Below are 53,533 nucleotides of genomic sequence, written 5' to 3' on the forward strand. Positions count from 1 at the left end.
GAAGCCCCGCAGATCCACGTAGAGCTGACCGTCCGGAAAACGGGAGGTCAATAGATGCCCCATGCGCACGGCGAAGGCCGTCTTGCCGACCCCGGCCGGTCCGGTGACCAACAGGGTCACCGGACCGAACGTCTCCTGGCGGAGCAGTCGATAGGCCTCGGCCACCTCGTTTTCCCGGCCCACGAACGGGGACGGGGACGGCGGAAGCAGGCGGGGGGGCAGTTGCGGCATGTTCGGCCCTACCCGATCCTCACGAGCGGTTCCGATGGGGTTGTCCGGCCGGTCCGAAACCGGGGCGTGCTGGCTTGCCACTGATGCGGTCCGCCGAGGGGCAGGGAGGCCTGCCGGTCCGGAAGCTGCGGAGCGCGGGGCGGGCACGGCGAGGGCAGGGTCGGCGGCGAGGATCTGCCGGTGCAGACGCCGCAGCAGCGCACCGGGGTCGACGCCCAGCTCATCGGCCAGTTGCCGCCGGACACGCTCGTAGCACTCGAGCGCCTCAGCCTGCCGCCCGCACCGGAGCAGCGCCAGCATTAACTGCCCGATCACCCTCTCGTCCAGCGGTTGTGCCTCCGCCCGAGTAAAACACTCGGCCAGCACCTGGACGTGATGCCCCAGTCGCAATCGCACCTCCACCAGGTCGGTCTGCGCGGCAAGTCGCTCCCTAGTGAGAAGGGTCCGCTGGGCGTTGAACCACGGGGTGTCTGCCCCGAGGAACGCCTCCCCCCGCCACAGCCCCAGTGCCTCCGCCCACAAGGCTGCCGCCCGCTCGTCCGCGTTCAGCGCCTGCGCCGCGCCCGCCAGGGCGCGGAACCGGTGCACGTCCACCGCTCCCGCTTCCACGGCAAGCCGGTAGCCGCCCTGCTCCCGATTGATGGCCACTCCCGACTCCGCCATTGATTGCCGCAGCCGCGACACATACCCGTACAGCGCTGCTCGCCCCTGGCGAGGCATCCGACTGCCCCACACTCTCTCTAGCAACACGTCCGCGGGCACCACCCGATCAGCATCGAGGAGCAGCGCCGCCAGGACAAGCCGCTGCCGTGCGTGCCCGATGGCCACTGGCGCACCGTCCTGCCACACCTCGACTGAGCCCAGAACCCCGAATCGCATAGCCACCCGGCCCGCCTTCCGCACGGTCGTGTCGCGTAAAGGCCTACCGTCCGCCGACCTGCGGGCCCAAGCCCGATTCAAGACTCTCCGAAGATTTCCCGAAAACCGCCCTGCCATGGTGAGCACACGGTCCTGGTCCTTTCGGCCGGGTTCCCGCCCATTCACCCGATCTCAGGGAGCGTGACATGCGTAAACAGCTCGAGAAGCTCGGAAGCAGGCTCTTGGACCACCTGGTCCCGCAGCTGGATGCCTCCGCAGCCGCGGAGGCTTGCAAAACCTGCATCCGCTGCGTGCGTGGCAGCGGATGCAGCTCGACCGACAACACGTGGTGGCAAACCCGGCTTGAGTGCAGCGATGGGAACAGCGCCTGGCACTACGACGGGTGCGGCTACTGCACACCCGGCTACTACGAGTGCTTTTGACGGAACGGCATGCGCGGCCTGAGCCGTGTGGTGGCCTCGCGCCGCCGCACGGCTCCTCCGCCCGGCCCTCGAACCGGGTCCGGGGCCGCCACCGACCGAAGGAGGAGCAGTGGAGTACGTGGCAGCCGGAGCCCGAGGACTGGTCGGTGTCGTGTTCCTGATGTCCGTCGTGGGCAAGCTGGCAGGGCGGTCCGCCCTAGGCGCGTTCGTGTCGTCCGTCCGGGACATGCGGGTGGTTCCGCAGGCGCTCGTTCAGCCGATGGCGTGGACGGTGGTCGGCGCCGAGAGTCTTGTGTGCGTGCTGCTGGCCATGCCAGTGACGGAAGTAGCTGTGGCCGCATTCGCGATCGCGGCGGGACTGCTGGCGGCTTTCTCCGCTGGCATCGCCCTGGCGTTACGCCGAGGCGTGCATAGCCCCTGTCGCTGCTTCGGCAGGTCAACGACACCCCTCGGAATACCGCACATGGCGCGCAATGCCGTGCTCGGTGCCGCCGCCTGCGCTGGTGCCTTGACGGCTTCAGCGCCGGGAGACCCGGAGCCGGGCGGGGTGCTGCTGACCGTGTTCGTCGGCATGACGATCGGTGCCTTTATCGCCTCGCTCGACGACATTCTCGCCCTCTTCCGGCCCGTAAAGAATCCGACTGTGGGCACGGCCCGCAGTCTTCGCTGACCCATGAGGAGTTGCCATGCCCGTTCTCATTGCTGCCGTAGTCCTCGTCGGGGCGCTCTGCGCGCTGGACCTAGCTCTCACCCTGGGGGTGATCAAACGGCTGCACGAACACACCGAACTACTCGCAAGCACGCGCCGGCCTGCGGGAGGCATCGATGTGGGCTCGGAGATCAGTGAGTTCGAGACGTCGACGGTCGACGGCGAGCACTTGCTCCCCGGGCTGCTGCCCGAGCAGACACTGGTCGCGTTCTTCTCTCCCGGTTGCGAGCCGTGCAGGGACAAGCTGCCCAAGTTCGTGGAGTACGCACGGCACTACCCCGGCGGACGCACTGGAGTGCTGACCGTAGTGATCGGTGACCCTGCGCAGTCAGCCGGGTTCGTGTCCGCACTCGGCCCGGTGGCACGGGTGGTGGTGGAAGAGCACGATGGCCCGCTCAGCGCCGCGTTCAAGGCGCAGTCCTATCCGACAGTCCTGCGGGTCGAGAGGGACGGTGATGGCCGACTCGTGGTGGCGGACAACCGGGTGCAGCTGGACCGGCCGACCGCTGTGACAGCATGACCCGGTCTTGTGCATCGGCTTCCGTCTCCGGAGGAGCGCTCGGGGCAGACCCCGCAGGCGGGACGCTACTGCGGCGGGCGTCCCTCCTACGTCCCCTGCGACACGCTGCGCGGGCCGGCGCGCTCGCGGTGAAGGCGGCACCCGGGCTTCTCACGGTCTACGTCGTCGTGACGCTCACGGTCGGGGCGCTGCCCGTGGTGACGGCCTGGTTGACGAAACTGGCGCTGGACGGCCTCATGGATAGCAGTTCCTCGACGGCAACACTCGTCCGCCTGGCCTCGGGCCTGGCCGCAGTGGGAGTTGCTGCTGGGGTAATGCCGCAGGCGGCCCAATACCTGCGGGCAGAGATGGACCGCGCAGTGGGTCTCCTCGCCCAGGATCGGCTGTTCACGGCAGTGAACAGCTTCGTCGGCCTGGGTCGATTTGAGAGTCCGCACTTCCTGGACCGGCTGCGCCTCGCCCAGCAGGCCAGCGGCATGGTGCCCAACCAGGTGGTGAACGGGGCCCTGGGCCTCGGGCAGGCTGCCATCACCATCAGCGGCTTTCTCGGGTCGCTCTACCTTCTCAGCCCCACCATGACGGCGCTGGTGCTGGTGGCGGGTGCACCGGCACTCGCGGCCGAGCTCACCCTGTCCCGGCGGCGTGCTCACCTGGCCTGGGACATCGGCCCCACGGAACGACGCGAGGCTTTCTACAGCGGCTTGCTGTCCAGCGTTGATGCGGCCAAGGAGGTGCGTCTGTACGGAATCGGCTCTTTCCTCCAGGGAAGGATGCTCGTCGACCGGCGCGCCGCCAACTCCGCACGACGGAACGTGGACCGGCGCGAGACCTTCGTCCAGTCCGCCCTCATACTGTTCGCCGCGCTCGTCTCCGGCGGTGGTCTGATCTGGGCGGTCACCGCGGCCCATGCGGGTAGACTCTCGGTCGGGGATATTACGATCTTCATCGCGGCCGTAGCCGGAGTGCAGGCTTCCCTGGTCGCGGTCGCGGGACACCTCGCGGGTACACACCAGGCGCTGATGATGTTCGACCACTATCACTGGGTGATTGCAGCAGGGCCTGACCTACCCGTGCCTGTCTCACCGCGCCCCCTGCCCCCCCTGCGGCGAGAAATCGAGTTCCGGGATGTGTGGTTCCGCTACTCCGAGGAACACCCATGGGTACTTCGCGGCGTCAACCTCTCGATTCCCCACGGCAAGGCACTGGCCCTCGTCGGGTTGAACGGTTCCGGAAAATCCACCCTGGTGAAACTACTCTGCCGGTTCTATGACCCCACCCGGGGCGCCATTCTCTGGGACGGCGTGGACTTGCGCGACATCGACCCGGCGGAGCTGCGCCTGCGAATCGGCGCCGCCTTCCAGGACTACATGTCGTACGACATGACGGCTGCGGAAAACATCGGGTTGGGTGACCTGGAAGCCTTTGACGCCCCCGAGCAGATCCATGCGGCTGCGGAACGCGCCGGCATGCACGAGAAACTGTCTGGGCTGCCCCTCGGTTACGACACCCTCTTATCACGGAAGTGGCTGATGAAATCCCGGCAGGACGATCCGGCCATCGGCGTCGTGCTCTCGGGTGGCCAATGGCAACGGCTAGCCCTGGCCCGGGCGTTTCTGCGGAACTCCCGGGATCTGATGGTTCTCGACGAGCCGTCTGCCGGATTGGACGCGGAGGCGGAGCACGAGATCCACATGTCCCTGCAGCGACACCGCGGCAACCGGACCAGTCTGCTGATCTCGCACCGGCTCGGTACCCTGCGCGATGCCGACGTCATTGTGGTGCTGGCAAAGGGACGCATAGTCGAGCAGGGAGATCACCGTTCTCTGATGGGCGCCAGCGGAGAGTACGCGCGGCTGTTCGATATGCAGGCGGTCGGTTACCAGTCGGCCGAGAAGGACGAACCCACCGCCACGGGGCTGCGATGAGGACACCAACGAGACGGGAGCCGACGGTCATTCCGGACCTGAGTTCCCTATGCGATTGGAAGCACGCTCTGCTGCTGGCCATCATAGGCATCTCCCTGCTCCGCCGAAAAGTCGTATCCGTCACCATTCGGGGCTCGAGCATGGAACCAGCTTTCCGTGACGGGGACCGGGTCCTCGTACTCCGAGGCAGGCAACTCGCCGTAGGGCAGGTGGTCGTGGTGGAGCGACCGCGGAAAGGACCGCGATGGACCACACACCCCATTAGCCGACCAGCCGGACCGGCGCCGCTCGCCGAGCGGCATTGGCTCATCAAACGGATAGCCGCCGTGCCAGGCGACCCGGTGCCGCCGGACCAGGTGGCCACTTGGGGGCAGACGCCGGAAAGCACCGTTCCGGTCGGCAAGCTCGTCCTGCTCGGTGACAACGCCGCGGCGAGCTACGACTCCCGGCAGGCCGGGTACTTCCAGGCAGAACGCGTATTGGGCACCGTGCTGTTCAGGAGCCGACGAGCCTAAGGGCTGTCCCGTAATCCCTGGCGGGCGTGCGACGACAGCCACGGCACCTCGCCGCGTTGTCGGAACGCCCGAATACACCCAGTATTAGGGCGTCCCTCCGCCTTGCGATGCACCGCGTCTGATGCCGCACGCTGATCCACCAGGGATTACGGGACAGCCCTTAGCTTATCGTTTATGGTCCGGCGTCGAACGCGGCTCGAACTTGATCGGCGTTTTCGCATTTCAGCGGACGTGAGGGCGGCCTTCGTCTGATCCTGTGCTCCGTCACAGAGGCATGGGAATGCGAAGGCCGTGGTCGTGAGTCTGGTGCGTCAGGGCGTCCTTGGGGATGCGTTCGCGGAAGTGTCACACTTCCGGTCGGAGTTGTACGCGTGTCTGACCGCGCGGGGCGACGCGTTGTTCGAGTTATGCGACGCGCTGTTGTGCACGGACGGGCCGGTGCGGACACTGGTCGATCTCGCGCTCGCGCCTGAACACCGCCGTGGGCACGGAGCTCTGTACGGCGGGCTCAACCAGGGTCGGATCGATGTCGCCCGGCTGCGTCGCGCCCTGGCCGGGATGCCGCTGCCGAGGGCGGCGGACGGTCGGCTGGTGCTGGCGGTGGACGTCTCGCCGTGGCTGCGGCCGGACGCCAGCACGTGTGCTGACCGGGCCTTTTGCCACACGTTCGGCCGGGGTGAGGGCAAGCACCAAATGGTGCCCGGCTGGCCGTACTCGGTGGTGGCCGCGCTGGAGACCGGCCGCACGTCCTGGACGGCGGTGCTGGACGCGGTCCGCCTGGAGCCCGGCGCCGACGTTGCCGCGGTCACCACGGTCCAGATCCGCGAGGTCGTCGAGCGGCTCGTCACCGTCGGCCAGTGGAAGCCGGGCGACCCTGAGGTCCTGGTCGTGCTGGACGCCGGATACGACGCCCCGCGCATCGCCCACCTGCTGTCCGGACTGCCCGTCGAGATCCTCGGCCGACTCCGTTCCGATCGGGTGATGCGCCGGCCGACACCGCTGCGGGTCTACGACCCAAAGGGCGGCCGACCGCCCAAGCACGGCGGCGAGTTCGTGTTCGGCGACCCCGCCACCTGGGGTGTCGAGCAGGCGGTGACGGCCACGGACACCCGGCTCTACGGGAGAGCGACCGCGCAGGCATGGGACCGGCTGCATCCGAGGCTGACCCGCCGGGCCGCATGGCTCGACCATGACGGCCCGCTCCCCATCATCGAAGGCACCGTGGTCCGCCTGGTCGTGGAGAAGCTGCCGTCCGGCGGGGTGAACAAGCCGGTCTGGCTGTGGTGGTCGGGCACCGGTGCCACCGCAGCGGATGTCGACCGCTGCTGGCAATCTTTCCTCCGCCGCTTCGACATCGAGCACACCTTTCGCCTGTTCAAGCAGACCCTCGGCTGGACCAAACCCCGGCTCCGCAGCTCGGAAGCGGCTGACCGGTGGACCTGGCTGGTGATCGCTGCTTATGCCCAACTCCGGCTCGCGCGACCGCTGGCCACGGACCTGCGGCGCCCCTGGGAGAAGCCGACGGAGCCGAACAAACTGACACCCGCCCGCGTCCGCAGAGGGTTCAGAAACCTGCGGGCGAAGGCCGGCACCCCAGCCGGTGCACCGAAACCGGCCCGGCCCGGGCCAGGCAGGCCACCGGGCTCGAAGAAACGCCGCCCGGCCACCCGTCACAACGTGGGCAGAGTCCTGGCCACCGGCAAGGCATACAGCCGCCCCGCCCACCACAAGCAAGGCACCAGACCCCGTCGCGGGAGCGGTACTGACACCATCGGCGGAGCCCCGTAATCTGCTCTGGCGCAGGACAGCGTGATCTTCGGTAGGGGCTCTCATGACAGGCGGCAACAGGTCCAGCACGGATATCGGCGGCGGTCACATCGGACTGGCCGTGACGATCATTGCTTTGATCGTTGTCGCCAGCTTCTCCGGCGCTCGCTGGACTTTGATCGTTGCAGGAGGCTTCACCGCCTGGTTCATCCTCGCGCTCACCGTCATCCACATCAGGGGTGGACGCGGCAGGGAAGCAGTTCGACGGGCCTATGTCGCCACTTTCGGCTGGGGCGACTACGTCACCCCCTGATGGGGTTAAACGACAAGCTTAGACGTCGTTTCTTATGGGGTTGTCGCTCGTTGAACCGTGCATGAAGGATCTGGTTGAGCGGTTGGCGCCGGATGAGTTGTGGGTTCTGTTCCGGCGAGTGGTGCCGCCCACTGAAGTGAAGCGTCCGCAGGGCGGGGGCCGACGTCGGGCCGGTGACCGTGAGGTTCTGGCCGCGGTCATCTTCGTGGCCACCTCGGGTTGCACGTGGCGGCAGCTTCCGCCGGTGTTCGGCCCGGCCTGGCAGACCGTCTACCGGAGGTTCGCTCAGTGGAGCCGGGACCGGGTCTGGGCCCGGCTCCACCGCGTGGTCCTGGATGAACTCGGCGCCCGGGGCGAGCTGGACTGGTCGCGGTGCGCGATCGACTCTGTCAGCGTCCGGGCGGCAAAAGGGGGTTGCTGACGGCACCGTCACCGAAGCCGACAACGGCGAGTAGGGGAGTAGGCAGGCGGTGAGCATGTTCGGGGACGGCCTGGACGCCGCGGTGCAGGAGGCGTTCACCCGCCCGGCGCCCAAGAACGCGGGCCCGCAGATGCGGCACCTGATCAAGCAGCTCAAGGGCACGAAGGCGGTCGCCTAACTGCTCGGGATCTCCCAGCGGCAGGTGGAGCGGTACGTGGCGGGCAAGGTAAGCACCCCCGCAATGACCTCGCGGAGCGCGAGGTGAAGAAGCGGTGGCAGCCGCAGATCCAGGCCAAGGCCCGGCAGAAGGCGACGACGACCGGCGGCATCGTCATCGACACCCGCGCCCGCCTCGGCTGCACCGCGCCGATCGGGTCCACGGACCAGGACCGCATCCGGCACCGAGCTGCAAGAACCACCACTAGCCAAGATCAAACCGCTGATAGCTTCAGCGCGGTGGTGAAGCGATTGTGAGAAGTGCTCTGACCCGCAGGTCACAGCGGACGGTTCGGTGCCTGGGCTCCTACCTCCTTCGGGCGAGCTCTTCCGGCCCCCTGGAGGGTGAAGGCCTCACCATGGAACCAATGGTCCGCGTGGTGCCCGGGCCAAGCGCGGGCCCCTGCGACGAAAGGACGTACCACATGCCCACGGAGGCCCAGCCCGGCCCGCTGCGGGTGCTCGTCTTCGGCGCCGCACTGCGGGCCGATTCATCCAACGCCCGCCTCGCGTCGCTCGTGGCCCGGCTGATTTCCGACACCGGCGCCACCGTCGACCACGCTGCCATGCACGAATTTGGCATGCCTTTGTACGACGGTGACGCGGAGGCCGCCGAAGGGCTGCCGGACGGCGCACTTTTGCTGCGTGACCGGATCGAACAGGCCGACGCCTTCGTCATTTCCTCCCCCGAGTACAACGCCTCCGTGCCGGGCCTGCTGAAGAACGCGATCGACTGGGTCTCGCGTGTGCGGCCGCAGCCGTTCAAGACCAAGCACGCGATGCTTGTCTCCGCCTCGCCGTCCCTGGTCGGCGGCAACCGAGGGCTGTGGGCGCTGAGGGTCCCCCTGGAGCACCTGGGTACCCGTGTCTACCCGGACATGTTCAGCCTTGCCAACAGCTACCAGGCCTTCGCGGAGGACGGAACGCTGATCGACCCGGGGCTGCAGCAACGTCTGTCCGAAACCGTGGCCGGTTTCCTCGGCCTCGTCGAAGCCGATGTGCGTTATGTCTGTCTGGAGCGCCGGTGGTACGAATTCCTGGGCGACCGTACCGAGGCGTCCATCACCCAACGGGCCGAGGAATGAGCCCGGCCGAGGGGCCAGCGCCTGGTGTCAGCTGATATTCCGCCGGGCCGGGGTGTCCAGGCGCACCCGGAGTAGTCCGGCGAACTGCTGACAGGAGCCGGTGTCGAAGGCGGAGGCGCAGAAGAAGAAGCTCCGCGAGTAGCGCAAGCGGCTCCAGGCGGCCGGGCTACGCTGTTCTCTCGCTGGGCAGTCCCGCCCTCGGCGGAACCGCATCGGCGGTGCGGCCGCGCGTCGCGATGCGCACCCCCATGTTCGGGACGGCGCTAAAGGCTGTGCGCACTTCGGCGAGCGCCTCGGCCGTGGCGCCGGCTGCTGCCAGCCGGGCGGAGCCAGCGCAAAGGCTCTCCCGGACGCGACCCGCGGTCAGCTTCACATCCGCGATCAGCGCCTGCCCCTGCGGAGCCTCCGGACCGAGATCGAGGCCGTGGCCACGCAGGATCGCGGTCAGCCCGTCGTACCAAGCGGGGCTGCCCGAGCGGGGAAAACCGACCCATTGCAGGCCAATAAGCGCGTCGAGAGCGATGCCGCCGGGCCCGGCGAGTTCCGCGGCCAGCAGTACACCCAGCTTCTCCCGCACGACGAGCAGCCCGTCGAACTCCCAGCTGACTCACGTGCAGGCGCCACGCCGCCGCAGACAGCCCGCCCTCCTCCAGCACCGCCACGAACGCCCGCAACTCCATGCCCCCATGCCACCACGCCGTCCGCAGCGCGTCACACCCCGCCCAGCGCTGAGAGCCCGGCGAACGGGATGGGGGCGACGGCGGTACTGCGACGGTATCCCGCGCGCTGTCGGTGCTGTGCCGGCACGGTTCCCTGCGATCAATGGATGACCTGCCCATCGCACGAGCGCGCGCCGCTGAGCAGAAAGAGTTCGCCTGCCCGGTGCGAAGTCCTGGCGGGGGTGTGGTGGGTGAGTCCGGACCTGAGGTGCGATCCGCCTCATGACGACTCGTGCTCGGCCATCCGCTCACGCATCGCTCACGTAGAAGGGCCTGCTGACCAGTTGGATGCTCAGGGGTGTGAGTTCGCGATCAAGCCAGAAAGCCGGTGTCGTCGTCGATCAGGATGGCGTCCCGGCCGACCGTGATCGTCACGCAGTCGCAAAACTACCCCTCGACGAACGTGACGGTCTCGTCGAGCGGCGCCCGGCCCGTACGGGTGTAACCCACCGTGGCGTCCTCGAACCCGATCGACATGCCGCAGAAGAGGATGAGTTCGTCCGGTGGTGACAGGATCTCCGCGACAGTCTTGCGATACACCGACCACGCCATCTGCGGGCAACTGTGCAGCCCTTCGGCGCGCAGCAGCAGCATGACGGTCTGCAGATACATGCCGACGTCGGACCATTGAGGCCGGCCCATGTCGCGGTCGATGTAGCAGAACAGGGCGGCGGGCGCGCCGAAACAGTCCCAGTTCGCGGCGGCAGCCCTCTGGCGCGCCTCCCAGTCCTCGCGCCCAATACCAAGTGCGCTGTAGCGTTCACGGCCGAAGGCAGATCGGCGCTCATGGTACGGAGACCTCAGTGCGGGCGGGTACATCTCGTACTCCCGCTCGTCCCAGGGGTCGGCTGCCGCCACGCGCTCACCGGCGCGCCTCTTGAGCTCGGCCAGCGGCCTACCGGTCACCACGTAGGCGCACCACGGCTGGACGTTCGATCCGGACGGCGCCCAAGCCGCGGCGGACAGGACCCGCTCCAGCACCTGCCTCGTAACGGGCTGGTCGCTGAACCCGCGCACCGCCCGTCGGCTCGTGACGGCCTCATAGACATCCAAGATCATCCGCCTCCCTCATCTGCTCCACCTGTCCATTCAGTGACAATCCGGGACCGCTGGGCCCACCGGCATCGGCGCATCACAGCACCAGGCTGGCGGTCGACCGTCGCGACGTCCACAGGCCCGTCCCACCCCGAGAGCCGTGGCCCGTCTATCCCGGTGGGACCGAATGGCTGCATGCGAGTCCCCCGCCCTCCGCCTGACCTGGGATCGGGGGACCGCAGCCGGATCCCCATCCGACTCAAGCCGCGACACCCGGCGCGCAACGAAAAGACTGCCGGGCTGGGACAGGACACGCGGGAGGCGGGGATGTCAGGAGAGCCAGTCGGTGTAGCGGGTGGGGGCGAGGTGGGCGTTCTTGTCGGTGAGGACGTCGCCCTTGACGACCGCGAACATGCCGGCGCTGGGGTCCATGACGACGGTACGGTTGTCGCCCTTGTGGGACAGGGTGATCCGGCCCAGCTCGTCCAGGCTGAAGATCTCGGGGCCGGCGACGTTGCGGATGCCGTTCAGCGGGGCGCCCGCGGCAACCTCCGCCACCGCGCTGGCTACGTCCTTGGACGCGATCGGCTGGATCGGAGTGGCGGGCAGCCGGACGGTGCCGCCGTCGGTGGTCCAGGACAGAACGGCGTCCATGAACTCCATGAATTGCGTGGCCCGGACGATCGAGTAGGGGATCGGCCCGGCCGCGAGGATCTTCTCCTGGAGCGCCTTGGCGCGGTAGTAGTCCAGCTCCGGCACCTGATCCACGCCGACGATCGAGAGGATGACGAAGTGGCCGACGCCGCCCTTGTGGGCCGCGGCAAGGAGGTTGTCCATCGAGGTCCGGAAGAAGGCAAGGGAGGCTTCGTCGAAGGTCGGGGAGTTCGTCAGGTTGACGACGACGTCGGTTCCCGTCACCGCCTCGTCCAGTCCCTGGCCGCTGATGATGTCGACTCCGGTGGACTTCGAGTGCGGTACCGCCTCGTGTCCGGCGGCGTTCAGGTTCTTGACGACCTGCGACCCGATCAGTCCGGTACCACCGATGACTGCGATCTTCATGACATGCCTTTCGTCGGGATTACGTGCGCAATATGGCACATGAACCGCTATGCGGGTGCGTATCGAGTCCCGGTGTGGGTTGGGTTAGCGGCCTCGCGTGGTGTGGTGGTGGGTTTCGGCGAGGTGGTCCAGGCGGACCTGGTCGAGGCTGGTTCTGGTGAGGCGTTCGCTGCCGTCGAGAATGCTCGTGATCGCTGCCTGGCGGATCGGACGGGTGAGGCTCCCGATCCGCCCTGCGGTGCGCTGGTGGAGATAGGCGGCGCGGCGGGGGAGTGTCCCGGCCCGGTGTGTCCGGAGATCGAGCGCGGCCTCTACTCCCGCGATCAGCTCTCTGAAGGGTTTGCGTGTGCCGAGCCGTGCCGAGAACGCCCCGCATTCCACCAGACAGGCGTGTGGGGCCCGTTGCGCCCCGCGCACCCCACTGAACAAGGCGGTGGTGGTGACGCCGATGCCCGCGTACACGAATGTCGCTTTGATGCGTTTGGTGAGGTCTTTGAGCGGGTCGGCGGTTTCCGCGCCGGTCGTGGTGCGCGGATTGAGCCGGTGGATCTCGTCGATGAGTACCAGACGCACGCCCGCACGATTGTGGGTGTGGCAGACGGCGTCGGTGATCTGGGCCTGGGTCATGCGGGTGGTGACGGGGATGCCCAGGTAGCGGGCGAACTCCGTGGCCATGGCTTTTGCTGTCGCCGCGGGCGGTACCAGGACGTAGGCGACCGGCACCGGTGCAGGCGTGGTGGCGGCCGGTGGGTGCTGCTGGGTGTGGGCGAGGTGGCAGGCGCGCCCCACGTGGAGCAGCGCGGTGGTCTTCCCGGCCGCTGCCGGGCCGGTGACGACCAGCGAGGGCCGTGCGGTGGTCTGCAGGTGGCGTCCCAGGATCATCAGCGTGCGCACGCCGGTGGTCAGGGTGTCGATCGCCGGGGTCCGCACCGTGACGAACGCGGAGTGGTAGGCGAGGCGTTCCTCCACGCCGCAGACGGTCTCCGGCGCACCGGCCTTGCCCCCGAGGCCGGTCCGGCGGGAACGGCCGCTGCACTCGGCCCAGTAGCGGAGCTTGCGCGAGTGCCAGGAACTGTGGGCGGGCATAGCAGTGTCCTTTCGGCATGCCGTTGCCCGATCCTCCGGCATGCGAATAGAGACACTGGCGTGGGTGAATCCGGTGACGCTGGTGGTACAGGCTGGAGCAGTCCCACGCTCCTTGCGCCCGTTTCGCGCCGGATCGGGCGGCAGTCGGTACGGGGCATGCCTCAGCCCCTTACGGTCCACGTGATGAGGCAGCCGACCCGACGAGAATGGGCGACACAAGCACGATTCCATCGAACGGAGCAGCGCCTTTCACCGGTTGCGCCCCAGCATCGATAGCAGCTGGGGTGAGGTGCCAGGAGTTCGATCTGCACGCCGGCGTCCTGGAGCTGCCCGCACAGCGTCAGCAGCCGTACAGGACTCACGGGCAGGATCCGGACGTGTCCCGGACGAGCCCCGGACACCCCATGACCAGCACGGACAGGCTGCCCGATGTCCCGGACGCCTGAACCTGTTGCGCCGTACACGACAGCGGCAGCACGCTTCCGCCACAAGCCGCCCGCCGCTGGCAGATGAGATCGCCAAAGGCCCGTGGGCAGCTCAAGCACCACCGTTCACAAGAGGAGACAAGGTGAAGAGTTCACGGCGTATTGCTCTGGCTGCAAAGGTGGCACTGGCACTGCTGATGACGGCAGGACTGATCACCCCCGCCTATGCCCAAGGCACCGGATCGGGTGCTGAGTCTGCCCCCGAACCGGCCGCCCAGGCGGCAGTAGTCCCGGACCGGGTCATGACCTGGAACTCCCACGGACAAGACATCTTCAGCGGACCGGCCTTGCTGAGGGATCAGATCAGGAAGTTCAGGCCCCAGATCGTGCTGCTGCAGGAATCGTGCCACGGCGAGATCAGGTCGGCCGTTAGACAGCTGAAAAGGGACGGCCTGCACTACGAGTTCAGGCCTGGAACGGCCAACTACCACTTGTTGTGCCCGTCAGGGAACGGCCAGGCCGTTCTCGTCGCCAAGGGAACGCCTTTCAGCAACTACAAGACCGTCCCGTACACCGTGAAGGACAACGAGGAGCGGGGTTACAGCACCTTCACGACCACGCTGGCCGGGCGCACCGTGCAGGTCTTCAACACGCACCTGAACAGTGCTCGTGGCGCCGCAACTCGGCCCCAGCAGGTAAAGGAACTGATCGCTGCAGCGCGTCCCTACCGGCGCACACTGGTGGGCGGTGACTTCAACACCCAGCCCTGGGACAGCAGCCAGATGAAGCCGGTATGGGAACAGCGCCCTGCCTACCGGGACGTTGATCCCTTCTGTGGCAAGACATGGAGCAAGCAGTGCAACGGCACCCAGGAAGGCTCGGGCAAGAAGTTCGACTACTTGCTGCACCAGGGCATCAACTCGCGGGCCTGCTATCTACGTAACACCCGCAATGAGGACCATCGTGTCGTGGTCAGTGACGTGACCGCATCGGCGCCCTCAACGGACCCCTGCCGGTTTGTGTAACAGCCCCGAAGCCGGACGGACTCCCACGTGAGGGACTGGCTCATCAATGGCGGATCTGATGATCAAGGAGACGCCAGAGGTGCCCGACACCGTCGTTGAGTAGGAGTCCGCTGAGTGTGGTGAAGCAGGCTCTGGAAACCTGCCGAAGGCTGGCAGGCTATGAGCCACACACCCCATTTCCGCAGGTAGGCGCGGTGAACTGGGAGGGTATGAGGCTGTGAGACAGAGCTCGTGCCTGCGTCTCCAGCCAGGCCCACGCGTCGGAGAGCCGGTCGAGGAGCGCCGCCTCGTCAGGCTCGTCCTGGAACGCCTCGCGGGCGGCGCCGATCGTCCCCCGGTACGTGGAGAAGCCTGTCGCCCCGGCGAGGTGCTCCAGGAGCAGGAGCGCGGTGTCGCGTGTCGGCAGGCTCCGGACCTGCTCTGCCGGAACCGCGGATGAACGTGTACTTCATGACTGCACGCTACGCCGCAGTGCCGACATACCAGCCGGATCGGCCGGGGGTCACCCAAGGCCGTCGGCGACCGAACCGGACCTCTGCTTCCTCGCCGGCCGCCGCCTCCTGCGCGTCATGGCGGTCGGCCGGGACTGGCCGCCCGCCCGAGCCGGTCGATGGCGGCCGGGCCGCTGTGATGCTGCGGGAGGTCTCCCGACCCGTTACGCGAACCCGGCGCGGATCCGGAACGTCGCGACCTGTCGACCCTGGCTGTCCGTGATCAAGGGGAAGCTTCATCCTTTCCCTCTCCCCGGGCCGGGACGTCGGCCTGCTCCGCGGCGGTGCCCGCTCTCGGGCCGCCTCCGCCAGCTGCTGTGTTCGGCTCTCTTCGATGTACTCGACAGGGGTGGGTAGTCCGTACCAGTGCGCGAGTGATGAAGTGGCCGACTGACGGTCATTCTGCGCAGCGTCGATGACGCGCCCGGTGTGATCCCGCACTTCGTACGCAGCGGCGCCGGCTTCGGCGGACCGGAGTCGTACGGTTCCCCCGATGGTGTCGAACCCATCGAATGCAACGGCGGTAGTGAACGAATCCAGCGAGCCAATCCGCCGTGCCAGTACGATCGTACGCAGCGTGGCAGGCACGGGCACTCGAACCACGACGCAATGCGCGTTACGGCGGACGACTGTCATGCCTGCAGCCTCGACCGCTTCGCCGTAGGTGCGGAAAGCCGCGTCCCACGTTTCCCGGGCCTGTCCGCGTGGTCGGAAAGGTGACCCAGCCTGTACCCGGGTGATCATGACGTCCCACATGTCCGGCCCAACCTGCCATCCGTCACACACCCCGAGTTCACCTTCGGCAAGATCACATCGCCCGGCTCTCCCCGCTCAAGCACAAGAACCTGAACCTGCTCGGCCGCTACAGCTTCACCGCCAGCGTCCCAGCCGCCGGCGCCCTGCGCCCGCTGCGCGACCCGGACGCGGCTGGGCTCGGGCTCGACGAGGACGACGAGGAGTAGCCGCCCTCTTGGCGTCTCCTGCCGGGAGTCGGATCGTTGTCCGGGGTGAGGTGATGTGGTGCCACCCCCTCAGAATCCGCGCGTTCTGCGCGCAGTACAACGGAGCCCGGGCACAGGGGCAGCGGGTGGGGATGGCTCGGGCACGACCGCATACGCTGGGAAAGGTGGCGGGGCTGCGGCTGCGTGCGGACTGCGCGACCGGCGGCGGGGACAGAATCCACCATGTCCGGCGGCCGAGGGCCCGAGGCCCTGCTCATCGGCGACTCGCGGTGCCAGTGACGCGCGACCGCTGCAGCGCTGAGAAGCCGGCGCGGACGCGATTCGCGGAACACCGCCGAACGCCCCAGTTCGTCTGGCTGCAGGTTCAACCAGCAAACTCAGAGTTCGGCTGCCGTGCGGTGGTGTTCCTCGCGGTGGGCGAGTACGTCGGTCATGTGCGTTTCGGCCCAGTCCTTGAGGCCGGCCATGACGTGGTTCAGGGACAAACCGAGGTCGGTCAGTTCGTAGGTGACGGTGACGGGCACGGTGGGCGTGACGGTACGGGTGACCAGGCCGTCGACTTCCAGGGAGCGCAGGGTCTGGGTGAGCATCTTCTGGCTGGCGCCCGCGAGCCGGCGGGACAGTTCGGAGTAGCGCATCGCCCGGGGCCCGTCTTCGTGGTCGACCCCGGGGCGGTGCGGGCCGTCGCTGCCGAGCGCCGCGAGGATCAACGCGACCCACTTGTCGGAGATGCGGTCGAGCAACTGGCGGCTGGGGCAGCCGTCCATGAACGCGTTGTAGCTCGCTTTCGCCTCGGCCCGCTGCTGAGCCGCCGTCTGCGTTGACATCGATCGCCCCTTCCGTACCTGGAGGCAGCTTACGCACTTTCAAGTGCCTTCTTCCGCTGCGGAATCCACAAAACGAGCATGGAGCACGGAAACGATCACCCCACCGCAGAGGAACAAAGCCATGGGCACCCCCACCTTCCGCACCGCCGTCGTCCGCGTCCCGAACGGGCCCGATTCGATCGAGGTCATCGAGGTGCCCGTCGTCGATCCTGGCCCCGGCCAGATCCGCGTCGCCATCGCCGCTGCGACGGTCAACCCCACCGATCTCGGCGTCGCGGCGGGCTTCTTCCACTCGATAGGGCTGGTCGATCAGCCCGAGCACACGGGCCTGGGCTGGGAGTTCGCCGGCGTCGTGGGCGCGTCCGGGCCGGGCGTCGACCTGGCCGTCGGCACCCGGGTGGCCGGTCTGGTGGTCGGCTTCGACCGCGACTACGGCACCTACGCCGAGCAGATCGTGGTCGCAGCGGCCGACGTCGCCCCGGTCCCCGACGAGCTGGACCTGCTGGCCGCGACCACGGTCCCCCTCAACGGGCTGGCCGCTGCGCAGGTCGTCGACCTGCTCGGCGAAGCGCCCGCCGGGGCCGCCCGGCTGCTGGTGACCGGCGCCGCGGGGGCGGTCGGAGCGAACGTCGCCGTCCTCGCCCGGGAACGCGGCTGGCAGGTGACCGGGCTCGCCCGCACCGGCGACGAGGAGTTCGTCCGCGGCCTCGGCGCCGACTTCACCACGCACGCCGAGCCGGAATGGGACGCAGTCGTCGACCCCGCCCAGTTGAATGAAAAAGCGCTCAAGCTGGTCCGCGACGGCGGAGCCTACGTCGGCCTGCGGCCAGGCCTCGAACCGCCCGCCGAGCGCGGGATCTCGGTCGCCTCCGTGGTCACCGTTTTCGACAGCGCGCGACTGGCCGACCTCCTCACCCGCACCGCCTCGGGCGAGCTTTCGGCCCGCGTCTACGCGGTCGTCTCTCTGGACCAGGCCGCCGACGCCCACCGGGCCACCGCCAAGGGAGGCCTCCGCGGCCGCTACATCATCTGCCCCTGACCAGCCCGGCGCCGAGTGCGCCGCCGACCGGGCTCACCGGCACCTGCCGACGCAAGCCTCCAACGCCAGGGGCCGGTCCCTGCCGCGCAGCCGACCGCCGGCCCGGCCACGACATCGGCGGCATCGCCGAAACCGGCGAGCTACAGCAGCCCCAGCCATCACGACGTCGGTTGGGACAACGCCGAGACGCGCGGGGCAAGAGACGAAGTCTCAGCCCGCTCCCTGCTGTCAGTGATGCGGTTGCGATGCCTCGCGAGGCGATGCGATGCCCGCCGTCGATCCGTTCCGTTCTGCCCCGCCGTACGACACCCTCAGGAGACCCGCCATGACCATGAAGCGCCTCGCCACCGTCCTCGCCGTCCTCGGCGGCCTGTTCCTCCTCTACACCGGGATCAGCTTCCTGCTCGCACCGCAGGCGACAGCCGAAGGGTTCGGAGTGCCGACCTGGCCGCAGGACCAGGGGAAGGGCTTCCTGCAGGTCAAGGGCATGCGGGACATCGGCTTCGGACTGGTGATACTCGCGCTGCTGCTGGCCGGGCAGCGCAAGGCGCTCGGGCTGGCGATGGCGGCAATGGCCGTCGTCCCGGCCGGCGACATGCTGATCGTGCTGAACGAAGGCGGCCCGGCGGCGACCGCGTACGGCGTCCACGGACTGGCTGCGGCGACGGTCGCCGTGACCGCGGGACTGCTGCTGCGCGAGCGGCCGGCAGCCGCCTGAGGTCCGCACCAACCCAGCAGGACAGCCCCCGGAATGGGCCCGGCTTGCCACAGGCGCGCTGAACTCGCACCGCCTGCGGGAAGAAAGTGCAGGTCTGCTTCCGGGGGCCGTGCGGAGCGCCTCAGGGGCACTCCGCCTGCTGCTCGAAGTCGCGCCCTGTTCACACTGTCGTCCCGATCCCGAGCTCGGGTACTTCGGGTGACGCGAGCCTCAATGGGACAGATGCACGCCCCGCAAGCCGGATGGATCGCGGGGCGTAGGTGAGCAGGAGCCGTTCCCTACCTCCTGCGGTGGGCCCCCCAACCAATTGCAGCAAGGATCGCGACAACGAAGCCAGCCGCTTCGGCCGTCGTAGCTGCGCTGGTGATCACGAGTGCGGCTCCAGCCCACAGTACAGCGATCACCGGAATCAACGAGATCAGCTCTCGCTCGAGGGTGTCGTGTTGGGGCATGACTGTCTTACGCTTGCGTGGCAAAGGACTGTTCCTCTCTCGGATACCCCCGAAGGGCACAGCGCCTTGGGCCTCCAGCCGCTCACCGCCAAGTAGTGGGCTGGGGGCCCTTTCTGATGGGCGCTCACCAATGAACTCAAACCTCGGCGGCGGATACAACCCCTTCCGGAATCTTTTTTTTGATTCCTCGGTGTTGCTGGCATCACAGCCGCATATTCATAGGGCGAAGTGGTACCTAAGCGTTCGAGTGAAAGGGCTTTGCGCCTTTCTGCTCGCACAATCACAAGCAGTGCACGGTGTATGCCTGTGAATATCGCGCCCAGATACAGCACAAGGCGGTCACCATCCACTTAAGAGGGCGCTGCCGCCTTCAAATGCAAGGTGAGCCCGGGGAGATCAGACGCCGACATCACCGACGTCCTGGCACCGCTGCTGCCCGGCCTGCTGCTGCGAGGCTCATTCCCCGTTTTCCCAGGTGGGCGGGGTGGGGTGTGAGACCGTGTGGCTCTATCGAGCAGTAGTGACGTCGCTTGCCGACGGGTTTGAGAGGCCTCCCGTTCCACGAACGGGTGATGTCGAGGAGGCCTTCGTCGGTGAAGGTCTTGGCGTTCAGCCGGCTAGCCGGAGGGCGGGCCGGGCTTGGGGCGGGTATGTCCTCGCCGCCGTCCGGGTCGGGGTCAGGTCGGTGCCTGTCCGAGCGTCTCGGGCCCGCGGGGGCCGGATGTCGCCGGCGGGGAAGTTCAGCGGCCACACAAACGTGTCAGGGCTCTTGAGGCGGTTGACCATGTGGGAGAGCGACTTGTAGGCGGCCAGGAGCGCTGCCGGGGTCAGGGCGTTCCGCATCGCAGCCACGACCGTGTCCACCAGTTGCCACCCGGGCGGCAACGCGTATCTCTGACAAACGGGTTACCGGGTGCCGCAGGGGCGTGCGGCACCGAGTTGGACCTCGCGCCGGCATTCGCGGCAGTCCGGCAAGCCGCTCATTCGTCGGCCTTTCCCCTCCGTCCAGCTGAAGCCGCACAGCGACGTGAGCAGGTCCTGGGAGTCATCGGAGGTGGCATGGGAGCCGTAGCCCGGAACGTTCCAGGTGACCCGCCCCGCCGTCGTAGGGAGCACCCTCCGGCCAGTCGTAGACGGACTCGGTTGTGGTGCAGCGCATCCGGAGGTCAGGGCCCTCCCAGCGGGCACCCTGCCGTGCCTCAGCGGCGGCGTCGACGGAGTCTGCCAGTCGTTCGAAGGACAGGTCGTAGTCCCTCATGTGGTCCCAGCTACCAGACGGCCGCTCTCTGGCCAGCGATCGGAACATCAGCAGCAGTCGCGCCAGGTCGTGTTGCCGGACCCGGACGGTGTTGGTCTCGGGGTCGTAGCCGTACGGGTTCTCGGTGCCGGTCTACTTGGGCATCCCGCGTCCGGCTTTGTTCACGAGAACCGGTTCTGGCACACATTCCGTGAGCGATCTCGAGTCCCGGCTCACCGGGCCCCGGTGACGCGTGGTCCGCGCTGCTCACATGACTTGGGCGCCTTCTGCTGGCGAGATCCGGCAAGCTCTTTCACGGAATGTGTGTCAGAACCTGAGAAACGACAGCGCCCCCAGTGCGCCTCGCCGTCGCAGGGGCTTGCCTCGGGAAGCCGCGATGAGGCCCCAAGTAGCTTTGCGTAGGTTGCCGACTCCTTGGCGTCCGGCCAGGGAGCCCGGCGCAAGAACCCGTTTGGCGGACCACTGCGACCACTGCTACTTTTCCGGAGGCCGTGCGAGAGAACGAGGAGGTGGTACCCGTGAACGTATTCACATGGGTGCTCTCCTCCGGGGTCACGGTCGGGCGATAGGTCGTCCGGGAGCGCCGTTTCTGAGCCCTCCCGAAAGGCACGACCATGCACTTCACTTCTGAACAGCGTCTCGACGACGGTGTCCTCGAGCGCGAATTCACCCTCGGTGAGATCCCCGGCATCCTGTGGACGCCCGGATCCGCATCCGCTCCGGCGCCGCTGATCCTGCTCGGCCACCCCGGCGGACTGCACAAGATGTACCCCCGACTGGCGGCGCGGGCCCGGCACTCCGCGGCGGACGGCTTCGCCGCGGCCACCATCGAGCTCCCCGGGAGCGGTGACCGGCCCCGTTGGGCCGCCGCCGAGCAGGCCCGCGCCGACCTGCGCCGGGCGCTGGAGGCCGGCGAGCCGGTCGACGAGGAGATCGTGGACCGGCTCGTCCTCCCGCTGGTCGAAAAGGCGGTCCCGGAGTGGCAGGCCGCCCTGGACGCCCTCCTGTCACTGCCCGAGGTCGGCGGCCCGGTCGGGTACTCGGGGGGAGTGATCTCCATCGGGACCCGGCTGGCGGTGGTCGAGCCGCGCATCTCGGCCGCCGTTCTGTTCGCCGGGAGTTTCGTCCCTCGCGCCATGTTCGAGGAGGCCCGCCAGGTCACCATTCCGCTGCACGTCCTGCTGCAGTGGGACGACGAAGGGAACGACCGGCAGGCGGCCCTGGACCTGTTCGACGCCTTCGGCTCCAAGGAGAAGACGCTGCACGCCAACATGGGCGGGCACACCGGCGTCCCGCAGTTCGCGGGGGAAGCCGCGGCCCAGTTCTTCGCCCGGCATCTGAGCTAGCCGCGGGTCGGCCCCGCCGCCGGGCCAGTAGACGGTAGGCGGTGCCGGCGATGCTGTCACCAATGACAGGTCCCGGCGCTCATCTGCTGTTTGTGCCGTGGGCCCCTGCCAACTCGGCTGGGGCCCACGCTGCCCGAAGCCATGAACTGTTCGATTTCTGCAGTGCTTCGGGTGGTGCCCAATCTCGTGTCCAGACGCTGTTGGTTCTCGGGTTCTGGCACACATTCCGTGAGCGATCTCGAGTCCCGGCTCACCGGACCCCGGTGACGTGTGGTCCGCGCAGCTCACATGACTTGGGCGCCTTCTGCTGGCGAGAGCCGGCAAGCTCTTTCACGGAATGTGTGCCAGAACCGGTTCTCGTGAACAAAGCCACACGGGAGAGCGGGGTCACAGGCAGTCGTTGGTGACATCCCAGCAGGTCTCTTCCGGGAAGGGGTCCTCACTCTGTGACGGAGGGGGTGTGTAGACCGGCGGTGGGGGCTCGTAGACGGTCGGCTCCCGATGGGACGGCCGCGGCGCGGGACCGTTGGAAGGGCGCTTGCGTGTGGACGGGGCCGAGGGGGTGGTGCGGTGGGTGCTGCCCGGGGAGGTGTGGCCTGCCGGGCCCGGTGCCGGCTTGTCCTGGGGGTCCGGCTTCGTGGAGGGGGTGCTGGACGCGGGGGCCGGGGGAGTGCTGGATGCTGTCGACGGGGCTGGTGTTTGTGTCGCGGGTGCGTGTGGCTTGCCGGTGTCATCGCCGGGAAACAGGGATATCCCTGTGATGGCGGCTGTGACGAGAAGGACGACGGCACTTGCCCCAAGTACAAGCTTTGGCCGCCGATGAAGGCACCACATCGTGACCCGCACCACCACAGCACCCGACCGCCGCGGCATCGTCCGCGCCACCTTCACCGCGTGCGCCCTCGCCGGGCTGGGAACTTCCTGCCTGGTCCTGCTCTTCGGACACCACGTCCTCACCAACAGCGCGGACCTGGTGGCTTGGCGCGCCCTGGAACTGGCCATCCTGCGCGCGCTGCTGAGGCGGGACGGCAGGTGGTGGATCGTGGCGGGCACGGTGGGCGGCCTGGCCATGTACGCGAAGTACATCGTGCTCCTGCTGCCCGTTTCGCCGCTGTCGCATCGAGGGCGACGAGCGCGGCGCTCAACGACTCGTCGACCCTCATTCGACGGCCGCCATCTCCGTCATGCGGGCGAACTTGTCGAAGTTCGCGAGTCGGCGCTCGCCCCGCACCGGTGCGCATGTCGACGAGCACGACGAGGTCGTCCATCCGGCCGTAGGTGCGGTCACCGTCGAGGTAGAATCCCTGAGCGCCCCAGACCGGCATGAAGTCGGCATCGTCTTCATACCAGCCGTCGACGTGGAGAGTGTGCCGCGAAGCCGGCCCGCCGTACGGAGGGCACCACTCGGCCGGCGTCCTGCTCGCAGCCGGGCAGCGCCCTGCTGACGTTCCGTCGGCCGCACCGTCTCCCGCCATCGGGCGCGACGCCCACCGTCCCCGGCAGCACCAAGATCCCTGCCAGGCCGCCGCGAGGGCACCGCGGACCAACCTGCGTTGTCAGTGGCCCTCGTTAGTCTCCCCTCATATCGCAGTTCAGGGGCTTCATGGCCCTTGGTTCGGGCTGCGCTGACATCTGATGGACAGGCGGAGGGGCACGGCTGATGGCGTGGCTGGCAGCGGGTGAGGGGTACGAGATCACCCTCGAGGACGGGCGTGTGGTCGCACGGCGAGTCGGGGGGCGGCAGTTGAAGGCGCTGCCGAAGGCGTTGCGCGACAGTCCCGAGGTCGACCGGCTGAGGCAGCTGGCCGAGTGGCTGGACCGGCACGCGGCCTCGTGCGTGGCTCAGGTGGATGCCTGGATGGTGTCGTCGCTTCCGGTTCCGACGGAGCTGATCGCGCGGGTGTGGCCGGACGAGGCGTGGCAGGCGGCGCTGCGTGACATGGCCGTGGTGGGCGACGATCCGGACGAGGTCGGCTTCCTGCGGGACGTCACCGGCGACGGGGAGCTCAAGGTGGTCGACCTCGACGGTGAGACCGTGCGGCTGTCGCCGCGCACGGTGACGCTTCCCCACCCCGTGCTCCTGCCGGACCTGGACGACGTACGGGACTTCGCGGCCGACCTCGGCATCACCCAGAAGGTGGAGCAGATCCACCGGGCGACCTGGAGCAGGCCGGACGGGCCGGATGCCGGGCGTCCGGAGACGGCGACGGAGGTACGGGACTACGCGGGCGGGAAGTTCGCCTCGCGGTTCGGTCTCGCGGCGCGCGCCACAGGCCTCGGCTACCGGGTGTCCGGTGGCTACGCCACGTGCAAAGTACGTGATGGGGGCCGCAGCACGGAGGCGTCGGTGTGGATCGGCGAGCCGTACTGGGACGGGGAGTCGGAGACCGGCGGGCTGAGCTGGCACGACGAGGACGGCCGCGCGGTGCGGCTGACCGAGGTCGGGCTGGTGGCCTGGTCCGAGGGGATGCGCATGGCCGCTGCGCTGTACGCCGGCCGCACGATCGAAGAGGGTGGGGACGCGTGACCGGGACGGTTGGGAACGACAACAAGGAGCTGCTCGCGGCAGGCGCGGTCCTCCCGGCCGACGCGCGGGGTGCGGGCCCCTCAGCGGTCGAGCTGACCGCACGGGCCTATCGCCACGCGGTGCTCGGCGAGGATCGGGTCGTCGTGCGGCTGGCCGCGGCCGAACTGGGCCCCGCCGAGGACCTCGCCGCCGGCTTCCTCGGACTCGAGCCGCAGGGCGAGCCGGCCGTGGTCGGTCTCGGTCGGCGCCAGGAACTCGGCTTTCCCGAGTGGGTGCTGGTGCACCACCCCGAGGACGGGCACCACGCCCTGGCGGTCGTGCCGGAGCTGGACCGGCTGGCCCGGCAGGCCAAGACCAAGCCCAAGGCCGCCCTGGACGCCTGCCACGAGCTGGCCGGGCGGCTCGCCGCGGCCGTCCCGCACTTCCTGCCCGTCTTCTACGAGCAGGCCGCGCGGGTTTTCCTCGGCGTCGAGAACAGCACGTACGCCGGCCAGTTGTTCGGCCGTGCCCGCACGAGCGAGGCGCAGCACGGGCTGACGGTCGACGAGGACCGGCTCGACGCCCTGTTCCTGGAGTTCGCCCTGGCCGGCGCGCTGCCGGCGAAGGTCCTGACCGGTTACGGCAAGGACCTGTCGGCCCGGCTCGCGCCCGTCGAGGCGTACGAGCGGTTCCGGCGGCTGTGCGTGCGCCGGACCGTCGGCGGTCTCGCGCCGTCGGCCCAGGCCGCGGTCGAGCTGAAGCGGCTCGCCCGCGCCGCGGCCCTGTCCGGCAACGAGGCGGAGCAGGACTACCTCGCCGAGCTCCTTCCGCTGCCGGCCACCTTGCGGGCCGCCGCCGGTTGGTGGAAGTCGCACCGCGGCGCGCTGGTCGCGCTGGCCCGGCGCGTTCCGTCCGCGCGGGGCACGCTGCTGTCGATGACCCCGCCCGGGGACAACGGGGATATGACCGAGCTGTGGCTGGGAATCATGGCGGAGTCGGGGGCCGACGCCGGTCTCGCGGACGCCGACCTGCCGCAGGAGGAGCGGTGCTCCGACGGCGCGGCGGGCTGGCTGGAGCGCTTTCACGGTGCCCGGCATCGCGGTTGGGGGCCGCGCCCGACGCCGCCCGCCCTGCTGGAGCTGGTCGAGCGGGCGGCCGGCCGGCTGCGTGCCGATCTGGCGGCGCGGCCCGAGGGCGAGCGGTTCCTGCGGATCGGTGTCGAGGACGTGAACCTGCTGGACCTCCTGCTCTCGCTGGAGATCGCGGTCGCCGACCCCGAGGAGAAGTCCGCCCACCACCAGCGCGGCAGCGCCCTGAACCTGTCGGACTGGGCCCGCGGCGAGGAGCCGCGGGACCTGGTCGCGCTGGCGGCCGACCCGCGCTTCCGCCCCGCCTTCGGACGCGGGGCGAACAGCTACAACAGCGCGTCCTCCGGTGCGGACGTGATGCGGCGGCTGGCCGCTTCGCCCGGCGGCCAGCCGATGCTCACCGAGTGGATGCGCGAGGTGGCCGCCTCGTCGGTGGCGGCCGGGCTGCCCGGACTGCCGAAGGCGATCGAGCGGCTTTCGTGGCTGCCCTCCGAGGCTCTCGCGCTCGCGCCGCAGGAGGTCGCGGCCGCGGCCGGTGCCGATCTCGGCGAGGTCGTGGCGCGCACGCTTCGGGGCGGTCTGTGGGAGGAGCTGCGCTGGCCGGCGTGGGAGGAGGCGCTGACGGAGCTGGCACCAGGGCACCACACCACCGAGGGTCTGACGGTCGTCGAGGCCTGGCCGTACCTGATCGTGGCCAACGCGACGCAGGTGCGCGTCATCGACGCCGACTCCACCGTTCTCGTGCACGATCTGCGGCTGCCCACCACGTCCGTGTGGCGGACGGGCTTCCATTACGTGGACGGTGCGTTGCTGGTGTTCTGGAGCACGTACGGTCGCGGCGAGCCGCAAGGCTACTGGCACACCGCGCCCGACACGGTGTTCGCTCTCGCAGGAGCCGGCGCCGGCTCCTGGACCATGCGTTCGGATCACCTCAGCCTGCAGCTGCCCGGCGGCGGCCGCACCACCGGCGGCGGGGTCCTCCACAGCGGCGACACGAAGCTGCCCGCGGAGCGCGCGCTGCTGTCCGACGGCACGTCGTACTGGGTGTGGCAGGACAGGGACGGGGAGGACAAGGGCGGCTGGCTCGAATACGACCCCGTGGGCGGTGCGTACGGCCGGCGCTCGCAGCCCGGTTTCCTCGCCGACGCGCTGCTGCGGCACGCCCCCGGGGCCGAGTTGGCGGCCGGCTCGTGCTGGCTGCGGCCCGCCCCGGCGGTGGCGGGTTCGGCCCAGGGGACGTCCGCGGACGGGCTCCTCGGCTGGCGTGTCCTGCGGCTGTCCGACGGCGGCCACCACGGCGAGGACACCACTGGACGGGTCGTCACCCTTCCGAAGGGCGTCGACAGGCCGGTCGCCGCGCTGACGTTCCCCGGCGACGACCGGCCGCGGGCACTGATCCAGCAGTGGCGCGAGCTGTTGCTCAGCGACCCGGAGGGCACGGTCACGACGTCGGCCCAGTGCGACCACCGCAACGAGCTGTACGGGACCGCGGCTCAGGCCCTGCCGCCGCTGCCGTACCTGTACATGCTGCGCGCGCGTGATCCGCAAGGGTCGTCGGCGCTGCGGGGCGCCGACGCGGAGTCGGCCGGCGCCCTGCTGAAGGCGGCTGTGCTCGCGGAGCGGGTGGCGGACCTGCCCGAGCTGGTGAGCGCCGCGCTGCCGCAGGTCTCGGCACCCGAGCTGGTCGCCGGCGTGGTGAAGGTGCTGCGCTTCGCGGTACGGCAGCAGAAGGCGCTGGACGCCGTGGCCGTACGGCTCGACCCCGCCGCCGAGCCCACGGAGGTCCGGGTCCAGGGACCGAGTGACCACGTGCTCGCCAAGGCGCTGCACGGCATCGTCAATACCGGCTACTACCGGTACGGCGTGGACACCGACGTGACCCACCGATACCTGGAGACTCTGGCGTCCGTGCGCGCGGACACCGCCGCCACGGCGCTGCCGGGCCGGCTGCACTTCGATCTGCCGTCGCTGCCCTACTCGGGACTGCCGTTCGTCTCGCTCTTGGACGAGCCGGCCGCGATCGCCTACCGGGCCGTCGCGCCCGGCAGCGACCCGGCACACCGGGCAGCCCTGCTCGAAGTCCTCGGCCGGGTGGACGCGCTGGGGCTGGCCTCGACGGCGGCCTCGGCCGGTCACTGGCGCCGGGTCCTGGTCCGCCTGGCGACGCCCCACCTGCACACGCCGGACGGCCAGAGGCGCAACGTCGCGCACCGCAGTGTGCTGCCCCTGGGCGGCGGTGCTGTGCTCGGCATCACCGAGCACAACTCCGGTGTCGACGACGGGTGGGAGTTCGGCGCGCTGCTCCACGACCCGAGCGGCCGCTTCGTGGTGCCCGGCCCCTACACCGTGAGCGGTGACGCGCCGGTGGGCGACCGGGTGCGCGGCGCCGACTGGCTGACCGGCTTCCTCGGGGAGGCGCAGTCCCGTGAGGCGGTGCCCTTCCTGCCGGAGGCCGCCGACGAGTTCAGCCGCCTCACCGGTGTGTCCCGGGCGCTGGCCCGGATCGTTCTCGCGGGCATGCCCGACGTGGACAGCTGGGAGAACAACTTCCTGCCGACCGAGCTGCGCAAGGCGCTCGGGCTGAAGGTGGCCGAGGCGGGACACGCCCGCGATGAACTGCGCGCGCTCCCGGTCGAGGTACGCCGGGCGGTGCTCGCGACGCTCCTGCCCGACGACCCGGCACGGCTGTGGAGCGCGGGCCCGGACGTGGCGTCGGCGGCCGCCGTGTGGAACGAGAAGGTGGGACGGCGCCGGCAGGTGCCCGACTGGTTGGCGGCGGAGGCTGCGCGCGCCGCGAGCAGCGGCTGGCCCGTGCACCGGGCGCTCCCGGCGCTGCTGGAACCGGCGTCGTCGCCGGAGCTCGGCGTCGACGTGCCGTGGCGCATCGAGGGCGATCACCCGGCGACGGCGTCCCCCGCCGATGCGCCGTTCACCTCGGCGGTGCTGGCCGGCTCGATGAGCCTGACGGCCTGGCTGGCCCACCGGCTGCCCGCCGGCGATCCGGTACGGGCGGCGCTGCCGAGTGCGCTGACCGCCGTGCGGCAGCGTCTTGCGGCACCCGAACTGCTGCTCTCCGCCGGGCACTACACGAGCCTCGCGGACTTCCGGAAGGTGGCCGGCGCCCCGACGGAGACGGCACCGGACCATGAGCGGTACGGCGCGGTGCTCATGGCCACGCAGGACGGTCAGCCCCGGCCGGCCATACGGCCCGCCCTGCTGGACTCCACCGGCTCCGACCCGTACCTGGTGGCACTGCGTGGCGCCGATCAGCAGCCGACCGGGGTCGAGACGGCCCTGCGGCGGGCGCACGACCCGGCATTCGCACGGCTGCTGGCCGACCCGGGGGCGCCCGCGGCCGGCGCGGCGGACGACGAGGGCCTGTGGTGGCCGCAGGATCCGTCTCGTTCGGTGCCCGAGCGGGTGGCCGAGGTCGCCGAGGCACGCGGTCTGACCGCCGACGCGGCGACGCTGTACCTGGTGCTGCTGGCCATGCCCGACCCGACGGACCGCAACACCGCGCGATGGACGGGGTGGAAGCCGGCCCGTCTCAAGACGGCGCGGGCCGAACTGGCCGAGACCGACCTGGTGGTGTCGGCCGTACGGGCCCGGGCGGGACGCTCGCTGGTCTTGCCGGGCGCCTGGGCGGAGCAGTCGGCGCCCGTCCTGCCCGTCGAGCAGTGGAAGCTGCCGATGTACGGGGTGGCCACGGGCGGTCGGCCGGTGCTGGGCACCCTGGTGCCGACCGAACCGGCCGCGGAGCTGTTCGCCCGGGCCTGGCAGCGGATCCTCGACGGCGACCTCCCGCGCTTCGAGGAGCTGAAGGTGCGGCGTACCAGGCGCCGCCGCTGAGGCGCCGCCGAACGGCACCTGAGCCGCCGCTGACCGGCCGCCCGTCGTCAGCACGGCGCGGCGCCCCGCCCCCGGGTGTGCCGCGCCGGTCCCCGACCCGTATGAACACCTGTCGAACCATGACGAAGGAAACCCGCATGACCGTCACCGAACAGACCGCACCCGTCCGGCAGGGCCAGCCGGCCGAGGAGCGCCACGCCGCCGAACTCGCCTTCCTCGCCGCCCAGGACCCCGGGCCGCGGCCGCCCGGCTGGGCGCTCACTCCTCGCGCGGTGGTCACGTTCGTCTGCGGCAGCGACGGCGTGGAGCTGGCCCTGCCCCGGCGTCGCGCCGGTCTGCCGTCGAAGCTGGTGATCGCCCCGAAGTTCGTCGGCGAGCGCGCGCTGGTCGAACGCTGTGTGGTCACCCTCGCCGGAGAGCGCGGGCTGCTGCTCACCGGTGAGCCCGGTACGGCCAAGTCGATGCTGTCGGAGCTGCTCGCGGCCGCTGTCAGCGGGACCAGCGCCCTGACGGTGCAGGGCACGGCGGGCACCACCGAGGACGCGTTCCGCTACGGATGGAACTACGCCCTGCTGCTCGCCCAGGGCCCCTCCCCGCAGGCCCTGGTGGACTCCCCGGTCCTCGCCGCCATGCGGGCCGGACGGGTGGTGCGGGTCGAGGAGATCACCCGCTGTCTGCCCGAGGTTCAGGACGCCCTCGTCTCCATCCTGTCGGACCGGCGGATCAGCGTACCCGAGCTGACCTCCACCGAGGACGCGGTCGTCCGCGCCGCCCCCGGCTTCACCATCATCGCCACCGCCAACCTGCGCGACCGGGGCGTCTCCGAGATGTCTGCCGCGTTGAAGCGCCGTTTCAACTTCGAGACAGTCGACCCGATCGCCGACGCCGACGCCGAGGCGGTCCTGATACGCCGCCAGGCTGTCGCCGCCGTGCAGCGGGCGGGCGCGGCCTTCGCCGTCGATGACGCCGTCCTCGACGCCCTCGTCACCGTCTTCCGCGACCTGCGCTCCGGCCGCTCCAACGAGGGCTGGGACGTGGAGCGGCCGGGCACGGTCATGTCCACCGCCGAGGCCGTCCAGGTGGCGGCGTCGCTGGGGGTCGCGGCCGCCTACCTGCCCGGCGAGGACGTGCTCGACCTGCTGCCGGGACACCTGCTCGGCGTGGTCCGCAAGGACGACCCCGCCGACCACGCACGGCTGCTGGGCTACTGGGACGGCCCGGTGCGCCGCCGCGCCGAGAACGGCTCGGCGATGTGGCGCCGGCTCTGGGACCTGCGCGGGAGCCTGCGTTGACGACCGTCGATCCACGGACGGCCGTGGACGCACTGGCCGCATCGCGTGCGCCGTACCTGCTGGGAGTGCGCCACCACAGTCCGGCGCTGGCCGCGGTGGTACCCGCCCTGCTGGAAGAGGCGCGGGCCGAGGTGGTCTGCGTCGAGCTGCCGACCGACTTCCAGCCCTGGCTGGAACACCTGGCGGACCCCGAAACCGTCACCCCGGTCGCCCTGGCCGGGGCGGGCGAGGGAGGACGGCTTTCGTTCTACCCGTTCGCGGACTTCTCACCGGAGCTCGCCGCGGTCCGCTGGGCCAGAAGCCGCGGAGTGGAGGTCGTGTGCTGCGACCTTCCCCTCGGCGACCCGCGCTGGTCGGCGGGGGCACTCGGGCCGGTGTGTGAGCGGGACGGGAGCGAGGCCGTACGTCCGGAGGCCGATGCACCCCTGGGGGCCACGGGTGCGCTCGACGCCGGTCCCGACGCCGGTCCCGACGCCAGTCCTGACCCTGCTCCCGGCGACGGGCCGACGCGGGTGCGGCGCTCGTACGCCGAGGCGCTCGCCGCCGCCGGGACCGGCCGGGACGGTGACGATTTGTGGGACCGCGCGGTGGAGGTGCTGGCTCCGGGGTGCGCTCCGGACGCGGTGCGCCGAGCCGCACTGGGCGTGGGCTGGGCCCTGCGCGCCGACGCCGCCGTACCCGCCGCCGACCTGGCGCGGGAGGAACGGATGCGGCAGGTGATCGCCTCTGCCGCGGCGGACGGGCGCCGGGTGGCAGCCGTGATCGGCGCGTTCCACGCACCCGCGCTTCTCGCGTCCACGGAGGCGGATGCCGGAGCGGAGGCCGGGGCCGGGACGGCGGGCGTCTCCGGCGCTACGGGGCGGGCTGCCGTTCCGTCCGAGGCCGCGCCGCGCGGTGCGGGGCCCCGCACGTGGGGGTCCGGTACGGACGCGGCAGGGGTTTGGGCGGCTGGCAGGGCCGGGGAAGACGGCGCCGCCGCGACCGAGGGCTCGGCGGTGACCTCCCTCGTGCCGTACTCCTTCGACCTGCTCGACTCCCGGTCCGGCTACCCGGCTGGAATCCGTGACCCGTTGTGGCAGCAGGCGGTGCTCACCGCCGCCGGCGATCCGGAACGGATCCGGGAGGCGGCTGCCGACGCGGTGACCGGCCTGTGTCGCGAGATGCGCCGCGGCGGTCACACCGCGGGGACCGGCGAGGCCGCCGAGACGCTGCGCCTGGCCTGCGACTTGGCCGCCCTGCGCGGACTGCCCGCGCCCGGGCGCGGCGAACTCCTGGAGGCCGTCACCACTGTCCTCGGTCAGGGCGAACCCCTCGGCCGGGGCCGGGCCCTGGCCCGCGCGCTGGAGACCGTGTTCATCGGCACCGCACGCGGCCGGATCAGCCCGCACACGCCCCGGTCCGGTCTCGGCCCCTCGGTCGAGGCCGAACTCGCGGAACTGCGGCTGCCCCGACCGGACGACCCCGACCGCCGCGACCTGCGCCTCGACCCGCTCCGTTCACCGCTGGACGGCCGCCGCGAAGTGCTGCTCCAGCGGCTGTTGGTGATCGGCGCCTCGTACGGCGAACCCCTGGACGTGGCGAGCACGGGCGACGGCACCGCGCTCGGCACCAGGTGGCGTCTGACGTGGACGCCGTCCGTGCCCGCACGCCTCGACCTCGCGGGCGTGCGCGGGGTGACCGCGGCCCAGGCCGCCGCCGGTACGCTCGCCGCGACCGCGCGCCACGAGGCCGCCGAGGGCGGCCCCACCCCGGCCCAGATCCTCACCGGGCTGACCGCCGCCGCGCGCTGCGGCCTGCCCGAACTGGTCGACGCACGACTGTACGAGGCCTCCGTCGTGCTGCCCGACAGCGCCGACCTGCCCGAGCTCCTCCAGGCCCTGGACCTGTTGGAGGGACTGCGGCGCGGCCACTACCCCGACACGATGCAGGACGCCCGTACGACGGCCGGCGCGCTCACAGAGGAACTCCTCGAGGCCGCGGTCCGGTCCCTGCCCGGCCTCGCCGGGAGCGACAGCGGCGCCGACGCCGGGGCGCTGGTGGAGCTGGCGGACCGGACGGCCGCCCGTCATCTGGGCCTGCGACTGGACCGGGCCCTCGCCGAGCTGGCGGCCGAGGGCTCCCCGCTCATCCAGGGCGCGGCCCTGGCCGTACGCGTGCTGCTCGACCTGGACGACGCGCCCGGGCTGGGCGAGCGTACGGCCGGCTGGATCGACGGGGCCACGGCTCCGGACACGCGCCGGGCGCTGGCGAAACGTCTTGCCGGGCTGCTCACAGCCGCCGGTCCCCTGCTCCAAGCGTCGCCGGACGCGCTCGCCGCGCTCATGGACCGGGTTGACGCGCTGGCCGACCAGGACTTCCTCGACCGGCTCCCGGCCCTGCGCGGCGGCTTCGACACACTGGCCCCGGCCGCGCGCGACAGGCTACTCACCACCGTGACGGAGCGGCTCGGCGACCGGCTCGACCTGTCACTCGACGCCCCGCCCGAACTGCTCGCCCTGTGGGCGGCGGCCGACGCGGCCGGATCGGCAGCGCTGAAGGCCCTGGGCCTGCCAGGCGCGGACGCCGACGCAGGAACGGACCCGGGCTCGGACTCGGCCGACAATCCCCGCCCCGTCCCCTCACCCGCAGCGGACAGCGCCGCCGCGGACCGACGGCTCGGCCGTGCCGACCGCTGGCGGCTGCTGCTCGGCCGCCACAAGGAACGGCTCACCTGCGACGCGCGCCGCTACGCCCACGCCCTGGACGAGCTCTACGGCCGCGGGCGCGGCGAAGGCGCCCAGGACCTGGTCGGCGGCGCACCAGGTCAAGGCGGCGGTCAGGACCCGCCCTTCCCCACCGCGCGGGAGTGGGCGCAGGAACTGGAGGCCCTCTTCGGCACCGACGTACGCGAGGAGGTCCTCGCGGAGGCCGCCGACGCGGGTCGCACCGACGTGCTCGCGCAGCTCGATCCGGCGTCGGTACGCCCGTCGGTGGAGCTGCTCGGTTCGGTGCTGTCCCTGGCCGGAGGCATGCCCGAGGCCCAACTCGCCCGGCTGCGTCCGCTGGTGAAGCGGCTCGTCGACGAGCTGTCCCGGGAACTGGCCACCCGCCTGCGCCCGGCGCTCACCGGTCTGGCCACCCCGCGCCCGACCCGACGGCCCGGCGGGCGCCTCGACCTCGCCCGTACCCTGCGGGCCAATCTCGCCCACACCCGGCGGACGGAGGACGGCCGGCTCGTCGTCGTACCGGAGCGCCCGCTGTTCAGCACACGGGCGAGCAAGGAGGCGGACTGGCGCCTGGTCCTCGTCGTCGATGTCTCCGGCTCGATGGAGGCGTCGGTGATCTGGTCGGCGCTGACGGCCGCGGTCCTCGGCGGGGTTCCGACCCTGTCCACGCACTTCTTGGCCTTCTCCACGCAGGTGATCGACCTGACCGACCGGGTCGAGGATCCGCTGTCGCTGCTGCTGGAGGTCCGGGTCGGCGGCGGTACACACATCGCGGCCGGTCTCGCGCACGCGCGTTCGCTGATTACCGTGCCGAGCCGCACGCTCGTCGTCGTGGTCAGCGACTTCGAGGAGGGCGCACCGCTCGGCGGATTGCTGGGCGAGGTGCGTGCCCTGGCGTCCTCCGGCGCCCACCTGCTGGGCTGCGCGGCGCTCGATGACACCGGCACGCCGCGCTACTCGGTGTCCGTGGCGCGCCAACTCGTCGCGGCCGGTATGTCGGTTGCCGCCCTCAGCCCGCTCGAACTCGCCCGCTGGGTGGGCGACCGCCTCCGTGGAGAACCCCGTTGAGCACCGAACTCCTGCCTCCCGTCGCCCCCGACGTCCTCGCCGACGCCGTGGAGCAGCTCAGCGCACGGCTGCGCAAGAAACTCGACGCGGCGATCTCGGGCTGCGCCGACCATGCCTCCACCACGGCCGACGGGGCGGTCGAGGTCCACTTCGGCGAGGACGCCACGGTCACGCTGCGCCCGGGCCCGTCCGGAACGGTCACGAACGCGGAACAGGTCGTGTGCACCTGCCTGTTGGCCCCGCGCTGCCTGCACCGGGCCGCGGCCCTGGGCGCGGCACCCATCGCCGATGGGGAGGGCGACACGGGCGGGGGTGACGACTCGGGTACGGGCAAGGCCGCAGGCTCGGGCACAGCCTCCGACACGGGTGCGGGCCCAGAGGAGGCAGCACCCACCGCCCCCGCCGCCGACGTTGCGGCCACGGTGGTCTCGCCGGCCGCACTCAGCGCAGCGCAGGTCCTTGCCGCCACGGCGCTGTGGGACGCCGCCGCCGAAGCCCTGTCCGTCGGCGTCACGGCGGGCGGCGCCGTGGTGCAGGCCGAGCTGCTCCGCGCCGCCCACACCGCGCGGCTGGCCGGGCTGCCGCGGGCCGAAGCGGCCGCGCTGCGAGTCGTACGGAGCCTGAGGGCCGCGCGGGAGCGGAGCGAGGGACAACGTCTCGCCGACCTCACCGAAGCCTTCCGTGAGCTGCTGGCCGGCACCGCCCTGCTCGCCTCCGGGTCGGCCGACACGGATGCGGCGGGCTCCGCGCGCCGGGTCTACGAACAGGGCGGCAGCCTGCGGGTGTACGGCCTGTGCCGGGAGCCGGTGCTGTCCGCGACGGGGTACGGCGGAGTGACCACGCACCTGGTCGGTTCGGACGGCGCCGGTTACACGGTGTCCGACGTGCGCCCCGGTGGCCTCGCCCGCGTGAAGGGTGCGGGGTCCGCGTCCGTGGCGCTCGGCGGTGCCGTCCTCGACCACGCCGGGCTGGCGCGCGGGGGTCTGCGGATCGTCGGCGCGACCGTCTCCGCGGACGGGCGGCTCGGGGCAGGGCGGGGGGTCAGCGCGACGCCGCTGCGCGGGGTGGACTGGTCCGAGGAACCCGCCGCCGCCCTCTTCACCCGACCGGTGCAGGAGGCGATGGCCGCTGTGCTCGCCGACGGCGCGCCCGAGGCGGGCGGGCCCGGCAGGACGGCGCCGAGTCTGCTGGGCTGCGACGTCGAGGTGATCGGTGCGGCCGGCGACTCTGTCGTCGTCCGCGTCGCCGGTGAGGGACCGCTGCTGCGGCTCCGCCCCGCACACCCCCACCCGGAGCTGCCGCACGCCGCCAACCTGCGCCGGATCGCCGAACACCCGGGGCTCGCCCTGCGCGTGCTCGGCCGTCCTGACCTGGACCGGGCGGCGACGCTCCGGTCGCTGGCGGTCGGGCCGGTGCCGGGGGCGTCCGCCACGCTGCGGCTGCCGGACGCGTGGAAGGGCCGTGCCGACCTGGGCTACGACCGGCTCCAGGGCGAGCACTTCCCCCGCGAGTCGGCGGGACCTGCGGACTGCGGGCCGGTCACCGCGGGCCCCGACCCGCTGGCGGAGGCACCGCTGTGGCGTGTCCGGCGCCTGCTGGAGACGGGCGTCGCGGGCGGTCGCCGTGCCGTGGCCGAGGCGGGCCGTGGGACGGACGCGGCCTCGCTCTCCGCCCGCCTGACCCGGGCGGAACTCGGCGTAGCGGCCCACCTCGCACAGGCCCTGACAACGGAGGCGGGCCGCCGCCCCCGCGACACCTTCGGCCGCCTGACCGACCCCTCGGCCGACGCCTACGCGAGGGCCTGGCTCGCCTCGGCCGTGCACCTGGCGGCTGCGGAACGCTCGCTGGTGGCCGCGTCCTGGTCGTGACCTACCGCTGAGCCCACCGGGCCGCCTGGGCCGCCCGGCCGGTCCTGGGCAACGTCGAGTTCGGACACGCTGGCCCGAATCTGCCGATGCCGATCGGCATCCGCGTCGCCCTCGACGCGCAGCAGCGGACATTGTCGCTGCTCGAACCAGCGGTACGGGTCGCTCATGGCGACGGACCGATCGGCTGAGCAAGGAGGATCAGGGAGGCCTTTTGCATCCTCAGGCCGGGGCTTCCAGCTCCAAGGTGAAGACGGCCTGGACCAGGTCGGTGATGAGGGTGGTGTTGCACCGGAGTTTGTGCAGGAGCCGCCAGGTCGGCAAGGGGTCCGTTGTGTACCCACCTCTTGGCCGTCCTTCTGGTGGGCCTGGTCCTCAACGCCACCCTCTGGCCGAAGAGGCCGGTTACCAGGCAACGACTCACCCACCGGGACAGGGCGAACGTTGCTTGATGCGGCACTAGCCAGCTCCCCACACCATCGCGGCGGGCCGCCGAACACGGCATCGGCACGCTCGCGCCGACCAGTGCTGTGATCGGTTGGGTTCACCGGATTGCCGCCCGCTTCAGGCCACGTGGCACGTTTGGTCGGTTGAGCCTTTTCGAGGCGGGCGTGTACGTGCGCAGGCCGGTACGGGGCGGCCCCGGCCTGCGCACGCGCGTCAGGCCACCGTTCCAGCGACTCCGGTGCGGCCGTCGGGGACGCCGACGATCGTGACAATGACCTGCTTGCGCACGGCCTCGCCGAGTACGACGGCCATCGCGTCGGTGGTGGTGGCGACCAGGCGGGCGGGGGCGTCAGGGATCTCGGGGAGGTGGTACGCCGCCTCGCGCATGCTGAGGGTGACGAGAGGTGCATCGTTGTCGGTCGGGTTGCCGCCGATGCCCCGACGGTGCTGTGGGATGCCGATCAGATCCACCCCGACAAGGCGGCGGAACTCCTCGCCGTAGACGGTACCGACCGCGTCGGTCAGGGCGCTGATCAGCTTCGGTTCTACCGTCCCGTCGAGGGCTTCTTCGCGGATGTGCACGCTGAAGTGCGGCATGGTGGCAACTCCGTTCAGGTCGTTACGTACGATGAGCGGGGGTTCACTTTGCAGGCAAAGCAAAACACCTTTGATGACAAAGGTAAATGGAGGGGAGTGTGCGATGTCAAGGCCTGGAGCGCGCGATGCCGTGGAAGGCGGCGAGAACGAGGTCGATGACGCCGTCCGGGCACTGTTGCTGCTCATGCCTCGGATGGTGGGCAGAGTCAAGAAGATCCCTGTGCCCGAGGCGCTGCAGTCCTTCGCGCTGGCGCCACGTCACCTCTCCCTGCTCTGCTACCTGCTCTTCGACGGGCCGATGACCGTGAACGAACTGGCGGCCCGGCTGCAGGTCGCGCCGACGACGGTGAGCCTGCTGGTCGGCGACCTGAGCCGGAAGGGAATCCTGGAACGGCGTGAGGACGAGGCGGACCGACGCCGTCGAATCATTGGCATTGCGGCCGACCAGCAACCCGCGATCACTGCCTGGCTTGCCCCGGGTGCGGCTGCGTGGCGCAAGGCGTTGGCCCCGCTGACACCGGATCAGCGACAGCTGTTCGTCGACACACTGCTCGCGTACGAAGCCGCGGTCGGCGGTGCGGATCAAGGCTGAGCCGAGCCCACAGTCATCGCCGCCCCACGGGCAGCGCATATCCGACGCGCGATCGACGGCATTCACCGGGTTGTCACGGCGACTTCGGTGAGGGGAGCACCCTCCTGCGGTCACCAGACCCGTGCCGTCCACCGGCTCCGCATCGGCCTGAGCGACGTCGTTGACGTTGGCCGCGGTGCAACTGGTCGAAGACGCCGGCCTGCTGGCATTGTTTCAGGCGGCGCCAGCAGGCCGCCCCAGAGCCGAACCCCCAGCTCCCGCGGCAGGAGTTGCCGGGCTATGTCGTTGCAAAGGACGTGGAGGATGCCTGGCAGGAAGAGCCCGCGGTACTCATGCTCGTGATCCGTGATTCTGGGCGGTTGCCCAGTCCCATCCTCGGCTCCACGAGGGACACTTGACTATCGCTACCGTGCTGTCGGGCCGTCATCGCCGACTCCTCGGTCGGCATGGGAGAGAATGACAGCGTGAGAACTGAAGAGAACGCGCCGCTCACTGAACGGTGAGAGCCGTGCCGACAAGGGAGCCTTAGCGGCTTTTGGTCAAGGTTTCACCCGACGTCTGCGAACGAAGAGGCACCCTTCCTTTCGTTCAACTACGCGGACGTACCCCGTGGGCAGAAGATTCGATTGCTGTTTTCGGCGCGTAGACGAGAGCGACGTTGCCTGGGTGATAGTCACCGTCGTCTCCGTCACCCAGCAGTTCGGGGTCAGCTGGGACGAGATTCCACACGGCTGGAAGACGCTCGCCCTTCTGAGGTTCGAGCCGGAGATTCCCTCGCTGATTTCAGAGACCTGCCAGGGGCTTCCAGCTGGTATGAGCACCCCATCTCTGTCTTCATCTCGGACAGAGGCGTTTGGGAAGCGCGCACCGCGAACGAGTCACGATCTATTTGAAGGCCAGGTCACCAGACCCAAACGGGTCGAGCGGGGGCGTGATGTCGGTGCTGGTTCGTTGATTCAAGGTCAATTGTGCTGGATGTGTTCGTTCCGGTAGGTGGGTCCGATGTGGTGATCACTCGTTGGGCTGTTCATGGGGGCGGGATACGTGGAGTTGGATTGTTCCGGACGGGCTGTGGGAGACAGCAAAGCCGTTGATCCCGCCGTCGAGGGTGCGTCCGCAGGGCGGCGGGACGCAGACACGCCTGATGAGACCCTGCTCGCGGCGATCGTCTACGTGCTGGTGAGCGGGTGTGCCTGGCGGGCTCTGCCGCCGTGTTCCGGGGTCTCGAAGTCCACTGCCCACCGGCGCTTCGTCATCTGGTCCAGGGCCGGTGTCTGGGGCCGGCTGCACGAGGCGGTGCTCGACCGCATCGACGAGTGCAGCCTGCTCGACCTGACCCGCCTGGTCCTCGACTCCGCCCACGTACGGGCCAAAAACGGGGCGAACTCGCAGGCCCGAGCCCCGTGGACGGGGGTGAACCGGGTTCCAGGGTGCATGTCCTGTCGGACGTGGCCGGACTGCCCCTGGACGTCGGGCTTTCCGCCGCCAACACCCACGACAGCCAAGGTCCGAAACTCATGGTGGCCGGTCTCCAATCGAGACACGACCCCCACCGCGGCCGGCACTACAAGCCCGGCAAGCTCCATGCGGACAAGGCTTACGGCGTCCCTGACCTGTGGAGATGGCTCCGTGGGAAACGTATCGGCGTCCGCATCGCCCGCAAAGGAATCGAGTCCAGCGAACGGCTCGGACGCCGAAGGTGGGTCATCGAACGGACCACGTCGTGGCTGACCGGCTACCACAGACTCAACCACCGCTACGAACGTCAATCCCGCAACTACCTGGCCTTCCTCGGCCTCGGAGCAGCCCGCTGCTGCTACAAACGACTCATCCGACTCACCACATAGGACACCGTCCAAGTAACTATCGGCTGAGCCAACGAGGGACAACCGCACAATGAAACGACTTACAGCTGAGGCCCAGAGTGCGCCTTTGCTAGAACTGAACGATGTTGCGCGGACCTACGGCGACCACGTCGTGCTCGACGGCGTGAGTCTTCGCCTGCACCGGGGGGAATGCGTCGCCCTGGTCGGGGAGAACGGATCCGGGAAGAGCACGCTGCTGCGCATCGCCGCAGGACGCGACACTCCCACTGAGGGATCCGTGTTATTCGACGGGCACCCCATCGACGAGGACTCTTCCGAGGTTCGCAGGCGCGTGGCGTCCGCCATGGATATAGGCGCCTTCTACCCAGACCTAACTGTACGCGAGCACCTGCAGCTGGTAGCGCTCTCTCACGGCATGGGGGACGCTGCTGAGGACGCGGTGGAGCGGGTGCTCACGGCACACCGCCTCGAAGCCCAAGCGAGCCAGGTGCCGTCCGCGCTTTCCTCCGGGCAGACTCAGGCACTGCTTCTGGCGGCCGCCTTCGTCAGGCCGCACGACCTGCTCATCCTGGATGAGCCAGAACAGCGTCTCGACTCCAGTGCCCGGCGGCAGTTGGCGGAGTTGATCGCCACCCACCGCGCCAGTGGAACGGCGGTCTTGATGGCCACCCATCACCAGGTACTGAACGATGCGGCCGACCACATCGTGGAGCTCGGATCCGGAACCATGGCCGAGGTGGACTGCGAGTCGGGCCGATGACCCGGCCGAGCAGGGTGGTGCCACTGCGACTCAACACCGCCCCCGCCGCGATGGCCGAGGACTCGGCGCACGAGGCGCTGCGGTTCCTGCACAAGGCCCGCTCATCCTCGCGTGAGGAGCAGCGCCGCAGCTTCTGGTTCGTTCTCTACACGATCGTTCTGGTCGGTGGCTTCTGGGGCGTGCCAGCCCTGATCGGCTGGTCACAAACGGTGCAGGCGGACCGTTCCGCGGCCCGGATGTCGGATCTCGCCTCCGAGGTGTCACTGTTCCTCGTGCCCACGGCCCTGTTTCTCGTGCTGCTTCTTTCGGCCCGAGGGGCGATGTGGCGGGGACCGGTGGTCTTGGACGGGCCCACCGTCCATCTGCTGCTGCCCTCAAGGGTCAGCCGCCGCGCCCTGTTGCTGCCCAGACTGCGGGCCTCCGCCGTCTTGTGGTCCGTTATCGGCGCGGCCGTCGGCGCCCTCGCTGGCTTCTTGCTGCAGGACATCTCGGCCCGCCCGTGGACCCTGCTGGCTGCCGCGGGAGCGGTATCAGGCGTCTGTGTCGCTCTCATGTCGTGCGCAGTAGGCGCACTGGTGGAACGGCATGCCGTAGTCCTGGCACGACGAGCCGGGGCCCTCTTCGCAGCCGGCTGGGTCGTGGCTGTGGCTGCGGCCGTCGCCACCGTCTTCGCCTGGCGCGGGTGGGAGATCCACTGGCTCGCGCAGGTGCTGCTGTGGTCCGGCCCGTGGGGATGGTCTGCTCAGTCCCTGCTGTGGGCGTTGGGAGTTGTGGGTCCGCAAGCGGCCGTCGGATCGGTGCTGTCCTTGTGTGCTGCGGTACTCGGTCTGCTGCTGAGCGTGCGGGAGCTTCCCGGGATTCCGCAGTCCGCACTGCGACTCCGGGCGACCGTTGCCGCGCGGGTGGAAGCCTCGGTACTCATGCTCGACCTGCGGCAGGCCAGGTCGGGAGTGCCTGCCCTGCGGGCGCGGCGTTCTGTACCGCTGATGAGGCTGCCCATCCCCCGGCACGCGAGTCTGCTGGTCCCGTGGCGCGATCTCAGCTGCCTGCTGCGCCATCCCTCCAGGCTCGGCTGGGCGCTTGTGTGGCTTGTGCTCGCGCTCGGCGGAGCGTCCAGCGCTTCCTCCTTCGTGGCCACGCCGCAGCTGCTAGCTGTTCTCGGTTCCCTTGTGGCGCTCTACTTGGCAGCCGCTCAGCTGACTGAGCCGGCGCGTCTGGAGAGCGACGATGTCCGCCGCTCGACCAACCTGGGGTGGAGCTTTCGCACGCTGGCACTTCTGCACGCCGTCGTTCCGCTGGCAGTGCTGCTGGTTTGTGTAGCTGCGGGAGCGGCCGTGTGCGTCTTGGCCGGAGCTCCGGTCGGCTTGATGGCGTCTCTGATCGCGTGCGTGCCCGCGCTCGTCACGGCTGCGTTGGTGAGCTCGTACCGCGGGGTTATGCCGATGCATCTGCCTATAGGTGTGGACACGCCGATGGGCAACACCGGCCCGTGGCAGGCTGCCTTCTGGTACGGCCGCGGTCCGCTCGCGGCGATCTGCTTGCTGCTACCGGTCTGTCTCGCGGTGGCACATGGGCAGTCCTGGAGCTTCACGCAGCTGTTGTGGCAGGTCTTGGTGGCCGCTGCCGGCGCGTGGTGGGCGCGGCGTACGGCGCATCGGCTGAAGACGAAGTAGCGCCACATTGGGCGTCGATCTTCACGCCGATTCTGACGCGGCGATCGCCTGGCCGGGTTCGCCTGCGCCGTGCACGCCATCCGTACGAGCGGGGTGAAGCCCCGTCCGGCGGGACGGCGGTTGACGGCGTCACCTGTCCCACACCCAGTGGCGGGGGAGGAACGCTGTCGCCGCCGTCCTGAGCTTGACTCTGAAGCTCCTATAGATCGTCAAGATGAGTGCCTGTTTCCGAACCGGTCAGCCTGTCCAGGGCTGTGATGGTCTTGGTTGGTGGGCCGACCGGGGGACGATCTGTGCGGTCTGTGTGACTGTTTCCTTCCGCTGATGAACCACTGCCGGCTTTGACGCTCGCGAAGCTCCCGCCACTGATCAGCAGCGCGTGCTTAACGGCAGGGCTGTCCTGATGGACGTGCCCTGCCCTTGGCACAGGTCGGTTGGGTTATCGGTGGTCGTGGCGCTCGCAGCGCTCGTCGTGCCTGTGGCGCTTGATCTTGGTGAGGTTGGTGGCGGTGTGGGTAGTGGTGTCGCCGCCCCCAATGGCGGTGGCGGTGTTCGTCACCTGGGCGTGGGCCCTGCAGGAGACGTCGACCTTCAGAGTGATGGGAGGGTAGCTGCTGCCGGCTGGGAGGACGTCGCTGCGGGTGCAGGTGAGGGTGTTCAGGGTGCAGTTCCATCCTGTGCCAAGGATGCTGTCGGCGCTGAGCCCGGCGGGGAGGGTGTCGTGCACGGTGACCGTGGTGCCGTTTGTCGGGGCGGCCCCGGCGGCGTTGCCCGCGGTGATGGTGTAGGTGCCATCCTGCCCCTGGGTGAAGTGCCGGGTGTGGGTCTTGGTGATGGTCAAAGACGGGACCGTGTAGGAGATGGTCACCTGGCCGTTGTGGTTCGCCGTCCCCATCGTCGAAAGCGCGTAGCTCGTGCCGGTACCCGTGGGGATGGTGAAGCTGCTGCCCCCACCACCACCGCCTCCACCTGCCGAGGTGCCCGTGTTGTTGACGGCGCCGCTGCCGCCGCCCCCGCCGGCGAAGTAGCCACCCCCACCGCCACCACCACCAGCGATGGCAGTGGCGGCGCAGCCGCCGTCGAAGCTGCCCCCGGTGCCACCGGTACCGACCGTGGCACCTGAAAACCCGCTCCCCGGGCCGCCGTTCGTGACCGCACAGAATGGAACGGTGCCGGCGGCCCCGCTGGCACCGCCGGTACTGGTGCTGGTGCTGCCACCGCCCCCGCCCTGCCCCGGCGAAGCCCCAGGGCCGGTGGCACTTCCCGCGGTACCGCCGGTGGCGTCCGGCGTTGTCCCGCCGTTGCCTCCGTTCCCTCCCGTAGAGCCCGCTCCGGTGTCGCCGGCGGCACCGCCGCCCCGGCGACCACCAGCAAGGAGCCGCCCGCGCTGATGCTGGAGGCCCCGCCCCCACCCGGACCTTCAAAATGAAAACCACTGAGCGGAAAACTCCCACCTGGGGCGCCGCCGTTGAACCCGCCGGCACCCGGGGTACCGGTGCCGTTGCAGCCTTTGCCGCCGGTGCCGCCGACGTTGATGGTGAAGGCCGTCGGTGCGGTGGTTTGCGGGAGGGTGGTGAAGACCCGCGCCCCCGTCCCACCGGTCCCCGTGACGGAACAGGGGGTGCCGGTGTTGTCGGCGCCGCCGGCGCCGTCCGCGGTGATCGTGACCACCGCCCCCGACGGAACTGTCAAGGTCTGCGGAGCGCCGGTGAAGGTGAAGGTCTGCGACGGATCAGCCCTCTGCGCCCGCACTGGCACGGCCCCCGCCGGCGTGGCGGCCACCGGTGGAGCCGTGGCCGCCAGCAGCGCTATACCGGACAGCAACGCGCTCCCCACCGGTACCACCCCCATACCGCGCGCTCCACGCCGTCCACCCGAGCCGACCGGATCGGACGCACCGACGGCACGAACCGGGGTCGTTCCATCGGCCGGGGCCCTGAACACGGCCACGGGCCACTGACGGCTGACCCGATACCGCGACAAATCACCCTGTCCACGAGTACGAGCTTTCATCCGCGGGTTCACCTCTCCTCACAGCAAAGCGCCCCGCACCCCTCACGCGACAAGGCGCAAGCACGACAGGACACCTGATGGAAAATCATGACAAACAACAATTAGATACCCCGATTCGGTCACTTCGAGGGTGGCGAGGTAATGAGAAACCTCGTGTGTCGCGGCGCCCCGCGCGGGCCGGCGAGAAGAATGAGTCACATCATCGGCCCGGCCCCCGCCGTGCGTGGGCGAATGCCTGACGAAGAAGGTGTGGGCGTGGGAAAGTTGAGGCGGCGGACCGTTTCCCGGGTCTCGCCGGGGGAGCGGAAGCCACTGGGTCGTTGAGAGGTTGCCGGCCTGGATCATGCACGCCCGGGACTGCGAATGGCTGATCCGGTCGGCGATGGCCGCGCAGGGCCGAGGATCTGCAAAAGCATGGCCGTGCCCTTGCGGCGGGCCGGAACCTATCATTCCAAAGTTCTATGCGCTCGCGGTCGGGTGAGCACCTGTTTCTGATCCCCAGGACTGTCCGCTGATGGAGGTGGGTGTACTTGAGATCATGTTGCTCATGCCTGCCTTGGTTGCTCCGCTGATGCCCGTTGGTTGTCTCGCTGCGTCTGCTCAGCCGTCTTTGCCGGTGGAGGGTGGGCTGCTGTTGAGGCCATGGCTGCTCAAGGACGCCGCTGCCGTGGTGAAGGCTTTCCAGGACCCGGCGATTCAGCGTTGGCACCTACGGCGGGCGGAGCTCATGCTTTCAGGGTGGCCCGGGGTGACGGCGGGCGCATCCGGCTGGCCCGGGTGCACAGGTCCCGGTCGGCGTGAGGATCGGAGTGCGGGCGGCGGCCCGACACTGATGGTCCCAGGGGGTATGGCATGCCGTCGACGATCTGGAGCGGCGCCGTCAGCTTTGGCCTGGTCACTTCTCTGAACTAAGAGCGTCCGCTGGCAGAAATGTGTCCTGTGCCGCGCACGAGGCGGAACATCTCGGAGATGTGCACGGTGTCGCCCGGCCGCGCGTAGGCGAGCAAGGTGTACGGGGCCCGGCGATCTGCGGCTGCGCCGTGTGGGCCTGCGGCTGCGTGCTCGCCGGCCTCATGATGCTCGGCGACAAGTCCCGCAAGCCGCAGAAGCAGGGCTGATCCTTTCGGCTTTCCCCTTTGAGGGCATCCGCCGTGACCGAGGTCGCGGCGGATGCCTCGACGCGTTCTTCAGGGCGTGGGTGCGGTGAGATACCGCTGGACCGTGGGTCCGAGCCAGTCCACGATCTCCTCGCGGCCGAGCGCCATGCTCGCCGGGAACCGCAGCACGTAGCGCGTCAGCGCGAGCCCCAGCACGGTCGAGACGCACAGTGCCGCCCGCGCCTGCGCCTGCTCCGGCTCGTGGCCCAGCCGGCGGGCCAGCGGGATCAACTGCTCGCGCAGCACGCTCTGCATGCGATCGGCGGCGGCCGGGTCGGTGGCGCCGACCCGCATCAGCGCGGTGAGCTCCCCGTTCCCCTCCCACAGGGTGAGGAAGTGGCGCACCAGCGTACGGCCGATCTCCTCGCGTGGTTCGAGGGACAGGCCTGGCAACCCGGGGTCGATCGCGACGGCCGCCGCGAACAGGCCCGCCTTGTTGCCGTAGTAGCGCATCACCATCGACGGGTCGATCTTCGCGTCGCGCGCGATGGCCCGGATGGTCGCCTTCTCGTAGCCGTCCTCCGCGAACCGCTCGCGGGCCGCGTCGAGGATCGTGGCGCGGGTGGCGTCGGAACGCCGTGCGGCCTGCTGGTTCTCCGTGGTGCCGGTCATGCCAACAAACATAGGCCAACATGTGTTGACAGTCCAGAGTCGTGGCTCTACGTTTGCCAACACGGGTTGACCAACAATCGTTGGCAAGGTTGCGGTCGTTGGCGGCCGGCGCTGGCGATGCCCGTTGAGCGTCCGTCAGATCTGCTTCGTTCCACAGGCGCCGAGTGTTCGTGAGCGTCACCGGATCCAGTACGGCGATGGCCGGCCGCAGTGCCGTGGGACAACCGATAGCGAGAGGAAGTACCGAAGATGGCCAAGCTGCAGAGCCTGGACCCGAATACGCCGATGTTCGCGCAGTTCAAGGAGGAGACCGGGCCCATCGCCCTGGCCAACACCTTCGTCGTCCCGAAGGAGAGGGCTGAAGCGTTCTTGACCCTCTTTCGGAGGCAGGCGGAGTTCATGAAGGCTCAGCCGGGATTCGTCTCCCTGCAGCTGCACAAGGGGACGGCGGACAGTCGGCTTCTGATGAACGTCGCGGTCTGGGAATCGACCGAGGCTCTCGCCACGGCGTTCGGCAGCCCGGAGTTCCAGCGCATGGCTGCCGAGTTCCCCGACGACATCGTGTCGTACCCACACATCTTCGAGCAGATCGACGCATGACACGTCAGCTGTAGCCGGGGAGCCGGAGAGGCCCCGCCCTCCCCCGGGCAGTTACGCATCCGCACCATGCCGGGTCGCCAAGACCGCCGACCAACCCACCACGCGTAGCCCCGTCCTGACAAGGAGCCCCTATGGCCGTGGAACTGAATCACACCATCGTCCCCGCCCGTGACCGGCAAGCCTCGGCGCAGTTCCTCGCCGAAATCCTCGGCCTGAGTGTCGATCCGCCGGTGGCGCACTTCACGCCGGTCAGGCTGGCCAACCAGGTCAGCCTGGACTACGACCAGCTGGACGACTTCGAGCCACATCACTACGCGTTCATGGTCGGCGAGCAGGAGTTCGACGCCGCCCTCGCCCGCATCCAGCACGGTGGAATCACCCACTACGGCGATCCCGCATGCCAAGAGGATGGGCAGATCTATCACAGCAAGCGCACCGAAAGCCGCAGGGGCACTTACTTCCACGACTCCGACGGACATCTCATAGAAATCCTCACCCCGGGCGGCGCCGGGTCATGAGGCCGATGGCGGCCCAGCGGACCACGGCTTCGCTGGTGGTGGCGGGATCGCGGCAAAACCGGCATCAGCAAAGACGAACCAACAGGCCGGCGCGGTCAGAGACGCCCCGAGTAACGCGATCTTGTCCGCCCCACCCGCACCGGTCCGCGTCATCTGGCACGTCATCGGCCGCCCCAGCTACGCCCGCCGCTGAACCCTGCCCACCCCAGGCTGAACGTCAAAGGAGAAGCACCATGTCGCTGAAGAACGTCAACACGGTCCTCGCCACCGTCGGCGCCCTGTTCGTCCTCTACCTCGGGCTGTCCTTCATCCTGACCCCCGAGACATCCACTCCAGGCGTTGGCCTGCCGAACTGGCCCGCCGGCGACGGCGACGGCTTCCTCATCATGAAGGGCATCCGCGAATTCGCGATGGGCCTGGTCATCGGCATCCTGCTGGTGACGGGCCACCGCCGCGCTCTGGGCTGGGTCCTGCTGATGGAGGCCGTCGCCCCGTTCGGCGACATGATCAACGTCTTGGCCCACCACGGCTCCATCGCCGCCGCGTTCGGCATCCACGGCCTGACCTCGGCGCTGATCGCGATCACCGGCCTGCTGATCCTCCGCGAGACCAGCAAGGCCCACAAGGCCCCCGCCCCAGCGCCCGCCGCGCAGCCCGCCTGACAGTTGCACACCCCGAAGGGGTGGCCCGGCCACATAACCGGGCCACCCCTTATCTGTCAGCGACCGCCGGGAAAGGCCAGGCGGTCTTGCGCCTGGTCGACGCGCTGCCGGCGCCGCGAGTGGCGGCGTCGACGAGTACGCCACCAAGACGTACCTTGACGACCTGGAGCGAGGGGAATCGTACGTGGGCACAGGCGAATGGTGCGTCTGTTTGAATATCGGATGCGAATGGTGCGCCGAACCCCATAAGCGGGTCACCCACTGCCCTGTGCCAGCGATTCCTAATTACGACCCGGCCGTCGCGGATCAGGAGTGGCGCGGGGTGGCCCGCGTTGACCAGTGCCATCTCACCGGTGGTGATGTTCAGATGTACCAGCTGTGCCGTGACGAAGTGGTCGGACCCGAAGTGCCGCGAGATGGCGTCGTCCATGACCGCGTACTTCTCGGTCAGGCTGACGCGCACGCGCCGGGCATGACGGCAGGCGCCGATGGCCACGGTCGCCATCGTGGCGGCGTCAAGGCCGTGGCCCATGGCGTCGATCACGGCCGCGTGCAGGATGTTGTCGTTGAGGGCTTAGTCGAAGCTGTCGCCGACGGCGCGGTAGGCGGGCTCCAGGATGCCGGCCACCTCGACCTGCGGCACGGACATCGACGTCGGCGGCAGCAGGTTCCACGGCTCCACTGGATCTCCGCGAACATGCTCATCGGCTTAGGGCGCCGGGCCTGGAAGAACTGGTCGGTGTAGGCGCCCTTGGTGACCAGTATGTCGGCGACCGGGCCGGAGAGCCGACTCGGCAGCCGCCGGTCGTCGTCGCCGACGGTGTCCAGGGTGAGGGCCATCACGCCCACCGTGTCGCTGCCGCCCAGCAGCGGCAGGTACATCCGGACGCCCGAGGGGGTCTGCGGTACCTCGACGACGCGCCCCCGGTACAGCAGCAGGGCCCGGACCGCGCGTTGCAGTCCGGGCCCTGCCCCGTGCGGTGCCGCCCTGCGGCGGCGGTGCGTCAGCTCTGTGCGGTGTCGTCGCCCGCCTGCCCGGCGCCCTCAGCTGCGCCTGCCTTCTCGCGCATCTTGCGCACCAGTTCCGCCTTCTGGTCGGCTGCACCCTGGCGGTCGAGGTTGCGGTGCGGACCGTTGTTCTGCCGTTCGGCGCGGGACAGCCTCTTGCGCTGGCCGCCGCCCATGCCCACGGGGTTGTTGATGTTCTTGCTCACGGTCACGAGTTCTCCCGGTAATGATGTGAAGTGATCTACGGATTCTTCGGTGAGGGACGGACGGCGACGTCGAAGGGCGTCAGCAGGGGCCCATCACGCTCTCACTCGTACATCGGCGTCTGGAAGAACATGACAAAGACGTTACCTGGTTCCGACGGCCCCACACACCAACCTTTTCGGTTCCCCGGCGTCGGCCGGGCCTTCGGCGAGCGCCCGGGGTCAGCCGTTTCCTTCCGGGAATCTCAGCACCGCCAGTACCCGCCGGCGGTCGCCGCCCGCCCGGGGCAGGTGAAGATGGGCGTTTCTGGGCCGCCGCGGGTGTGGTCAGTGGTCGCGAGCACACTGACGGCATGAGAGATCATCTCACTTGCGCCCCACCGTTACGGGACAACCTTTTTTAGGGGGTGTCCGGCGGATCAGGACGAGAAAAAAGCGGTGCTCTTTCGTCGAACGCTCATGATGCAATGCCGCGCATGGCAACACTTCTCGACAAAGCACAGTTGTTCCGCTCTCTGCACGTACAGGGAACGCCGGTGGTCCTGCCCAACGCATGGGACGCGGCGTCCGCCCGAGTGGTGGCGCACGCCGGCGCCCCCGCAATCGCGACCACCAGCGCCGGGATCGCCTGGTCACTCGGCCACGGCGACGGCGACCGTCTGACGCGTGACCAGGCACTGGACGCGATCACACGGATCACGGCCGTCGTCGACGTGCCGGTCACCGCCGACATCGAACGCGGCTATGCGACCGACCCGGCAGGTGTGGCCGAGACCGTGCGCGGCGTCCTGGCGGCCGGAGCCGTGGGCATCAACCTGGAGGACACCCTGCGTCCCGTTGCCGAGCAGGCTGAACGGATCGCAGCAGCCCGCAGGGCCGCGGACGAGACCGGCGTCCCGTTGTTCATCAACGCCCGCATCGACACGCACCGCCTGCCCCCTGGTGACCGCACGGCCTGGCTGGACGAGACGCTGGTTCGCGCCCGCGCCTACGCGGCAGCTGGCGCGGACGGCATCTTCGTCCTCGGCGCATTGACGGCCGAGGCGATCAGGTCGCTCGTGGACTCTCAGCCCCTGCCAGTGAATGTCCTGGCCGGCCCTGGAGCACTGCCCGTGTCCGAGTTCGCCGGGGCGGGAGTCGCCCGTATCAGCGCGGGATCCTCGATCGCCGAGGCGGCGTACGGGCTGGCCGCACGGGCCGCCCGTGAGCTACTGGCCCAAGGCACGACGAGCGCCGTAGAGGGCGGACTCGACTACGCCACCCTCAACGCCCTACTCCTGGCAGGCCCTGCATGCTGAGCATGCATCGGGTACACAGCCAGAGCCGGATCGCCGTGGCCGCGACTGTGCCAGGGAAGCCGTGGCCCTCTTGTCGTAGCGCGTGGCGACGGCCCGGAAGTTCTTGAGCCGATTGATCGTGCGCTCGACCTCGTTGCGGTGTTTGTAGATCTCGCTGTCGAAGCCGCTGGGCCGACCGCCCTTGCTTCCGCGCCGTTTGTGGCTGGCCCGCCGGTCCTTCGGCTCAGGGATGGTGTGCTTGATCTGACGTCTTCGCAGGTTGCGGCGTGAGCTGTATGCCTTGTCGCCGCCGAGGTGGTCCGGCAGGGTGCGAGGGTGACCGCCGTGCGGACGGGAACGCGGATGCGTTCGAGGAAGTCGATCATCTGCGGCGTGTTGCCCCACTGGCCCGGCGTGAGAAGGAAGGCCATGGGGCGGCAACCGCCTTCACCGGCGAGATGGATTTTGCAGGTCAGGCCGCCCCGGGGCCGTGTCACCATCGGACACCAGCACCACGATGTGCGGCTCCCCACCGTCCGAGGGCAGTTTCCCGATTTCGCCGGGGCCGCGTCGCGTGAGCAGATGTCGTACCGGGGTTTCCTCGCGGAACTGCTGCTGGCCGAGTGTGACAACCGGGCCCGCCGCCGCTTGATCGCCGGGGCGCTGGGCTCCTCTTCCAGGTGCTGACGGAAAGGGGCGGTAGGCGGCGAGCCCGACCAGGCCCACGGCTGTCAGGGCACGGTGATGACGATCTTGCCGCGCGCATGGCCGGTGGCGCTGACGTCGTGAGCCGTGGCGGCCTCCTTCAGCGGGAACACGGCGTGCAGCGGGACGGTGAGGCGGTCTTGGTCGGCGAGATCGGCCGCCAGTGGCAGCCCTGCCCAGCCCGGCGACTCCCCTGCTTCGGAGCGGGAGAACCGCACTCCGTGTCGGTCGGCGTCGAAGTCCGCGATGGTCACAACGCGATGCGGATCGCCGGCGATGGCCACCAGTTCGGCCAGAGAGCCCTTACCGGCCGCGTCCAGAACCACGTCGACGCCGCGCGGAGTCAGTGGGGCAAGGCGATCTGCCAGCCCCGCCCCGTAGGTGACCGGTACGACGCCGAGCTGGTCGAGGAAGCCGTGGTTGCCTTCGCTCGCGGTGCCGATCACGGTGAGGCCGCGGGCCTGGGCGAGTTGTGCGGTGATGGTGCCGACGCCTCCGGCGGCACCCTCGATCAGCAAGGTCATGCCCTCGGCGGCTTCCAGGGCCTCCAGTACCCGCGTGGCCGTGTCGATGTTGCCTGCGGCGCCGCCCGCTTCCTCGAAGGACCACGACCGGGGCTTGGGCGCCCATGCCTCCAACACGGCGTACTGGGCTGCAGCGCCTCCCTGATTTACGAAGGGGACGAGGCCGAAGACCTCGTCTCCCACGGCGGTGCCTGTCACCCCCTCTCCCACCTCGTCGACCATTCCGGCGGCATCCATGCCGGGGATGTGGGGGAAGTCCAGGGTGGCGATGTCCCGCAGCAACCCTGAACGCAGGTAGCAGTCAGCAGGAGTGACGCCGGTGGCACGCACCGCGATGCGGACCTGACCGGGCCCGGCGTGCGGCTCTTCGACCTCCTCCACGCAGAGGACCTCGGAACCGCCGTAGCGGTGGTATTGCACAGCAAACATGGGCAAACTCCGTATACGTAGCAAGTCGTTCAGCAGGAGAGCTTGCAGTCGCTCACCTCTGCGGCACTGTCAGATTCCCGCTGGTTCTCGTTCGGTGAAGAACTTGATCACCTCCTGGGACGTGGGGTTGTGGGCGACTGCGGCGGCGGCCGCGGCGCTGCGGGGGAACAGCCCTCGTTCGTACTCGGTGAGGGCGGTTTCGATGTCATCGGGGTGTGCGGCGAGGGCCTTGCCGAGTTCGGCGCCGTCTTGCATGGCCAGGTTGGCGCCCTCGCCGTTGGGGGTCGAGAGGTGCGCGGCGTCGCCGAGCAGGGTCACTCCCGGCACCCGGTCCCAGCGGTGCCCGACCGGCAGGGCGTGCAGGGGGCGCAGGACCTGCGCGGTCTCGCCGGCGGTGATCAGGGCGGTGAGTTCCGGTGCCCCAGCCGTCGTACTCCTCCGCGATCCGCGCGGCGGCTGCGGCATTGGTGAAATCGATGGTCGCGAACCAGTCTTGTGGCTTGGTCGGCGTGATGTGGGTGTGGAGGGTCCCGCCCTTCTCCCGGTGCGCCACGAACCACTTCCCGTTCCCGTCCGGGTCGAGCGCTACAAGCGTCCCGTCGCCGACCGCTTTCGCGGAGGCCGGGTGTCGGGTGTCGGCGTCGTGCAGGTGGGTCTCGACGAAGGACCGGCCGACGAATGCGGGCGTGGTGTCGCAGAGCAGCGGTCGCACTCGTGACCATGTACCGTCCGCGCCGACCAGCAGGCTCGTGGCGACGGCGGTGCCACCTGCGAAGGTCACCTCGTGGCGGCCCTTGGTGAGGGCGCGGACGCCGGTGGCCTTGTGGCCCCATCGGACGGTGCCGGCGGGGAGTGCGTCGAGCAGGATTTGTCGCAGTTCGCCGCGCTGTACCTCGGGGCTTTCGCCCGTGCCGTCGTCGGCCTTGTCGAACAGGACGGTCCCGTCTCGGCCGAGGAGCCGTATCGCTTGGCGGTCCTCCAGGACGATGCGGCGGAACTCGTCCGTCGGACCGGCAGCCTTGAGGGCGAGCTGGCCGTTGCGGTCGTGGATGTCGAGCATCCCGCCCTGCGAACGCGCCGTTGGGGAGGACTCCGCCTCGTAGACCGTGACGGGGCTGCCGTGGAGGTGCAGGACGCGGGCCAGGACGAGGCCGCCGAGTCCGGCGCCGATGATCGTGACAGGAGTGTGCATGGGGCTCCTTGCGTGTCGCACACCTGCCGGGTGGGTCTGGGCAGGATCGCTGGAAGGAAGGCAGCGTGCCGAGCTGCGCAACCGGGCAGGAAACGGCTCAGACGACGATGACCCGGCGCCCGCGCGTGTGACCGGCCCGGCTGTCGATGTGCGCGGCCGCGGCCTCGGCGAGCGGGTACGACTTCTCGACCGGGATGTGGAGCTTTCCCCGCGCGATGAGGCCGACGGCCTCGGCGAGGGCTTCCGGTACGTTCCCGGTCACACCGGAGTACCGGACACCGTGTTCCGGCGCGCCGAGATCGGCGATGGAGATCACCTTCTGCGGGTTCCCGGTCAGTTCGACGAGTTCGCGGATCACGCCGGAGCCGGCCAGATCGAGCGCTCCGTCGACATGGCCGAGCTGCCGTACCCGCTCGGCCCAGCCCTCGCCGTATGTCGTGGCGAGGGCGCCCAGGCTGCGCAAGTAGTCCTGGTTCGCGGCCCCGGCCGTGCCGATCACTGTGATGCCGCGGTCGCGGGCGATCTGCAGCACCGCCGATCCGACTCCGCCGGACGCTCCGCTGACCAGCAGCGTCTGGCCGGGCTGCACACCGGCCTGGCGGATGATGCGCAGCGCGGTCTCCACCACGGAGGGGTATCCGGCCGCTTCTTCGAAGGTCAGCCCATCGGGCATTCGGGCCCAGGCCGACAGCACGGCGAACTCGGCATAGGTGCTCGAGCCTCGCCCGAACACGTGGTCGCCGACCTCGACTCCTTCGACGCCCTCGCCGACCTTGTCCACCACCCCGGAGGCGGGGGGGCCCCCACCCCGCGGGCCGGCCGCCCGGGGGGCCCTCGGGAGAAGGGCGGCAAGGGATTTCGACGAGCAGGGGGGGACGCCCCCCCCCCCCCCCCCCCTGGGGGTGGGGGCCGGGGCCCCC

35 protein-coding genes and 8 pseudogenes (1 of these 43 running past the window's edge) are annotated in these 53,533 nt (G+C 69.8%); 28 read left to right on the forward strand and 15 right to left on the reverse strand.

Annotated elements, in window-relative coordinates:
* Positions 1-1,110 carry the start of a BTAD domain-containing putative transcriptional regulator gene (locus ACFVYE_RS27925; RefSeq protein WP_389607617.1) on the reverse strand. 1,971 nt of this gene lie to the left of the window's left edge, so only the first 1,110 of its 3,081 coding nucleotides appear in the window; it begins with the start codon at positions 1,108-1,110; its stop codon lies beyond the left edge, outside the window.
* A 531-nt stretch (positions 1,111-1,641) separates the two neighbouring features.
* Between ACFVYE_RS27925 and ACFVYE_RS27930 the strand changes: the two genes are divergently transcribed.
* The 9 genes and pseudogenes from ACFVYE_RS27930 to ACFVYE_RS27970 all read left to right on the forward strand — a co-directional run bounded on the left by ACFVYE_RS27930 (position 1,642) and on the right by ACFVYE_RS27970 (position 9,003).
* Positions 1,642-2,202 (forward strand): MauE/DoxX family redox-associated membrane protein, encoded by a 561-nt coding sequence (locus ACFVYE_RS27930; RefSeq protein WP_383975903.1) that lies wholly within the window; start codon positions 1,642-1,644, stop codon positions 2,200-2,202.
* Positions 2,203-2,218: 16 nt separating this feature from the next.
* Positions 2,219-2,761 carry a TlpA family protein disulfide reductase gene (locus ACFVYE_RS27935; RefSeq protein ID WP_383975901.1) on the forward strand — a complete coding sequence of 181 codons (543 nt, stop codon included), beginning with the start codon at positions 2,219-2,221 and terminating at the stop codon, positions 2,759-2,761.
* Positions 2,758-4,686, forward strand: coding sequence for an ABC transporter ATP-binding protein (locus ACFVYE_RS27940; RefSeq protein WP_389607589.1), 1,929 nt, complete (start codon positions 2,758-2,760; stop codon positions 4,684-4,686). Before ACFVYE_RS27935 ends, ACFVYE_RS27940 begins: the two co-directional genes overlap by 4 nt.
* The gene (locus tag ACFVYE_RS27945) at positions 4,683-5,201 is read left to right on the forward strand and encodes a S26 family signal peptidase (protein WP_389607590.1); all 519 of its coding nucleotides are present in this window, start codon (positions 4,683-4,685) and stop codon (positions 5,199-5,201) included. Before ACFVYE_RS27940 ends, ACFVYE_RS27945 begins: the two co-directional genes overlap by 4 nt.
* 297 nt (positions 5,202-5,498) lie before the next feature.
* Positions 5,499-6,989, forward strand: a complete 1,491-nt coding sequence (locus ACFVYE_RS27950) for an NF041680 family putative transposase (RefSeq protein ID WP_389607591.1) — start codon at positions 5,499-5,501, stop codon at positions 6,987-6,989.
* A 43-nt stretch (positions 6,990-7,032) separates the two neighbouring features.
* Complete coding sequence (locus ACFVYE_RS27955; RefSeq protein WP_389607592.1) at positions 7,033-7,281, forward strand: hypothetical protein; 249 nt, start codon at positions 7,033-7,035, stop codon at positions 7,279-7,281.
* Between the two features lie 61 nt (positions 7,282-7,342).
* A pseudogene (locus ACFVYE_RS27960) lies at positions 7,343-7,693 on the forward strand (transposase); the annotation flags it as partial.
* 58 nt (positions 7,694-7,751) lie between these two features.
* Positions 7,752-8,104 (forward strand): annotated as a pseudogene (gene tpg, locus ACFVYE_RS27965) (telomere-protecting terminal protein Tpg); the annotation flags it as partial.
* 239 nt (positions 8,105-8,343) lie between these two features.
* Entirely contained in the window at positions 8,344-9,003 is a 660-nt protein-coding gene (locus tag ACFVYE_RS27970) for an NADPH-dependent FMN reductase (RefSeq protein WP_389607593.1), read from the forward strand.
* Positions 9,004-9,169: 166 nt separating this feature from the next.
* Here the strand turns inward: ACFVYE_RS27970 and ACFVYE_RS27975 are convergent, their stop codons facing one another.
* The 4 genes from ACFVYE_RS27975 to ACFVYE_RS27990 all read right to left on the reverse strand — a co-directional run bounded on the left by ACFVYE_RS27975 (position 9,170) and on the right by ACFVYE_RS27990 (position 12,902).
* Entirely contained in the window at positions 9,170-9,580 is a 411-nt protein-coding gene (locus tag ACFVYE_RS27975; protein WP_389607594.1) for a hypothetical protein, read from the reverse strand.
* 529 nt (positions 9,581-10,109) lie between these two features.
* Positions 10,110-10,775, reverse strand: coding sequence for a nitroreductase (locus ACFVYE_RS27980; protein ID WP_383978499.1), 666 nt, complete (start codon positions 10,773-10,775; stop codon positions 10,110-10,112).
* Positions 10,776-11,087: 312 nt separating this feature from the next.
* Positions 11,088-11,816: an SDR family oxidoreductase gene (locus ACFVYE_RS27985; protein WP_389607595.1), complete on the reverse strand. Its 729-nt coding sequence runs from the start codon at positions 11,814-11,816 to the stop codon at positions 11,088-11,090.
* An 84-nt stretch (positions 11,817-11,900) separates the two neighbouring features.
* The gene (locus tag ACFVYE_RS27990) at positions 11,901-12,902 is read right to left on the reverse strand and encodes a TniB family NTP-binding protein (protein WP_389607596.1); all 1,002 of its coding nucleotides are present in this window, start codon (positions 12,900-12,902) and stop codon (positions 11,901-11,903) included.
* 568 nt (positions 12,903-13,470) lie between these two features.
* Here ACFVYE_RS27990 and ACFVYE_RS27995 point away from each other — a divergent pair.
* Positions 13,471-14,352: an endonuclease/exonuclease/phosphatase family protein gene (locus tag ACFVYE_RS27995; protein WP_389607597.1), complete on the forward strand. Its 882-nt coding sequence runs from the start codon at positions 13,471-13,473 to the stop codon at positions 14,350-14,352.
* Positions 14,353-16,182: 1,830 nt separating this feature from the next.
* Here ACFVYE_RS27995 and ACFVYE_RS28000 read toward each other — a convergent pair.
* On the reverse strand, positions 16,183-16,632 hold the full coding sequence (locus tag ACFVYE_RS28000) for a winged helix-turn-helix transcriptional regulator (protein WP_389607598.1): 450 nt from the start codon (positions 16,630-16,632) through the stop codon (positions 16,183-16,185).
* A 121-nt stretch (positions 16,633-16,753) separates the two neighbouring features.
* Between ACFVYE_RS28000 and ACFVYE_RS28005 the strand changes: the two genes are divergently transcribed.
* From ACFVYE_RS28005 to ACFVYE_RS28045, 9 genes are all read left to right on the forward strand, one after another.
* Entirely contained in the window at positions 16,754-17,671 is a 918-nt protein-coding gene (locus tag ACFVYE_RS28005; protein WP_389607599.1) for an alcohol dehydrogenase catalytic domain-containing protein, read from the forward strand.
* A gap of 325 nt (positions 17,672-17,996) precedes the next feature.
* A complete protein-coding gene (locus ACFVYE_RS28010) occupies positions 17,997-18,389 on the forward strand; it encodes a DUF4267 domain-containing protein (protein ID WP_389607600.1) in 393 nt (130 codons plus the stop codon).
* A 2,324-nt stretch (positions 18,390-20,713) separates the two neighbouring features.
* Positions 20,714-21,445 carry a dienelactone hydrolase family protein gene (locus ACFVYE_RS28015; RefSeq protein ID WP_389607601.1) on the forward strand — a complete coding sequence of 244 codons (732 nt, stop codon included), beginning with the start codon at positions 20,714-20,716 and terminating at the stop codon, positions 21,443-21,445.
* An 835-nt stretch (positions 21,446-22,280) separates the two neighbouring features.
* Entirely contained in the window at positions 22,281-22,772 is a 492-nt protein-coding gene (locus ACFVYE_RS28020) for a glycosyltransferase family 39 protein (RefSeq protein ID WP_389607602.1), read from the forward strand.
* Positions 22,773-23,105: 333 nt separating this feature from the next.
* Positions 23,106-23,972, forward strand: coding sequence for a DUF4132 domain-containing protein (locus ACFVYE_RS28025; protein ID WP_383979546.1), 867 nt, complete (start codon positions 23,106-23,108; stop codon positions 23,970-23,972).
* Positions 23,969-28,888, forward strand: coding sequence for a DNA-binding protein (locus tag ACFVYE_RS28030; protein WP_389607603.1), 4,920 nt, complete (start codon positions 23,969-23,971; stop codon positions 28,886-28,888). The genes ACFVYE_RS28025 and ACFVYE_RS28030 overlap by 4 nt, the downstream gene beginning before the upstream one ends.
* Before the next feature lie 137 nt (positions 28,889-29,025).
* On the forward strand, positions 29,026-30,180 hold the full coding sequence (locus tag ACFVYE_RS28035) for an AAA family ATPase (RefSeq protein WP_389607604.1): 1,155 nt from the start codon (positions 29,026-29,028) through the stop codon (positions 30,178-30,180).
* Positions 30,177-33,953, forward strand: coding sequence for a DUF5682 family protein (locus ACFVYE_RS28040; RefSeq protein WP_389607605.1), 3,777 nt, complete (start codon positions 30,177-30,179; stop codon positions 33,951-33,953). Before ACFVYE_RS28035 ends, ACFVYE_RS28040 begins: the two co-directional genes overlap by 4 nt.
* Positions 33,950-35,821 carry a hypothetical protein gene (locus ACFVYE_RS28045; RefSeq protein ID WP_389607606.1) on the forward strand — a complete coding sequence of 624 codons (1,872 nt, stop codon included), beginning with the start codon at positions 33,950-33,952 and terminating at the stop codon, positions 35,819-35,821. The genes ACFVYE_RS28040 and ACFVYE_RS28045 overlap by 4 nt, the downstream gene beginning before the upstream one ends.
* A 657-nt stretch (positions 35,822-36,478) precedes the next feature.
* On the opposite strand, the gene ACFVYE_RS28050 is transcribed toward ACFVYE_RS28045, so the two are convergent.
* Entirely contained in the window at positions 36,479-36,862 is a 384-nt protein-coding gene (locus tag ACFVYE_RS28050; protein WP_389607607.1) for a hypothetical protein, read from the reverse strand.
* A gap of 103 nt (positions 36,863-36,965) precedes the next feature.
* Here ACFVYE_RS28050 and ACFVYE_RS28055 point away from each other — a divergent pair, with 103 nt between their 5' ends.
* The 4 genes and pseudogenes from ACFVYE_RS28055 to ACFVYE_RS28070 all read left to right on the forward strand — a co-directional run bounded on the left by ACFVYE_RS28055 (position 36,966) and on the right by ACFVYE_RS28070 (position 41,713).
* Entirely contained in the window at positions 36,966-37,454 is a 489-nt protein-coding gene (locus tag ACFVYE_RS28055; protein ID WP_389607608.1) for a MarR family transcriptional regulator, read from the forward strand.
* A gap of 1,018 nt (positions 37,455-38,472) precedes the next feature.
* Positions 38,473-39,301: pseudogene (locus ACFVYE_RS28060) on the forward strand (IS5 family transposase).
* 85 nt (positions 39,302-39,386) lie between these two features.
* Complete coding sequence (locus tag ACFVYE_RS28065; protein ID WP_389607609.1) at positions 39,387-40,040, forward strand: ATP-binding cassette domain-containing protein; 654 nt, start codon at positions 39,387-39,389, stop codon at positions 40,038-40,040.
* Positions 40,037-41,713 carry a hypothetical protein gene (locus ACFVYE_RS28070; RefSeq protein ID WP_389607610.1) on the forward strand — a complete coding sequence of 559 codons (1,677 nt, stop codon included), beginning with the start codon at positions 40,037-40,039 and terminating at the stop codon, positions 41,711-41,713. The genes ACFVYE_RS28065 and ACFVYE_RS28070 overlap by 4 nt, the downstream gene beginning before the upstream one ends.
* Positions 41,714-42,152: 439 nt before the next feature.
* Here the strand turns inward: ACFVYE_RS28070 and ACFVYE_RS28075 are convergent, their stop codons facing one another.
* Positions 42,153-42,608, reverse strand: a complete 456-nt coding sequence (locus ACFVYE_RS28075) for a hypothetical protein (RefSeq protein WP_389607611.1) — start codon at positions 42,606-42,608, stop codon at positions 42,153-42,155.
* A gap of 2,305 nt (positions 42,609-44,913) precedes the next feature.
* Positions 44,914-45,495 carry a TetR family transcriptional regulator gene (locus ACFVYE_RS28080; RefSeq protein WP_389607612.1) on the reverse strand — a complete coding sequence of 194 codons (582 nt, stop codon included), beginning with the start codon at positions 45,493-45,495 and terminating at the stop codon, positions 44,914-44,916.
* A gap of 249 nt (positions 45,496-45,744) precedes the next feature.
* On the opposite strand from ACFVYE_RS28080, the gene ACFVYE_RS28085 reads away from it, so the two are divergent.
* The 3 genes from ACFVYE_RS28085 to ACFVYE_RS28095 all read left to right on the forward strand — a co-directional run bounded on the left by ACFVYE_RS28085 (position 45,745) and on the right by ACFVYE_RS28095 (position 47,275).
* On the forward strand, positions 45,745-46,095 hold the full coding sequence (locus tag ACFVYE_RS28085) for an antibiotic biosynthesis monooxygenase family protein (RefSeq protein ID WP_389607613.1): 351 nt from the start codon (positions 45,745-45,747) through the stop codon (positions 46,093-46,095).
* A gap of 131 nt (positions 46,096-46,226) precedes the next feature.
* Complete coding sequence (locus ACFVYE_RS28090; RefSeq protein WP_389607614.1) at positions 46,227-46,613, forward strand: VOC family protein; 387 nt, start codon at positions 46,227-46,229, stop codon at positions 46,611-46,613.
* Between the two features lie 233 nt (positions 46,614-46,846).
* Entirely contained in the window at positions 46,847-47,275 is a 429-nt protein-coding gene (locus ACFVYE_RS28095) for a DUF4267 domain-containing protein (RefSeq protein ID WP_376266024.1), read from the forward strand.
* Between the two features lie 286 nt (positions 47,276-47,561).
* On the opposite strand, the pseudogene ACFVYE_RS28100 reads toward ACFVYE_RS28095, so the two are convergent.
* Positions 47,562-48,196, reverse strand: a pseudogene (locus ACFVYE_RS28100) (PP2C family protein-serine/threonine phosphatase); the annotation flags it as partial.
* An 83-nt stretch (positions 48,197-48,279) separates the two neighbouring features.
* A complete protein-coding gene (locus ACFVYE_RS28105; protein WP_030988248.1) occupies positions 48,280-48,495 on the reverse strand; it encodes a DUF6243 family protein in 216 nt (71 codons plus the stop codon).
* Between the two features lie 467 nt (positions 48,496-48,962).
* Here ACFVYE_RS28105 and ACFVYE_RS28110 point away from each other — a divergent pair, with 467 nt between their 5' ends.
* Positions 48,963-49,784 (forward strand): isocitrate lyase/phosphoenolpyruvate mutase family protein, encoded by an 822-nt coding sequence (locus ACFVYE_RS28110; RefSeq protein WP_389607615.1) that lies wholly within the window; start codon positions 48,963-48,965, stop codon positions 49,782-49,784.
* Here the strand turns inward: ACFVYE_RS28110 and ACFVYE_RS28115 are convergent.
* Positions 49,750-50,254, reverse strand: a pseudogene (locus ACFVYE_RS28115) (IS5 family transposase); the annotation flags it as partial. The gene ACFVYE_RS28110 and the pseudogene ACFVYE_RS28115 sit on opposite strands and share 35 nt — an antisense overlap.
* Positions 50,255-50,282: 28 nt before the next feature.
* Between ACFVYE_RS28115 and ACFVYE_RS28120 the strand changes: the two are divergent.
* A pseudogene (locus tag ACFVYE_RS28120) lies at positions 50,283-50,411 on the forward strand (AAA family ATPase); the annotation flags it as partial.
* Positions 50,412-50,494: 83 nt separating this feature from the next.
* Here ACFVYE_RS28120 and ACFVYE_RS28125 read toward each other — a convergent pair.
* The 3 genes and pseudogenes from ACFVYE_RS28125 to ACFVYE_RS28135 form a co-directional block, all read right to left on the reverse strand.
* Positions 50,495-51,421: an NADP-dependent oxidoreductase gene (locus tag ACFVYE_RS28125; RefSeq protein ID WP_389607616.1), complete on the reverse strand. Its 927-nt coding sequence runs from the start codon at positions 51,419-51,421 to the stop codon at positions 50,495-50,497.
* A gap of 69 nt (positions 51,422-51,490) precedes the next feature.
* Positions 51,491-52,613: pseudogene (locus ACFVYE_RS28130) on the reverse strand (FAD-dependent oxidoreductase).
* 97 nt (positions 52,614-52,710) lie between these two features.
* Positions 52,711-53,433: pseudogene (locus ACFVYE_RS28135) on the reverse strand (NADP-dependent oxidoreductase); the annotation flags it as partial.
* Positions 53,434-53,533 lie beyond the last annotated feature (100 nt).

The sequence above is a fragment of the Streptomyces sp. NPDC058239 genome (assembly GCF_042882185.1).
In the GTDB taxonomy this organism is placed as follows: domain Bacteria; phylum Actinomycetota; class Actinomycetes; order Streptomycetales; family Streptomycetaceae; genus Streptomyces.

What these genes read in the sequence shown, in the direction of transcription:
- ACFVYE_RS28070 (WP_389607610.1), top strand. Translation starts at nt 40,037, where the DNA reads ATGACCCGGCCGAGCAGGGTGGTGCCACTGCGACTCAACACCGCCCCC.
- ACFVYE_RS28035 (WP_389607604.1), top strand. Translation starts at nt 29,026, where the DNA reads ATGACCGTCACCGAACAGACCGCACCCGTCCGGCAGGGCCAGCCGGCC.
- ACFVYE_RS27935 (WP_383975901.1), top strand. Translation starts at nt 2,219, where the DNA reads ATGCCCGTTCTCATTGCTGCCGTAGTCCTCGTCGGGGCGCTCTGCGCG.
- ACFVYE_RS28055 (WP_389607608.1), top strand. Translation starts at nt 36,966, where the DNA reads ATGTCAAGGCCTGGAGCGCGCGATGCCGTGGAAGGCGGCGAGAACGAG.
- ACFVYE_RS28015 (WP_389607601.1), top strand. Translation starts at nt 20,714, where the DNA reads ATGCACTTCACTTCTGAACAGCGTCTCGACGACGGTGTCCTCGAGCGC.
- ACFVYE_RS28075 (WP_389607611.1), bottom strand. Translation starts at nt 42,608, where the DNA reads ATGGGGACGGCGAACCACAACGGCCAGGTGACCATCTCCTACACGGTC.
- ACFVYE_RS28010 (WP_389607600.1), top strand. Translation starts at nt 17,997, where the DNA reads ATGACCATGAAGCGCCTCGCCACCGTCCTCGCCGTCCTCGGCGGCCTG.
- ACFVYE_RS28110 (WP_389607615.1), top strand. Translation starts at nt 48,963, where the DNA reads ATGGCAACACTTCTCGACAAAGCACAGTTGTTCCGCTCTCTGCACGTA.
- ACFVYE_RS27970 (WP_389607593.1), top strand. Translation starts at nt 8,344, where the DNA reads ATGCCCACGGAGGCCCAGCCCGGCCCGCTGCGGGTGCTCGTCTTCGGC.
- ACFVYE_RS28125 (WP_389607616.1), bottom strand. Translation starts at nt 51,421, where the DNA reads ATGTTTGCTGTGCAATACCACCGCTACGGCGGTTCCGAGGTCCTCTGC.
- ACFVYE_RS28050 (WP_389607607.1), bottom strand. Translation starts at nt 36,862, where the DNA reads ATGCCGCACTTCAGCGTGCACATCCGCGAAGAAGCCCTCGACGGGACG.
- ACFVYE_RS27945 (WP_389607590.1), top strand. Translation starts at nt 4,683, where the DNA reads ATGAGGACACCAACGAGACGGGAGCCGACGGTCATTCCGGACCTGAGT.
- ACFVYE_RS28095 (WP_376266024.1), top strand. Translation starts at nt 46,847, where the DNA reads ATGTCGCTGAAGAACGTCAACACGGTCCTCGCCACCGTCGGCGCCCTG.
- ACFVYE_RS28090 (WP_389607614.1), top strand. Translation starts at nt 46,227, where the DNA reads ATGGCCGTGGAACTGAATCACACCATCGTCCCCGCCCGTGACCGGCAA.
- ACFVYE_RS28005 (WP_389607599.1), top strand. Translation starts at nt 16,754, where the DNA reads ATGGGCACCCCCACCTTCCGCACCGCCGTCGTCCGCGTCCCGAACGGG.
- ACFVYE_RS27985 (WP_389607595.1), bottom strand. Translation starts at nt 11,816, where the DNA reads ATGAAGATCGCAGTCATCGGTGGTACCGGACTGATCGGGTCGCAGGTC.
- ACFVYE_RS28080 (WP_389607612.1), bottom strand. Translation starts at nt 45,495, where the DNA reads ATGACCGGCACCACGGAGAACCAGCAGGCCGCACGGCGTTCCGACGCC.
- ACFVYE_RS28085 (WP_389607613.1), top strand. Translation starts at nt 45,745, where the DNA reads ATGGCCAAGCTGCAGAGCCTGGACCCGAATACGCCGATGTTCGCGCAG.
- ACFVYE_RS28000 (WP_389607598.1), bottom strand. Translation starts at nt 16,632, where the DNA reads ATGTCAACGCAGACGGCGGCTCAGCAGCGGGCCGAGGCGAAAGCGAGC.
- ACFVYE_RS28025 (WP_383979546.1), top strand. Translation starts at nt 23,106, where the DNA reads ATGGCGTGGCTGGCAGCGGGTGAGGGGTACGAGATCACCCTCGAGGAC.
- ACFVYE_RS27990 (WP_389607596.1), bottom strand. Translation starts at nt 12,902, where the DNA reads ATGCCCGCCCACAGTTCCTGGCACTCGCGCAAGCTCCGCTACTGGGCC.
- ACFVYE_RS27955 (WP_389607592.1), top strand. Translation starts at nt 7,033, where the DNA reads ATGACAGGCGGCAACAGGTCCAGCACGGATATCGGCGGCGGTCACATC.
- ACFVYE_RS27940 (WP_389607589.1), top strand. Translation starts at nt 2,758, where the DNA reads ATGACCCGGTCTTGTGCATCGGCTTCCGTCTCCGGAGGAGCGCTCGGG.